This is a genomic window from Tabrizicola sp. (assembly GCF_016792905.1).
Classification (GTDB): domain Bacteria; phylum Pseudomonadota; class Alphaproteobacteria; order Rhodobacterales; family Rhodobacteraceae; genus Tabrizicola.
This window is the reverse complement of record NZ_JAEULP010000038.1, coordinates 1-53,745: the sequence shown is the minus strand read 5'-3', so window position 1 is coordinate 53,745 and position 53,745 is coordinate 1. Positions and strand designations below refer to the sequence as shown.

At 66.3% G+C, this 53,745-nt stretch carries 60 protein-coding genes; 26 read left to right on the top strand and 34 right to left on the bottom strand.

Annotation, left to right across the window (positions count from 1 at the left end; translation table 11 throughout):
* Positions 1–984 (bottom strand): elongation factor Tu (gene tuf, locus JNL31_RS08980; protein WP_294972493.1); only part of this gene is annotated, 984 nt, incomplete at its 3' end.
* 155 nt (positions 985–1,139) lie between these two features.
* On the opposite strand from tuf, the gene JNL31_RS08975 reads away from it, so the two are divergent.
* Entirely contained in the window at positions 1,140–2,498 is a 1,359-nt protein-coding gene (locus JNL31_RS08975) for a cytochrome P450 (protein ID WP_294972491.1), read from the top strand.
* A gap of 144 nt (positions 2,499–2,642) precedes the next feature.
* Here JNL31_RS08975 and parC read toward each other — a convergent pair whose 3' ends face one another.
* Positions 2,643–4,955, bottom strand: a complete 2,313-nt coding sequence (parC, locus tag JNL31_RS08970) for a DNA topoisomerase IV subunit A (RefSeq protein ID WP_294972489.1) — start codon at positions 4,953–4,955, stop codon at positions 2,643–2,645.
* A gap of 139 nt (positions 4,956–5,094) precedes the next feature.
* Between parC and JNL31_RS08965 the strand changes: the two genes are divergently transcribed.
* The 6 genes from JNL31_RS08965 to JNL31_RS08940 all read left to right on the top strand — a co-directional run bounded on the left by JNL31_RS08965 (position 5,095) and on the right by JNL31_RS08940 (position 9,262).
* Positions 5,095–5,691: an SH3 domain-containing protein gene (locus tag JNL31_RS08965; RefSeq protein WP_294972486.1), complete on the top strand. Its 597-nt coding sequence runs from the start codon at positions 5,095–5,097 to the stop codon at positions 5,689–5,691.
* Between the two features lie 24 nt (positions 5,692–5,715).
* A complete protein-coding gene (locus tag JNL31_RS08960; RefSeq protein ID WP_294972483.1) occupies positions 5,716–6,546 on the top strand; it encodes an SDR family oxidoreductase in 831 nt (276 codons plus the stop codon).
* A 103-nt stretch (positions 6,547–6,649) separates the two neighbouring features.
* Entirely contained in the window at positions 6,650–6,853 is a 204-nt protein-coding gene (locus JNL31_RS08955; RefSeq protein ID WP_294972481.1) for a twin transmembrane helix small protein, read from the top strand.
* 3 nt (positions 6,854–6,856) lie between these two features.
* Positions 6,857–7,429 carry a cob(I)yrinic acid a,c-diamide adenosyltransferase gene (locus JNL31_RS08950; RefSeq protein WP_294972479.1) on the top strand — a complete coding sequence of 191 codons (573 nt, stop codon included), beginning with the start codon at positions 6,857–6,859 and terminating at the stop codon, positions 7,427–7,429.
* Positions 7,430–7,574: 145 nt separating this feature from the next.
* The gene (locus JNL31_RS08945) at positions 7,575–8,336 is read left to right on the top strand and encodes an electron transfer flavoprotein subunit beta/FixA family protein (RefSeq protein ID WP_294972477.1); all 762 of its coding nucleotides are present in this window, start codon (positions 7,575–7,577) and stop codon (positions 8,334–8,336) included.
* Positions 8,336–9,262, top strand: coding sequence for an FAD-binding protein (locus JNL31_RS08940; RefSeq protein ID WP_294972475.1), 927 nt, complete (start codon positions 8,336–8,338; stop codon positions 9,260–9,262). The genes JNL31_RS08945 and JNL31_RS08940 overlap by 1 nt, the downstream gene beginning before the upstream one ends.
* Before the next feature lie 54 nt (positions 9,263–9,316).
* Here the strand turns inward: JNL31_RS08940 and JNL31_RS08935 are convergent, their stop codons facing one another.
* Positions 9,317–10,138: a DUF6473 family protein gene (locus JNL31_RS08935; RefSeq protein ID WP_294972472.1), complete on the bottom strand. Its 822-nt coding sequence runs from the start codon at positions 10,136–10,138 to the stop codon at positions 9,317–9,319.
* Positions 10,139–10,300: 162 nt separating this feature from the next.
* On the opposite strand from JNL31_RS08935, the gene JNL31_RS08930 reads away from it, so the two are divergent.
* A complete protein-coding gene (locus JNL31_RS08930) occupies positions 10,301–11,176 on the top strand; it encodes a 3-hydroxybutyryl-CoA dehydrogenase (protein WP_294972469.1) in 876 nt (291 codons plus the stop codon).
* A 433-nt stretch (positions 11,177–11,609) separates the two neighbouring features.
* On the opposite strand, the gene JNL31_RS08925 is transcribed toward JNL31_RS08930, so the two are convergent.
* From JNL31_RS08925 to JNL31_RS08895, 7 genes are read right to left on the bottom strand one after another with little or no spacing between them, the layout of a single operon-like run.
* Positions 11,610–12,494 carry a lysophospholipid acyltransferase family protein gene (locus tag JNL31_RS08925; protein WP_294972467.1) on the bottom strand — a complete coding sequence of 295 codons (885 nt, stop codon included), beginning with the start codon at positions 12,492–12,494 and terminating at the stop codon, positions 11,610–11,612.
* A 48-nt stretch (positions 12,495–12,542) separates the two neighbouring features.
* Positions 12,543–12,812, bottom strand: coding sequence for an HPr family phosphocarrier protein (locus JNL31_RS08920; RefSeq protein WP_294972466.1), 270 nt, complete (start codon positions 12,810–12,812; stop codon positions 12,543–12,545).
* Between the two features lie 8 nt (positions 12,813–12,820).
* The gene (locus JNL31_RS08915) at positions 12,821–13,216 is read right to left on the bottom strand and encodes a PTS fructose transporter subunit IIA (protein WP_294972464.1); all 396 of its coding nucleotides are present in this window, start codon (positions 13,214–13,216) and stop codon (positions 12,821–12,823) included.
* Positions 13,213–14,127 (bottom strand): RNase adapter RapZ, encoded by a 915-nt coding sequence (rapZ, locus tag JNL31_RS08910; RefSeq protein WP_294972461.1) that lies wholly within the window; start codon positions 14,125–14,127, stop codon positions 13,213–13,215. Before rapZ ends, JNL31_RS08915 begins: the two co-directional genes overlap by 4 nt.
* A gap of 15 nt (positions 14,128–14,142) precedes the next feature.
* A complete protein-coding gene (locus tag JNL31_RS08905; RefSeq protein ID WP_294972458.1) occupies positions 14,143–14,571 on the bottom strand; it encodes an HPr kinase/phosphorylase in 429 nt (142 codons plus the stop codon).
* A complete protein-coding gene (locus JNL31_RS08900) occupies positions 14,568–16,262 on the bottom strand; it encodes a sensor histidine kinase (protein WP_294972456.1) in 1,695 nt (564 codons plus the stop codon). The genes JNL31_RS08905 and JNL31_RS08900 overlap by 4 nt, the downstream gene beginning before the upstream one ends.
* Before the next feature lie 12 nt (positions 16,263–16,274).
* Positions 16,275–16,976, bottom strand: a complete 702-nt coding sequence (locus tag JNL31_RS08895) for a response regulator transcription factor (RefSeq protein ID WP_137111551.1) — start codon at positions 16,974–16,976, stop codon at positions 16,275–16,277.
* A 353-nt stretch (positions 16,977–17,329) separates the two neighbouring features.
* Between JNL31_RS08895 and JNL31_RS08890 the strand changes: the two genes are divergently transcribed.
* On the top strand, positions 17,330–18,928 hold the full coding sequence (locus tag JNL31_RS08890) for a phosphoenolpyruvate carboxykinase (RefSeq protein WP_294972453.1): 1,599 nt from the start codon (positions 17,330–17,332) through the stop codon (positions 18,926–18,928).
* Between the two features lie 66 nt (positions 18,929–18,994).
* On the opposite strand, the gene JNL31_RS08885 is transcribed toward JNL31_RS08890, so the two are convergent.
* A complete protein-coding gene (locus JNL31_RS08885; RefSeq protein ID WP_294972450.1) occupies positions 18,995–19,765 on the bottom strand; it encodes a sulfite exporter TauE/SafE family protein in 771 nt (256 codons plus the stop codon).
* A gap of 81 nt (positions 19,766–19,846) precedes the next feature.
* Between JNL31_RS08885 and JNL31_RS08880 the strand changes: the two genes are divergently transcribed.
* The 3 genes from JNL31_RS08880 to JNL31_RS08870 all read left to right on the top strand — a co-directional run bounded on the left by JNL31_RS08880 (position 19,847) and on the right by JNL31_RS08870 (position 23,209).
* The gene (locus JNL31_RS08880; RefSeq protein WP_294972449.1) at positions 19,847–20,362 is read left to right on the top strand and encodes a DUF3859 domain-containing protein; all 516 of its coding nucleotides are present in this window, start codon (positions 19,847–19,849) and stop codon (positions 20,360–20,362) included.
* A gap of 111 nt (positions 20,363–20,473) precedes the next feature.
* The gene (locus JNL31_RS08875; RefSeq protein ID WP_294972447.1) at positions 20,474–22,138 is read left to right on the top strand and encodes an acyl-CoA dehydrogenase family protein; all 1,665 of its coding nucleotides are present in this window, start codon (positions 20,474–20,476) and stop codon (positions 22,136–22,138) included.
* Positions 22,139–22,198: 60 nt separating this feature from the next.
* A complete protein-coding gene (locus JNL31_RS08870; protein ID WP_294972445.1) occupies positions 22,199–23,209 on the top strand; it encodes an aldehyde reductase in 1,011 nt (336 codons plus the stop codon).
* Here JNL31_RS08870 and JNL31_RS08865 read toward each other — a convergent pair.
* From JNL31_RS08865 to folK, 13 genes are all read right to left on the bottom strand, one after another.
* Entirely contained in the window at positions 23,206–24,429 is a 1,224-nt protein-coding gene (locus JNL31_RS08865; RefSeq protein ID WP_294972443.1) for an MFS transporter, read from the bottom strand. The two genes, JNL31_RS08870 and JNL31_RS08865, sit on opposite strands and share 4 nt — an antisense overlap.
* 53 nt (positions 24,430–24,482) lie before the next feature.
* Positions 24,483–25,211: a DNA repair protein RecO gene (gene recO, locus JNL31_RS08860; protein WP_294972440.1), complete on the bottom strand. Its 729-nt coding sequence runs from the start codon at positions 25,209–25,211 to the stop codon at positions 24,483–24,485.
* A gap of 97 nt (positions 25,212–25,308) precedes the next feature.
* A complete protein-coding gene (locus JNL31_RS08855) occupies positions 25,309–25,644 on the bottom strand; it encodes a DUF1491 family protein (RefSeq protein WP_294972438.1) in 336 nt (111 codons plus the stop codon).
* 72 nt (positions 25,645–25,716) lie between these two features.
* On the bottom strand, positions 25,717–26,631 hold the full coding sequence (gene era / locus JNL31_RS08850) for a GTPase Era (protein ID WP_294972437.1): 915 nt from the start codon (positions 26,629–26,631) through the stop codon (positions 25,717–25,719).
* A complete protein-coding gene (rnc, locus tag JNL31_RS08845; RefSeq protein ID WP_294972435.1) occupies positions 26,624–27,313 on the bottom strand; it encodes a ribonuclease III in 690 nt (229 codons plus the stop codon). Before rnc ends, era begins: the two co-directional genes overlap by 8 nt.
* A 10-nt stretch (positions 27,314–27,323) precedes the next feature.
* Positions 27,324–28,127 (bottom strand): signal peptidase I, encoded by an 804-nt coding sequence (gene lepB, locus JNL31_RS08840; protein WP_294972433.1) that lies wholly within the window; start codon positions 28,125–28,127, stop codon positions 27,324–27,326.
* Between the two features lie 54 nt (positions 28,128–28,181).
* Complete coding sequence (gene acpS / locus JNL31_RS08835) at positions 28,182–28,607, bottom strand: holo-ACP synthase (protein ID WP_294972430.1); 426 nt, start codon at positions 28,605–28,607, stop codon at positions 28,182–28,184.
* Between the two features lie 64 nt (positions 28,608–28,671).
* Positions 28,672–29,193, bottom strand: coding sequence for an HdeD family acid-resistance protein (locus JNL31_RS08830; protein ID WP_294972427.1), 522 nt, complete (start codon positions 29,191–29,193; stop codon positions 28,672–28,674).
* Between the two features lie 125 nt (positions 29,194–29,318).
* Positions 29,319–30,071 carry a pyridoxine 5'-phosphate synthase gene (locus JNL31_RS08825; protein WP_294972496.1) on the bottom strand — a complete coding sequence of 251 codons (753 nt, stop codon included), beginning with the start codon at positions 30,069–30,071 and terminating at the stop codon, positions 29,319–29,321.
* A 39-nt stretch (positions 30,072–30,110) separates the two neighbouring features.
* Complete coding sequence (locus JNL31_RS08820; RefSeq protein WP_294972425.1) at positions 30,111–30,791, bottom strand: DUF2062 domain-containing protein; 681 nt, start codon at positions 30,789–30,791, stop codon at positions 30,111–30,113.
* A gap of 67 nt (positions 30,792–30,858) precedes the next feature.
* A complete protein-coding gene (locus JNL31_RS08815) occupies positions 30,859–32,976 on the bottom strand; it encodes a bifunctional (p)ppGpp synthetase/guanosine-3',5'-bis(diphosphate) 3'-pyrophosphohydrolase (protein ID WP_294972423.1) in 2,118 nt (705 codons plus the stop codon).
* A 40-nt stretch (positions 32,977–33,016) separates the two neighbouring features.
* A complete protein-coding gene (gene rpoZ / locus JNL31_RS08810; RefSeq protein WP_294972420.1) occupies positions 33,017–33,370 on the bottom strand; it encodes a DNA-directed RNA polymerase subunit omega in 354 nt (117 codons plus the stop codon).
* Positions 33,371–33,454: 84 nt separating this feature from the next.
* Entirely contained in the window at positions 33,455–34,027 is a 573-nt protein-coding gene (folK, locus tag JNL31_RS08805; RefSeq protein WP_294972417.1) for a 2-amino-4-hydroxy-6-hydroxymethyldihydropteridine diphosphokinase, read from the bottom strand.
* A 145-nt stretch (positions 34,028–34,172) separates the two neighbouring features.
* Between folK and JNL31_RS08800 the strand changes: the two genes are divergently transcribed.
* The 8 genes from JNL31_RS08800 to JNL31_RS08765 all read left to right on the top strand — a co-directional run bounded on the left by JNL31_RS08800 (position 34,173) and on the right by JNL31_RS08765 (position 39,070).
* Positions 34,173–34,748 (top strand): NYN domain-containing protein, encoded by a 576-nt coding sequence (locus JNL31_RS08800; RefSeq protein WP_294972415.1) that lies wholly within the window; start codon positions 34,173–34,175, stop codon positions 34,746–34,748.
* Positions 34,749–34,802: 54 nt separating this feature from the next.
* Positions 34,803–35,225, top strand: a complete 423-nt coding sequence (locus tag JNL31_RS08795) for a VTT domain-containing protein (protein ID WP_294972413.1) — start codon at positions 34,803–34,805, stop codon at positions 35,223–35,225.
* 284 nt (positions 35,226–35,509) lie between these two features.
* Positions 35,510–36,463: a 4-hydroxy-3-methylbut-2-enyl diphosphate reductase gene (ispH, locus tag JNL31_RS08790; RefSeq protein ID WP_294972410.1), complete on the top strand. Its 954-nt coding sequence runs from the start codon at positions 35,510–35,512 to the stop codon at positions 36,461–36,463.
* Entirely contained in the window at positions 36,463–36,930 is a 468-nt protein-coding gene (locus JNL31_RS08785; RefSeq protein WP_294972407.1) for a hypothetical protein, read from the top strand. Before ispH ends, JNL31_RS08785 begins: the two co-directional genes overlap by 1 nt.
* Before the next feature lie 37 nt (positions 36,931–36,967).
* The gene (locus JNL31_RS08780) at positions 36,968–37,429 is read left to right on the top strand and encodes a DUF3429 domain-containing protein (protein ID WP_294972406.1); all 462 of its coding nucleotides are present in this window, start codon (positions 36,968–36,970) and stop codon (positions 37,427–37,429) included.
* A gap of 3 nt (positions 37,430–37,432) precedes the next feature.
* The gene (gene rnhA, locus JNL31_RS08775; RefSeq protein ID WP_294972403.1) at positions 37,433–37,891 is read left to right on the top strand and encodes a ribonuclease HI; all 459 of its coding nucleotides are present in this window, start codon (positions 37,433–37,435) and stop codon (positions 37,889–37,891) included.
* Positions 37,888–38,532 carry a trimeric intracellular cation channel family protein gene (locus tag JNL31_RS08770; RefSeq protein ID WP_294972401.1) on the top strand — a complete coding sequence of 215 codons (645 nt, stop codon included), beginning with the start codon at positions 37,888–37,890 and terminating at the stop codon, positions 38,530–38,532. Before rnhA ends, JNL31_RS08770 begins: the two co-directional genes overlap by 4 nt.
* Before the next feature lie 37 nt (positions 38,533–38,569).
* On the top strand, positions 38,570–39,070 hold the full coding sequence (locus JNL31_RS08765; RefSeq protein ID WP_294972399.1) for a transcriptional regulator: 501 nt from the start codon (positions 38,570–38,572) through the stop codon (positions 39,068–39,070).
* Here the strand turns inward: JNL31_RS08765 and JNL31_RS08760 are convergent.
* From JNL31_RS08760 to def (JNL31_RS08745), 4 genes are read right to left on the bottom strand one after another with little or no spacing between them, the layout of a single operon-like run.
* Positions 39,063–39,296: a GlsB/YeaQ/YmgE family stress response membrane protein gene (locus tag JNL31_RS08760; protein ID WP_294972397.1), complete on the bottom strand. Its 234-nt coding sequence runs from the start codon at positions 39,294–39,296 to the stop codon at positions 39,063–39,065. The genes JNL31_RS08765 and JNL31_RS08760 overlap by 8 nt on opposite strands.
* A gap of 53 nt (positions 39,297–39,349) precedes the next feature.
* The gene (fmt, locus tag JNL31_RS08755; protein WP_294972394.1) at positions 39,350–40,240 is read right to left on the bottom strand and encodes a methionyl-tRNA formyltransferase; all 891 of its coding nucleotides are present in this window, start codon (positions 40,238–40,240) and stop codon (positions 39,350–39,352) included.
* Positions 40,237–40,740 (bottom strand): peptide deformylase, encoded by a 504-nt coding sequence (gene def / locus JNL31_RS08750; protein WP_294972392.1) that lies wholly within the window; start codon positions 40,738–40,740, stop codon positions 40,237–40,239. The genes fmt and def (JNL31_RS08750) overlap by 4 nt, the downstream gene beginning before the upstream one ends.
* Positions 40,737–41,249 (bottom strand): peptide deformylase, encoded by a 513-nt coding sequence (gene def, locus JNL31_RS08745; protein WP_294972389.1) that lies wholly within the window; start codon positions 41,247–41,249, stop codon positions 40,737–40,739. Before def (JNL31_RS08745) ends, def (JNL31_RS08750) begins: the two co-directional genes overlap by 4 nt.
* Before the next feature lie 206 nt (positions 41,250–41,455).
* On the opposite strand from def (JNL31_RS08745), the gene JNL31_RS08740 reads away from it, so the two are divergent.
* Both JNL31_RS08740 and JNL31_RS08735 read left to right on the top strand, forming a co-directional pair.
* On the top strand, positions 41,456–42,628 hold the full coding sequence (locus JNL31_RS08740; RefSeq protein ID WP_294972386.1) for a MalY/PatB family protein: 1,173 nt from the start codon (positions 41,456–41,458) through the stop codon (positions 42,626–42,628).
* On the top strand, positions 42,625–43,164 hold the full coding sequence (locus JNL31_RS08735) for a L,D-transpeptidase (protein ID WP_294972384.1): 540 nt from the start codon (positions 42,625–42,627) through the stop codon (positions 43,162–43,164). The genes JNL31_RS08740 and JNL31_RS08735 overlap by 4 nt, the downstream gene beginning before the upstream one ends.
* Positions 43,165–43,236: 72 nt before the next feature.
* Here the strand turns inward: JNL31_RS08735 and JNL31_RS08730 are convergent, their stop codons facing one another.
* Positions 43,237–43,590: a hypothetical protein gene (locus JNL31_RS08730; RefSeq protein ID WP_294972381.1), complete on the bottom strand. Its 354-nt coding sequence runs from the start codon at positions 43,588–43,590 to the stop codon at positions 43,237–43,239.
* A 223-nt stretch (positions 43,591–43,813) separates the two neighbouring features.
* On the opposite strand from JNL31_RS08730, the gene cbiB reads away from it, so the two are divergent.
* Genes cbiB through JNL31_RS08715 form a run of 3 tightly spaced genes read left to right on the top strand, consistent with a single transcriptional unit; the run spans position 43,814 to position 46,801 of the window.
* A complete protein-coding gene (gene cbiB, locus JNL31_RS08725; protein ID WP_294972378.1) occupies positions 43,814–44,713 on the top strand; it encodes an adenosylcobinamide-phosphate synthase CbiB in 900 nt (299 codons plus the stop codon).
* Between the two features lie 25 nt (positions 44,714–44,738).
* Positions 44,739–45,896: a lytic murein transglycosylase gene (locus tag JNL31_RS08720; RefSeq protein ID WP_294972375.1), complete on the top strand. Its 1,158-nt coding sequence runs from the start codon at positions 44,739–44,741 to the stop codon at positions 45,894–45,896.
* A complete protein-coding gene (locus JNL31_RS08715) occupies positions 45,896–46,801 on the top strand; it encodes a glycosyltransferase family 2 protein (protein ID WP_294972372.1) in 906 nt (301 codons plus the stop codon). Before JNL31_RS08720 ends, JNL31_RS08715 begins: the two co-directional genes overlap by 1 nt.
* A gap of 23 nt (positions 46,802–46,824) precedes the next feature.
* Here the strand turns inward: JNL31_RS08715 and JNL31_RS08710 are convergent, their stop codons facing one another.
* Both JNL31_RS08710 and JNL31_RS08705 read right to left on the bottom strand, forming a co-directional pair.
* On the bottom strand, positions 46,825–47,208 hold the full coding sequence (locus JNL31_RS08710; RefSeq protein WP_294972370.1) for a group II truncated hemoglobin: 384 nt from the start codon (positions 47,206–47,208) through the stop codon (positions 46,825–46,827).
* Between the two features lie 11 nt (positions 47,209–47,219).
* On the bottom strand, positions 47,220–49,589 hold the full coding sequence (locus tag JNL31_RS08705; RefSeq protein WP_294972368.1) for a DUF1989 domain-containing protein: 2,370 nt from the start codon (positions 49,587–49,589) through the stop codon (positions 47,220–47,222).
* A 126-nt stretch (positions 49,590–49,715) separates the two neighbouring features.
* Between JNL31_RS08705 and JNL31_RS08700 the strand changes: the two genes are divergently transcribed.
* The gene (locus JNL31_RS08700) at positions 49,716–50,573 is read left to right on the top strand and encodes a DMT family transporter (RefSeq protein WP_294972366.1); all 858 of its coding nucleotides are present in this window, start codon (positions 49,716–49,718) and stop codon (positions 50,571–50,573) included.
* A 3-nt stretch (positions 50,574–50,576) separates the two neighbouring features.
* Here the strand turns inward: JNL31_RS08700 and JNL31_RS08695 are convergent, their stop codons facing one another.
* From JNL31_RS08695 to JNL31_RS08685, 3 genes are read right to left on the bottom strand one after another with little or no spacing between them, the layout of a single operon-like run.
* On the bottom strand, positions 50,577–51,584 hold the full coding sequence (locus JNL31_RS08695) for a GlxA family transcriptional regulator (protein ID WP_294972364.1): 1,008 nt from the start codon (positions 51,582–51,584) through the stop codon (positions 50,577–50,579).
* Positions 51,584–52,648: a DUF3445 domain-containing protein gene (locus tag JNL31_RS08690; RefSeq protein WP_294972361.1), complete on the bottom strand. Its 1,065-nt coding sequence runs from the start codon at positions 52,646–52,648 to the stop codon at positions 51,584–51,586. Before JNL31_RS08690 ends, JNL31_RS08695 begins: the two co-directional genes overlap by 1 nt.
* A 9-nt stretch (positions 52,649–52,657) precedes the next feature.
* Positions 52,658–53,620 carry a PDR/VanB family oxidoreductase gene (locus tag JNL31_RS08685; protein ID WP_294972358.1) on the bottom strand — a complete coding sequence of 321 codons (963 nt, stop codon included), beginning with the start codon at positions 53,618–53,620 and terminating at the stop codon, positions 52,658–52,660.
* Positions 53,621–53,745 lie beyond the last annotated feature (125 nt).

Here is a 53,745-nt window from a genome sequence, read left to right as displayed (position 1 = left end):
GAACTGCGGACGGTAGTTCGCGAAGAACGGGGTGTGGCGCCCGCCTTCCTCCTTGGTCAGGATATAGGCCTCGGCCTCGAACTTGGTGTGCGGGTTGACCGATTTCGGCTTGCACAGCACCTGGCCACGCTCCACCCCGTCCCGATCCACGCCGCGGAGGAGGACGCCGACGTTGTCGCCAGCCTCGCCGCGATCCAGGAGCTTGCGGAACATCTCGACACCGGTGCAGGTCGACTTCTTGGTGTCGCGGATGCCGACGATCTCGACCTCGTCGCCGACGTTGATCACGCCACGCTCGATCCGGCCGGTCACAACCGTGCCGCGGCCCGAGATCGAGAACACGTCCTCGATCGGCATCAGGAACGGCTGGTCCACGGCGCGCTGCGGCGTCGGGATGTAGCTGTCCACCGCCTCCATCAGCGCCCGGATCGAGTTCTCGCCGATCTCCTTCGATTCGCCGATCATCGCCTGGTGGGCCGAGCCCTTGATGATCGGGATGTCGTCGCCGGGGTATTCGTAGGACGACAGAAGCTCGCGCACTTCCATCTCGACCAGTTCGAGGAGTTCCTCGTCATCCACCAGGTCGACCTTGTTCATGTAGACGACCATGTAGGGGATGCCGACCTGGCGGCCCAAGAGGATGTGCTCGCGCGTCTGCGGCATCGGGCCGTCCGAGGCCGCCACCACCAGGATCGCGCCGTCCATCTGCGCGGCACCGGTGATCATGTTCTTCACATAGTCGGCGTGGCCGGGGCAGTCGACATGGGCGTAGTGGCGGTTCGCGGTTTCATACTCGACATGCGCGGTCGAGATCGTGATGCCGCGAGCCCGCTCTTCCGGCGCGCCGTCGATCTGGTCATAGGCGCGGAATTCGCCGAAATACTTGGTGATCGCCGCCGTCAGCGTCGTCTTGCCATGGTCAACGTGGCCAATCGTGCCAATGTTGACGTGCGGTTTGTTCCGTTCAAACTTTGCCTTCGCCATCGCGTTATCCGCCCTTGTCCAGTTCGGGCCGAAAGGGCCCTTGGTGATACGGGCGGCGACTTAGACCCTGGACGCGGGAATTTCAAGCCTGATCGGGGCCGTGCGGCAGGACGGCACTTTGCCGGTGGCCCGGGGCGGCCTATCTTTCAGGCATCATGCGTGACGCCCTCGCCCCCCTGCCCGTCCGGGTTCCGCTGCACACCACGCCGATGGGCGTCTGGGCCAGCTTTCGTGCCGCGCAAAGGAACGTGCTGGAGCTGATCCCCGAGGTGGCGACCCGGGTGCCGATCCTGTCGGGCCGGACCGGAAAGCGCTGGCACATGCTGATGGACCCGGAGGGCCTGAAGCAGGTCCTGCGTGACAAGGTGGCGCAATACCCGAAATCTGTGGTGACGAAGCTGATCCTGGAGCCCGCGATCGGCGACAGCCTGTTCGTGGCCGAAGGGGCACAGTGGCTGTGGCAGCGGCGGACGGCGGCGCCGGTCTTTTCCCACCGCAACGTGTCGGCGCTGGGACCGGTGATGACGGCGGCGGCGGAGCGGTCGGTCGCACGCCTGGACCGGGCGGGCGGGGCGGCGGACCTGTTCGAGGAGATGGTTTCTGCCACCTTCGAGGTGATTGCGGACGTGACATTCTCGGACGGGTCGGGCTTCGACCGGGGGGCCGTGCATCAGGCGATCGAGCAGTATATCGGGGCGACGGCGAAGATCTCGCTTCTGGATGTCATGGGGGCGCCGCCCTGGGTGCCGCGGCCGAACCGGCTGTTCACAGGCAGGGCGACGCGGACGACGAAGCGGCTGGCCGACCGGGCCATTGACGCGCGGCGGGCGGAAGGGGCGAAGACGCCGCCCGATCTGCTGGACCTGTTGATGGCAGGCGCCGACCCGGAAAGCGGACGGCGGATGACGACGGCGGAATTGCGCGACAACCTCCTGACCTTCATCGTCGCGGGACATGAGACGACGGCGCTGACGCTGAGCTGGGCGCTGTACCTCTGTGCGTTCGATCAGGATGTGCAGGCGGCCGCGCGGGAGGAGGCGGCGGGCGTGCTGGGCGACCGGGCAGCGACGGTGGCGGACCTGCCCGCCCTGCCGCTGGTCCGGCGGATCGTGGACGAGGCGTTGCGGATGTATCCCCCGGCAGCCTTCCTGTCGCGGACGGCGATGGCGGCGGATGTGCTCTGCGGGCGCGAGGTCCGGCCAAGCGACACGGTGATCCTGCCGATCTACGCGCTGCATCGGCATCGCCAGCTGTGGGATGACCCCGACGCCTTCCGCCCCGACCGCTTCGCCGATCCGAAAGCGGTGCCGAGGTTCCAGTACCTGCCCTTCGGCGACGGCCCCCGCATCTGCATCGGGGCGAGCTTTGCCTTGCAGGAGGCCGTGATCATTCTGGCGACGCTGCTGGCGCGGTTCCGGTTCTCGGCCCTGCCGGGGAGGGAGCCGAAGCCGGTGATGATCCTGACGCTGCGGCCGGAGGGCGGGGTCTGGCTGAAGGTGGAGCGAGTCGACTGACTGTCGCGCGGGTTGGGAGCGGCTTATGAATCGAGCGCGTTCCGCGCAAGCCTTTGTCTCGCCTCTGCGCGTGAAGAACGCGCAACCGGCTCGGGAAAAGAGCCTCCGGCGGGGATATTTGGGCAAATGTGAGAGGCGGGTCGGTCAGGTGAACCGGTTGTCCCTCGGGAATCCGCGCGGGGCCATCTTGCCGGCGCTGGCGCGGGCGCCGGTCCATTCGATCAGGTCGGTTTCCGTGCGAGTGCGACCGGCCGGGTCCTTCCAGGATAACCCCTCGGCCTTCGTGAAGGTGATCGCGTCGGACAACCCGCCGTCCTTGTACTTCTGCAACCGGACGCCCTTGCCCTTGGCCATTTCCGGCAGGTCGGACAGCGGGAAAACCAGCATCTTCCGGTTGTCGCCGACGACGGCCACCGTGTCCCCCGCGACCGGGACACAGACGGCGGTCTTCACTCCGTCACGGGTGGTCAGCACGGCTTTCCCGGCCTTGGTCTGGGCGAGAAGCTCTTCCGAGGGCACGATGAATCCGTCGCCCGCCGAGGACGCCAGCAGGAATTTCTGCCCCGGCCGATAGATGATCAGGTCGGTAATCCCGGTGTCATTGGCGAGGTCCACCATCAGCCGCACCGGCTCGCCCATGCCACGTCCGCCGGGGAGGTTCGCGCCGAGGAGGGTGAAGAAGCGGCCGTTCTCGGCCACCAGCAGGATCTTGTCGGTGGTTTCGGCATGGAAGGCGAAGCGGGGGCCGTCGCCGTCCTTGAACTTCTGTTCCGCCGCCAGATCGACATGGCCCTTCATCGCCCGGATCCAGCCCATCCTGGAGCAGATCACGGTGATCGGCTCGCGGTCGATCATCGCCTCATAGGGAATGTCCTCGATCTCGGCGGCATCGGCAAACTGGGTGCGGCGGCGGCCAAGCTCGGTGCCCTTGCCGTAAAGCTTGCGGATCTCGTCCAGCTCTTTCCCGATGCGCTTCCACTGGCGACGCTCGCTGTCGAGAAGGTCGGCCAGATCGGCGCGTTCCTTCATCAGCGCGTCGCGCTCGGCGTTCAGTTCCATCTCCTCCAGCCGCCGCAAGCTGCGCAGGCGCATGTTGAGGATGGCTTCGGCCTGGTTCTCGGTCAGCTGGCCGTCGCCCTTGGCGGGCGGCACATAGTCCTTCTCCGAAGTCGCCCGGATGTGCGATTTCGACCAGTCCTCGGCCATCAGGGCGGCCTTGGGGTCGTCGTCGTAGCGGATAATGTCAATCACGCGGTCGAGGTTGAGGAAGGCGACCAGCAGGCCCTCCAGCACTTCCAGCCGGGCGTCGATCTTCTCGGTCCGGTGCAGGGATCGACGCCGCAAGACGTCGCGGCGGTGGTCGAGGAAGGCGCGTAGGACTTCCTTCAGCGAGCAGACCTTCGGCACGCGGCCGTCGATCAGCACGTTCATGTTGAGCGAGAAGCGCACTTCGAGATCGGAGTTCTTGAACAGGCTGCCCATCAGCACATCGGGATCAACATTCCGGGCGCGGGGTTCCAGGATCAGGCGGATATCCTCGGCGGATTCGTCGCGGACATCGGCCAGGAGCGGCACCTTCTTGATCTGGATAAGCTCGGCCAGTTTCTCGATCAGTTTGGATTTCTGGACCTGGAAGGGGATCTCGGTGACGACGATCTGCCAGGTGCCGCGGCCAAGGTCTTCCACCTCCCATTTGGCGCGCAGGCGGAAAGCGCCGCGCCCCGTGCGGTAGGCCTCAAGGATCGAGTCGCGCGGTTCGACGATCACGCCACCGGTCGGGAAATCGGGGCCGGGGATCAGGGCGACCAGCGCCTCGTCGGTCAGCGAAGGGTCGGCGAGCAGCGCCTGGCAGCCGTCGATCAGCTCATCCAGGTTGTGCGGCGGGATGTTGGTGGCCATGCCGACGGCGATGCCGGACGAACCATTGGCCAAGAGGTTCGGGAAGGCGGCGGGCAGGACGACGGGCTCCTCAAGGCGGCCATCGTAGTTCGGGCGGAAGTCGACGGCGGTCTCGTCGATGCCTTCCATCAGCGCCTCGGCGGCGTGGGTGACTCGCGCTTCGGTGTAGCGGCTGGCGGCCGGGTTGTCGCCGTCGATGTTGCCGAAGTTGCCCTGCCCGTCGACCAGCGGGTAGCGCATGTTGAAATCCTGCGCCAAGCGCGCCATCGCGTCATAAATCGCCTGGTCGCCGTGCGGGTGGAAGTCCCCCATCGTGTCGCCGCTGATCTTCGCTGACTTCAGGAACCCCCCCGTCGGCGTCAGCCGCAACCGCCGCATCGCCCAGAGGATTCGCCGGTGGACCGGCTTCAGCCCGTCGCGCGCATCGGGCAGCGCACGGTGCATGATCGTCGACAGCGCATAGGTCAGATACCGCTCACCGATGGCGCGGGAGAGCGGTTCGGAGGTGGTCAGGCCTTCCGGCCCCTCGATCTTGGGCTCGTCGTCGTCAGCTGTCATGGATGTTGTGTAGGCAAAACCATGCCGCCGGTCCAGATGGCATCGCGGAACCCGGAACCATCGTCAGGGTTGTGGATTTTTCCTGCACTCTCGCGATCAGCCTGTGCTAAGACCGGCGCAGAGTAAGAACGGACCCACCATGCTGCGTATGACCTTGATTCTGTGTATTGGCATGTATGCCGCCCTGATGATTGCAGGGGTTGATCGCGGGCAATTGCGCCCCGGGCTGGCAGAAGCGGCGGCCAAGGCGTCCAGGCCGGGGGTCAGCGACGTTTCGGGCGCTGATTCGGTCGAGGTTGCGGCGGCGGAACCCGCGGTCGAACCGGCAGCGACCGTGGCGCCGGCGCCGGTGGTGGAAGCGGCTGCGCCTGTGATGAAGGAAACGGCGGTGGCCGAGGCCACGCCGAAGCCCTATGTGGAGCCCGCCCGCACGGTTGTAACCGAAGTGGAGGAGCCGGTCTTCTCGCTGGCCACCGTCGGCAACGAAGCAGTGCCCGCCGCCCCCACGCCGGAGGTGCCCGACGGCGGCCAGGGGACGATCTGGTACGTCACCGCCAGTTCGGTGAATGTCCGGGCCGAACCCTCGACGGATGCGGAAATCGTCGGTCGGCTTGCCTCGGGCGAGGCGACGCTGATGGTGCAGGCCGTCGACAGCGACTGGGCGCGGATCGTGATCCAGGGCGACGGGGTGGAAGGCTTCGTCGCATTGCGCTACCTGAGCGCCGAGGCCCCCTGACGGGCCTGTCGCCCGGGGGCATTGATGACCGAACGTTCGATCCTGATCACCGGATGCTCCTCGGGCATCGGGCTTGATGCCGCGCGGGGGTTGAAGGCGCGGGGGTGGCGGGTCTTCGCCACCTGTCGGCAGGAGGCAGATTGCGAAACACTGCGGGGCGAGGGGCTGGAAAGCTTTCGCCTCGACTATGCCGACGAGACGAGTGTTGCCGAGGCGGTGGCCGAGGTGCTGCGCCGGACCGGCGGCACGCTGGATGCGCTGTACAACAACGGCGCCTTTGCCTGTCCCGGCGCGGTCGAGGATTTGCCGCGCGGGGCATTGCGGGAGATCTTCGAGACCAATCTCTTCGGCTACCACGACCTCACCCGCCGGGTGATTCCCCTGATGCGGGCGCAGGGTCACGGGCGGATCGTGAATTGCTCCTCGGTGCTGGGGCTGGTGGGGCTGACATGGCGCGGGGCCTATGTCGCGACGAAGTTCGCGATGGAGGGGCTGACCGATGTCCTGCGGATCGAGATGAAGGGCACCGGGATCGAGGTGATCCTGATCGAGCCGGGGCCGATCGCCACAAAAATCCGCGAGAACGCGATTCCGCATTTCGAGCAGTGGATCGACTGGGAGCAGTCGGCTCGGCGCGAGCAGTATGTCTCCTTGCGCGGGCGGCTCTATGACAAGAAGACCAAGAAGGATACTTTCGAGCTGGGCCCCGAGGCGGTGACGGCGAAACTGATCCGCGCGCTGGAGGACCGGCGGCCGAAGCCGCGCTACTATGTCACGACCCCGACCTATGCGATGGGGTTCCTGCGCCGGGTGCTGCCGACCCGCGCGCTGGACTGGCTGATCGCCAGGGGCTAAGCGCAAGAATTTTCAGTAGGTTTTTGACAAATTTCTTGCGGAAGAAATTTGACTTCGCTTTTGGCCCGCGCGCGCCTAGATCAGGGGGCAAAGGAGACTGCCGATGTTATCCGACCCGCTGTTCCTCTTCGCGACCATCGCCTGTCTGGTGGTGCTGGTGATCCTCTTGTTCGGGATCGGCACCTTTGCCAAGGGCGGCGAGTTCAACCGGCGCAACGCGAACCGGATCATGCGCTGGCGGCTCGGGGCGCAGTTCGTCGCGGTGGTGCTGATCGTCACCTTCGCCTGGTTGCGGTCGCGGGGGTAAGCCATGGTCGTCCTGTCGAAGATCTACACCCGGACCGGCGATGCGGGGCAGACCGCGCTGGGAAATGGCACGCGGGTCGCCAAGCACTCGCCACGGGTTTCGGCCTATGGCACGGTGGATGAAACCAACGCGACGGTGGGCCTCGCCCGCCTTCATGCCGAGGGCGAGATGGCCGAGGCGCTGAAGCGCATCTCGAACGACCTGTTCGACCTGGGCGCCGACCTCTGCACCCCCGACCGGCAGCTTGATGCGACGCGCGAGTACCCGGCATTGCGGGTGATCGAGGGCCAGGTCACGCGGCTGGAACGCGAGATCGACGCGATGAACGACCGGCTTGCACCCTTGCGCAGCTTCATCCTGCCCGGCGGATCGGTGCTGGCGGCGCAGTTGCACCTCTGCCGCACCGTCTGCCGAAGGGCCGAAAGGCTGGTGGTGGAACTCGCGGCGGAGGAGGACGTGAACCCCGATGCCGTGCGCTACCTGAACCGGCTGTCGGACTGGTTCTTCGTCGCCGGCCGCATTGCCAACAGCGACGGCAAGGATGACGTGCTCTGGGTTCCCGGCCTGACGCGCTGAGCGCTGATCGGCGCACACGATCAAAACGCGGCGTCCCGTCGCGCAAACCTGTCGCATTTGCTCTGTTCCAGAGGCCCACCTTCCGGTAACAGGCGGGCGGGAGCTTGTGCGGCCCTTCTGGGGCCACGAACGAAGGAGTGCGGCCATGAAGGTCTTGGTGCCCGTCAAGCGGGTAATCGACTACAACGTGAAGGTCCGGGTCAAGGCGGACGGGTCGGGGGTTGACCTGGCGAACGTCAAGATGTCGATGAACCCCTTCGACGAGATCGCCGTGGAAGAGGCGATCCGGCTGAAGGAGAAGGGCGTGGCGACCGAGGTCGTCGTCGTCTCCATCGGCGTGAAGCAGGCGCAGGAGACGCTGCGCAATGCGCTGGCGATGGGCGCCGACCGGGCGATCCTGATCGAGGCGGCTGCGGACGTCCACACTGACATCGAGCCGCTCGCCGTGGCGAAACTGCTGGCGGCGGTGGTGAAGGAAGAACAGCCCGGCCTCGTCCTCTGCGGCAAGCAGGCGATCGACAACGACATGAACGCGACCGGCCAGATGCTGGCGGCGCTGCTGGGCTGGTCGCAGGGCACCTTCGCCTCGGAACTGGCGATCGAGGGCGACAAGGCCAAGGTCACGCGGGAAGTGGACGGCGGGTTGCAGACGATCACCGTCAAGATGCCGACGATCATCACCGTCGACCTGCGCCTGAACGAGCCGCGCTATGCCTCCCTGCCGAACATCATGAAGGCCAAGGCCAAGCCGCTGGCGACCAAGACCCCGGCGGATTACGGCGTGGACGTCGCGCCGCGCCTGACGGTGGTCAAGACGGTGGAACCGGCGGGCCGCAAGGCCGGGGTCCGGGTGGCCTCAGTGGACGAGCTGATTGCCAAACTCAAAGACGAAGCGGGGGTGCTCTGATGGCCGTTCTTCTTCTGGCGGACGTGGTCGACGGGAAACTGGCGACCGACCAGGTGGCAAAGACCCTGACCGCGGTGAAATCTCTCGGCCCGGTGACGGTGCTGGTGGCGGGTCAGGGCGGCGATGCGGCGGCGGCGGAAGCGGCGACCCTGCAGGGCGTTGCGAAGGTGCTCTTCGCTGATGACCACGCCTATTGCCACGGGATGACTGAACCCACTGCCGCGCTGGTGGTGTCGCTTGCGGGTGACTACGATCACATCGTCGCCCCCTCGGGTGCCTTGTCGAAATCGGTGCTGCCGCGCGTGGCGGCCCTTCTTGACGTGATGGTGATCTCGGAAGTGCTGGCGGTCATCGATGCATCGACCTTCGACCGGCCGATCTATGCCGGGAACGCGATCCAGACGGTGAAATCCTCGGATGCAAAGAAGGTGATGACGATCCGCACCGCGACCTTCGACGCGGCGGGCAAGGGCGGTTCGGCCCCGGTCGAGAAGGTCTCGGCTTCGGTCGATGGCAGCCTGTCGGCCTGGGTCGAGGACAAGGTCGCCTCCTCCGACCGGCCGGAACTGACTTCGGCGGGGATCGTTGTCTCGGGCGGGCGGGGCGTCGGCTCGCAGGCCGATTTCGCGCTGATCGAGAAGCTGGCGGACAAGCTTAACGCGGCCGTCGGGGCGTCCCGTGCAGCGGTGGACTCAGGGTACGCGCCGAACGACTGGCAGGTCGGCCAGACCGGCAAGGTCGTGGCACCGGACCTCTATGTCGCGGTCGGCATCTCGGGCGCGATCCAGCACCTTGCGGGGATGAAGGACAGCAAAGTCATCGTCGCGATCAACAAGGACGAAGAGGCGCCGATCTTCCAGGTTGCCGATTATGGCCTGGTCGCCGACCTGTTCCAGGCCGTGCCGGAGCTGACCTCGAAACTTTGAGGCGGTGGGTTGGCACCCGCCCTACGGATCGGGGCCGCCTTCGGGCGGCCCTTTTCACATCAGACCGCGCAGCACCGGGGCCAGGCGATCCGCCACCTCGGCATGGACGGCCGCGCCCGGCAGGCAGGCGGCCTGTGTCGCCTCGGTCTCGGGGTAGGTCATGTCGAACCGGGCCAAAGTCCGGGCCTGCGGGCTGGGCATCGCCAGCACGATGGCGGAGGCTTCGGGGCGCAGCGCGTCCAGAATGGCGCAGTCGATGAAGAGAGGCGCAGAACCAAGGCTGTCGGCCCGCTCCGGCGGGGGAGTGTCGGCCAGCCACAGGAGCACCCGCCGGGCCGGAAGCCCCGCCATCAACTGCCGCATCTTCGCCAGCCAGTTCTGTTTCAGCCCCTGCACCACTTGGCCGAATGCCCCGGCATCGCTGCGTTCCAGCACCTGCAACAGATGCCGGGTGAAGTGGATGTCGGTGCAATCCACCTGCGGGAACAGGGCGCGCAAGGCGGGCGTTGCGGCTAGAAAGCGGTCGTTCCGGCGGCTGTGGACAGTGTACCAGGGGTTCGACAGCGCCTCGGCCCCTGTCACCTGCACCACCACGGCCCGGCCCCCGGCAGCGATGTCCAGCGTGGCCGGATCGGACAGGTAGAAATCCGGCCCCGCGTTCAGGCCCGCCAGATTGGCGACCGGATGCCCCAGCGCCTGTTCCACCAGCGCCGGAAAGGGCCGATCGACATATTTGCCGAAGGTGGCCGAGCCGCCGAGCATGGCGACGTAAGGCGCCGTCAGATCGCGCCACGGCCCGCGGAACACCGCCTTCGACGCGCCATAGCGGCATGGGAAATAGTCAGGCGCCCCCGCGCCCGCATCCAGCATCAACATCACACACCCGATTGCAGTCTACCCAAGGCAAACCCTGGGCCAGAGTGGTTGCCGAATGGCTAAAATCGGGCGGTTGGCTAAAGCTCTATGCATTTCCCCTCCGCCTTGCGCGCGCGGAACGGGGCGGGCATAACCGGGAACGACAGATGGAGGGTGCGGGCGATGACGATCAAGCTGGTGGGCATTGTGGGTGCCGGGCAGATGGGCAACGGCATCGCCCATGTCTTTTCGCTGGCGGGCTATGATGTGCTTCTGAACGACATCTCGGAAGAGGGTCTGGCGAAGGCGCTTGCCACCATCGAGAAGAACATCGAACGCCAGGTCTCGCGCGGGAAAGTGCTGCCCGCCGACAAGCGCGCTGCTTTGGAACGCATCAAGACCACGCTGAAACTCGCCGACCTTGGCCAGTGCGACCTGATCATCGAGGCCGCCACGGAACGCGAGACGGTGAAGCAGGCGATCTTCGAAGACCTGCTGCCGCACCTGAAGCCCTCGACCATCCTGACCTCGAACACCTCGTCGATTTCCATCACCCGGCTCGCGTCCCGCACCGACCGGCCGGAAAAGTTCATGGGCTTCCACTTCATGAACCCCGTGCCGGTGATGCAGCTGGTCGAACTGATCCGGGGCATCGCGACGGATGAGGCCACCTGGAACGCGCTGCATGAGGTCGTGCGAAAGCTTGGCAAGACCGCCGCCAGCGCCGAGGATTTCCCGGCCTTCATCGTCAACCGCATCCTGATGCCGATGATCAACGAGGCGGTCTATACGCTGTACGAGGGCGTCGGCTCGGTGAAGTCGATCGACGAGTCGCTGAAACTGGGCGCCAATCACCCGATGGGGCCGCTGGAACTGGCCGATTTCATCGGGCTGGACACCTGCCTTGCGATCATGAACGTGCTGCACGAGGGCCTGGCGGATACCAAGTACCGGCCTTGTCCCTTGCTGACCAAGTATGTCGAGGCCGGGTGGCTGGGGCGGAAGACGCAGCGGGGGTTCTATGATTACCGGGGGGAAGTGCCGGTTCCGACGCGGTAAGCATGAGGCTGGGGCTTGCAGAGAGTTCAGTAAGGCGTCGAGGGCTAGAGTGCTCACAGAAGAAGAACGGAACCAACTTCAAGACGTCACCATTGCCAAAGTCATACCACCTGACTACGCGGTCATAACCTATGCGGTTTGCACCGTTGACCAAGAAGCTTGCGGCTGGGGCGGTTGGTTGCTCGAAGGCGCATTCGCGGTTTCTGAAACAAAGTCTGGCATATTAGCAAATGGCGACAACCCATTGCCTTCGGTTAGCTTGCAGATTTGTCCGAACTGCGGTGGGACAGTTTATCGCACCGACACCGCACAGCTTTATGATCTAGCCGGACCCGCGATACGCGTATGAAGAGGCGCTAGCCACAGCGTAGGGTGGGTGAAACCCACCGTCCGACCCGGAACGGACAGGGCAGGTGGTGGGTTTGTCCCCACCCTACGCCTGGTTCTTCAACCCCAGCGTATGCTCCCGCAGCCAGGCCAGGAACCCGCGCGGGTTCCCCTCCCACTTCTTCAGCTCCTCCGCCGGGATCGGCTCACCGATCACGGGCCGGGTCGGCTTGAAGAGGCAGCGCTTGATCTCATAAAGCAGCAAGCCTTGCCGCACGGTATCCGACACCTGGTTGGCGATCTGGAACATCCGGCTGTTCTGGCCGGGGAAGAAGATCGGCAGGATCGTCGCCCCGGTGGACTTGACGATCTTGTGGGTGAAGACGTTCCACTCGCCCTCCACCGCCGGGCCCCACCAGCCTTCGGACATCGCGACCTTGCCTGCCGGGAACAGGATGATCACCCCCCCGGCCTTCAGATGCGCGAGCGTTTCCTCCCGCATCTGCAACCCAAGCTCGCGGGCGTTGTCCTCATGCGGGAAGGGCACGGGGATCATGAACTCCTCAACCTCGGGGATCCCGGTCAGGAGCGACCGGGTGAGGATGCGGAAGTCGGACCGGACGCGGTTGATCATCTCGGCCAGCACCATGCCGTCGACCAGCCCCGAGGGGTGGTTCGAGACCACGACCAGCGGGCCGGTCGCCGGGATGCGGGCGATCTCCTCGGCCGGAGTGTCGATGCGGATGCCCATGTGGCGGATCGCCTTGGGCCAGAAGGGTGCGCCGTGCGGGGCGCCGGATTTCTCGAAGCTGCGGATCAGGCTCAGAAGCCGCAGCTTGGCGGTCAGCCATTCGATGGCGCGGATCGTGCCGGCCTTCCATGGGTTCTTGAAGGTGCCCGCATAGCTGAGCCGCCGCATGTCATACTGACGCTCAGCCGGACCTGCCGCAGGCGACGGCACCTCGGTGGCAATCTGGCTGTGGTCTGTCACTAAGCTGCTATCCCCGGCAGGTGCCCGGATCGAGTCAGGGCATCCGCCTCAATAATCCTCTCCGAACCGGGCCGCAACAAGGGCCTCCAGCGCATCGGCGAGTTTCTCCGCTTCGTCGCCGCTGCACGTCACGTCAATCACCGTCCCCCGCGAGGCGCCGAGCATCAGAAGACCCATGATCGAATCGCCCGAAACCTCCATCCCGTCGCGGGCGACGGTGGCGCGGGCCTCATGCGCCTCGACTACCTCGACGAACTTGGCAGAGGCGCGGGCATGCAGGCCCTTTTCGTTGACGATGCGCAGGGTTCGGCTGGTCATCTCGTCCCTCACGCCCCACCTCCCAGATCGAGGCTGTTGATGTACTTGCGCCCGGCATCCAGCGCGGCCGCCACCGCTTCGGGTACGGCAAGATCGCGCGACTTGGCAAGCTTGATCAACATCGGCAGGTTCGCGCCATAGAGGATGCGGCGGCCAGAGGTGGCGCAGGCGGGCAGCGAGAGGTTCGACGGGGAACCGCCGAACATGTCCGTCACCAGCACCACCCCCTGCCCGGTGTCGACGGCATCGGCCGCGGCGCAAATCTCGGCCTGCTTGGCGGAACGGTCGTGGTCATCCTCGATGGAAATCGCGCGGACCCCGTCCTGTCGCCCGACCACATGTTCCACCGCCGAGAGGTATTCCCGCGCCAGACCGCCATGTGCCACGATCACGATACCGATCAAGCGCCTGCCACCTTCGTTGCGTCCGGCTGCTGCGTTGCAGCCTTGCGTTCCAGTTCCCGGTGACGTTTTGACACCGGCCAGCCTGCCTCTGCAAGCGCCTTCCCGACCATTTCCGCCATGGCAACCGACCTGTGTTGCCCTCCGGTGCAACCAAACCCGATGGCAAGATGGGCCTTGCCCTCCTCCAGATGGGCCGGAAGGAGAAAGATCAGAAGCTCACTCACCCGGCGGAAGAATTCGTCGAAGCGCGGGTCGGCGCGGACAAAGGCCTCCACCGCCGGATCGCGGCCATCGAGCGCGCGGAGCGCGGGCTGCCAGTGGGGATTCGCCAGGAACCGGCAGTCGAAGATCATGTCCACCCCGCGCGGAGTGCCGCGCTTGTAGCTGAAGGACTGGACGGAGACGGACAGCCGCCCCGAAGGGGTGATATCGAAGATCGCCGCCAGTTCGGCCTTCAGGTCGTGCTGCGTCAGCTCGGTGGTGTCGATCAGGTGGTCGGCGCGAACACGGATCGGGGCCAGGAGGTCGATCTCGCGCTCGATGCCTTGCGCGGGCGTCTCGTTCGGGGCCAGCGGGTGCCGACGGCGGGTTTCGGAATAGCGCTGGATCAGCACGCCCGGCGCGCAGTCAAGGTACAGGACCTCCAGGTCGACGCGCGGGTCGCGGGTCAGGCTGTCGATCAGCTCGATCAGCGCGGTTGCGTTGAAATCGCGGTTGCGGACGTCGAGGCCGAGAGCAATGGGGCGGCCCAGCGGGGCACCTTCGACCAGGCGGGGCACCAGCGTCAGCGGGATGTTGTCGATGCCTTCGTAGCCCAGATCCTCCAGCACGCGGATCGCGGTCGTCCGCCCGGCGCCCGAGGGGCCGGTGACGAAGACAAGGCGGTGGTCGTGGGTTGTCTCAGCGGTCATCGTGATATGGCGCAGTCATGCCTGTCGTCCGTGCCGAAGATAGAGCATCAGCGCGTCGGGAAAATGGTCATTCTGCGGGTGCAGCACAAGGGGAAGCGGAATTCCCAGGATTGTGACCGTGCGGAAGGGTGGCAAGCGGTCGGGCTCGCGTTGCGACAGGTCGACGGCAAGGGCCAGGGCCACCCGGTCCACCACCGGAGCGCGCAGGATGCCAAGGCCGCGCGCCTCGATCAGCCCCTGCATCGCCGGATTGGGACAGGTCGCGGTCAATTGACCCGCCTCTGCAACGACCAGCGTGCGGTCGTCCGACACCAACCCGGCGCCCAGTGCGATCAGGCGGATGGCGAGCGCGGATTTCCCCGCCCCGGACGGCCCCAGCACCAGAATCCCCCGACCCTCGACCGCGACACAGCTCGCATGCAGGATCTCGCTTGCCGCGGTCACACCGGCAGGCCGACGACGAAGCGTGCGCCCAAGGGATCAGAGGTCGGGTCGGCGGCCGTGGGGCGGATGTTCTCGGCCCAGATCACCCCGCCATGCGCCTCGACGATCTGCTTGGAGATGGCGAGACCCAGACCGGAATGCTTGCCAAACTCAGATTGCGGGCGTTCGGAATAGAAGCGCTTGAACACCTTGGTCAGCGCCTGTTCCGGGATGCCCGGGCCGGTATCCTCCACCACGATCAGCACCCGGTTCTCGCGCCGCCGCGCCCAGACCCGCACCGCATCGCCATCGTCGCAGAAGGAAATCGCGTTGGTGACGAGGTTCACGAAAACCTGCGCCAGCCGCGCCTCAAGCCCGTGGATGCTGATCGCGTCGGACGGCAGGTCGATGATGAAATCCACCCCCTTCTCGCCCGCCTGCTGCGACAGGTACTGGCAAAGGTTCGACAGGGTCTTGAGAAGGTTGAACTCCTCCTCCTCTTCCTTCACCAGTTCGCTGTCCAGCCGCGAGGCGTTCGAGATGTCACTGACCAGCCGGTCCAGGCGGCGCACGTCGTGTTCGATCACGTCCAGAAGCTTGTCGCGATGTTCGTCCTTCTTCACGAAGCGCAACGAACCGACGGCCGAGCGCAGGCTGGCCAGCGGGTTCTTGATCTCATGCGCCACGTCGGCGGCAAACTGTTCGTTGGCGTCGATCCGGTCATACAGCGCCGAGACCATGCCCCGCATGGCAACGGACAACCGCCCGATCTCGTCCGGCCGCGCCGCAAGGTCGGGGATGCGGACCCGACTTGGGGCCACCCGGCGCGAGTCGCGGTCGCGACCCACCTCGGCGGCGGCGGCAAGGTCGGACAGCGGGTTGGAAATCGTCGAGGCCAGCATCAGGCTGAGGCTGATCGACAGGACCACGGCCAGAAGGAACATCTGCAGGATCTGTTCGCGCTCATAGCGGACAAGCCGGTCTATCTCCTGCGAATCCGAAGTGATCGCGACCACGCCTACCAGATCGCCCGCAACCGTGATCGGAGTGGCGACGGTGAAATAGATGCTGCCTTCGCCGTTCCGGGTGACGCGCGTCACCACATCGCCGCCGCGCGCGCCCTCGAAGGCGGCACGCGCGTTGTCGGCCGGGTCGATGGTTTCGGTGCGGTCGGCCTGGCCCTGCCGGAAGAACACCGTCACGACATTCCAGACGCCCTCAAGAAAATCGGTCAGGATCGTGGGCTGGTCCGGGTTGGTGACAAGCGTCCCCGTCCCCTGCCCGACGCGCGAGGCCAGAAGTTGCCCCGTCGGATCGAAGACAAAGACCTCCAGCACCGGGTCAAGTTCGATGTCCTGCAAGGGAATGCGGAAGTCGAATCCGGTATTGCCGGTGCGCAGGTGCGCCTCGTAGACCGAGGCGATCAGTTCCGCCTGCCGGACCATGCCCAGTTGCCGCTGCAGCGCCAGGCTGTCGCGGAACGGGTTCATGAACAGGACGCCAACCGCGAGCAGGACCAGCGCCATCAGGTTGAAGACGATGATCTTCCGCGCCAGCGGCGAACGGTTCAGTCCGACGATGCTGCGTCCTGCCCGGCCTTCCTTCAGGCGTTCGACGGTGGCGTCAGGGGAAACCCAGTCCTCGCCAAGAAGAACGTCGCCTGACCGCTTCGGTTTCAGGTCGTTGGAGGAGATCCGGGGCGCGGAGGACATCTAGGTGGGCCGTCACTCTTCGTTGTAGCGATAGCCGATACCATACAACGTCTCGATGGCCGAAAATGTGTCATCGACCGACCGCATCTTCTTGCGCAGGCGTTTGATGTGGCTGTCGATGGTCCGGTCGTCGACATAGACCTGGTCGTCATAGGCCACGTCCATCAGTTGGTCCCTGCTCTTCACGAAGCCGGGCCGCTGGGCCAGGGCCTGCAACAGCAGGAATTCGGTCACGGTCAGCGCGACTTCCTTGCCCTTCCAGGTCACGGAATGGCGCAGCGGGTCCATCCGCAGGGCGCCGCGCTCCATCATCCGGGTTTCTTCGGTGGCCGCCGCCTCGCCGGTGTTGATCGCCTCCTGCCGACGCAGAAGCGCGCGGATGCGTTCGACCAGCAGGCGCTGGCTGAAAGGCTTCTTGACGTAGTCGTCCGCCCCCATCCGCAGGCCCAGCACCTCGTCGATCTCGTCGTCCTTCGAGGTCAGGAAGATCACCGGGATCGAGGTCTTCTGCCGCATGCGCTGCAACAGGTCCATGCCGTCCATCCGCGGCATCTTGATGTCGAGGACCGCCATGTCCGGCATCCGGCGGCTGAACGCCTCGAAGGCGGACTGGCCGTCGTTGTAGGTTTCGACCTCGAAGCCCTCGGCTTCAAGCGTCATGGCGACCGAGGTCAGGATATTCCTGTCATCGTCGACCAGCGCGATGCGGGACATCTGCGTGCCTCCCTAAGAACTGCTGCTGCCTTATTGTTTTGCGGTCATTTTCAGTCGTTGACCGCGCTTACGCAACAGAAATTCGAATCACCCCCGAAACAAGGAGCGGAAGGGTGGCAATTTCGCCAATCCGGCAAACAATCCGGACCACTTCCGGGCATTGCCGGTGGCTGGTGGCGCTAACGCCGGAATGATTGCGCTAACTGTTTGAAATCACGCTATTCCCGTGTAAAAATCCCATGCTATAGGCCCATTATGGCCGGCCCCCACAAGGGCTTGTCACGGCATTCATTGGCCCGGGTGCCGATCTTTTGGAACCGCCGCATCCCCATGTGGCAGCAGGAGCTTGCAGGATGATCCAAGGACGCGTGAACCCCAATCAGACGCTGGACAGCCAAGGCATCACGGGTGTGGCGGTCGCCCACTACAACTATGCCGAGTCCGCGCTGGTCGAGGCAGCGGTCCAGCGGGGCGAGGGTCGCCTGGGTCTGGGCGGCGCCTTCCTGTGCGAAACCGGCAAGTTCACCGGGCGCTCGCCCAAGGACAAGTTCGTGGTCCGCACTGTCGCTACGGAAGACACCGTCTGGTGGGACAACAACGCCCCGATGACCCCGGACGCCTATGCCAGGCTGAAAGCCGACATGCTGGAGCATGTGAAGGGCCGCGAGCTTTTCGTGCAGGACCTTTACGCCGGGGCCGACCCGATCCACCGGCTGGACGTGCGGGTGGTGACGGAACTCGCCTGGCACGGGCTTTTCATCCGCCACCTCCTGCGTCGTCCGGCGCGGGCCGAACTGGACAGCTTCACCCCGGAATGGACGGTGATCAACTGCCCGAGTTTCAAGGCCGACCCGGCCCGGCACGGTTGCCGGACGGACACGGCGATCGTCCTGAACTTCGACGAGAAGACCGTGCTGATCGCCAACACCGCCTATGCCGGGGAAAACAAGAAGGCCGTCTTTACCGTCCTCAACTACCTCCTGCCTGCCAAGGGCGTGATGGCGATGCACTGCTCGGCCAACCATGCCGTCGGCAACCCGGTCGACGCCGCCGTCTTCTTCGGGCTTTCGGGCACCGGCAAGACCACGCTCTCCGCCTCGCCCGACCGCACGCTGATCGGCGATGACGAACACGGCTGGTCCGACCGCGGCATCTTCAACTTCGAGGGCGGCTGCTACGCCAAGACCATCGACCTAAGCCCCGAGGCCGAGCCGGAAATCTACGCGACCACCCATCGCTTCGGCACCGTGGTCGAGAACATGGTCTACGACCCCGACACGCTGGAACTTGACTTTTCGAACCGGAGCCTCACCGAAAACACCCGCTGCGCCTATCCGCTCGAAGCCATTTCGAACGCCAGCGCCACTGGCCTCGGCGGCCATCCCCGCCATGTGGTGATGCTGACCTGCGATGCCTTCGGCGTGCTGCCCCCCATCGCACGCCTCTCGCCTGCGCAGGCGATGTACCACTTCCTGTCCGGCTTCACCTCGAAGGCGGCAGGCACCGAGCGCGGCGTCACCGAACCGCAGCCCACCTTCTCCACCTGCTTCGGCGCCCCCTTCATGCCGCGCCGCCCGGAGGTCTACGGCAAGCTTCTGCAAGCCAAGATCGCCAAGCACGGCGCGTCCTGCTGGCTGGTGAACACCGGCTGGACCGGCGGCGCCTATGGCACGGGGCGGCGGATGCCGATCAAGGCGACGCGCGCCCTGCTGGCGGCGGCGCTCGACGGTTCGCTCGGCACCGCAAAGTTCCGCAAGGACCCGAACTTCGGCTTCGAGGTCCCGGTGGAAGTCCCGGGCGTCGATGCCGCCCTCCTCGACCCGCGCTGCACCTGGGCCGATGCTGCGGGTTATGACGCGCAGGCGGCAAGGCTGGTCGGCATGTTCCAGAAGAACTTCGCCCAGTATGTGCCGTTCATCGACGCCGACGTGAAGGCGGCGGCCATCGGCTGACCTCGTCGCTCGACTACATCTCCTCGTCGGTGCGTCCGGCGAGGAAAGGAAGTCATTGAGGGGCGATCAGGTCAGCGCCAGCCGCACCATGTTAAGCCCCGTCACCACCAGAAGCCCCTGCGTCCAGCGGCGGAAGCGGGCCTGGTCCAGCCGGTCCTGCACCACATAGCCCGCGTATAGCCCCGCCAGCGCGGGCAGGCACAGCGCAGCGGAAAACCCCAGCGTCTGCGCATTCAGTAGCCCGGTGGTCAGGTGCGCCAGCAGAAGTGTCGCGGCGCCGATCAGGAACACCACCCCCTGCGCCCGGATCATCGTGAGCTTGTCCGCTCCGGTGGACAGCAGAAACACCAGAAGCGGCGGTCCCCAGATGCCGGACACCCCGCCATAGAGGCCCCCGATCACCCCCAGCCCCCATTCCGCCCGGTCGCGGTGGTCGAGGTGGATCGCCAGGCTTTTCCCCATCAGTTGCAGCCCGGCAAAGATCGTGATCGGCAGGCCCAGCATCAGCAGGTAGACCATGCGCGGGATCGCATCGGCGAAGGGGGCGGAAATCGCGATGCAGATGACCGTCGCAATCAGGAAGCGGCGATAGGTGACGGTGGTCTCGCGCGCCGGTCCGACCCCCTGCCGAAACGCCTGCGACAGGTTGGTGACAAGCGTCGGCAGGATCAGCCCGGCCAGCGCAAGGTGCTGCGGCAGGAAGATCGCGAAGGCCGAGACCAGGATCATCGGCATGGCAAAGCCCACCGCACCCTTCACGAAACCCGCGAACAGCGTCACCGCCAGCGCTGCTGCAAACGCCTGCCCCGAAAGCCCGCCAGAGACCAGATCGAACATGACTTGCCCTTTCCGAACCCTTGTGGCGCAATCCCTGTGCAAGTGGAAGCACGGACTGGCAGAAATCGAATGCGGCAGGTGATGCGCAGACTGGCCCTGATCTTCGCGCTGGCGGGTGGCCCGGCGCTGGCGGACCCTGCCCCGCCTGCCCCGGGCCCATTGGTCGCCACGCTGAAGGTCGGCGTCTTCTGCGCGTTGCAGGCGATGGACCAGCGCCCGGCGCCCGGCACCCGGTCGGGCTGGATCCATGTGCCCGATGGCATGATCGACTTTCACTGGCCCGACCGACAGGTCGTTCCCGCGGCCATCGGCCTTGCCTTCGGGGTCAAGTCGCAGATGCTGCCGGGGGTCTTCGCTGAAGGCGAGATGCGGGTCTACCGCCCCGGCTCCTCCACGCCGGAAACCTGGGAGTCGAGCTTCAGCGACACCGGCGAGCAGTTCGCCTTCTTCCGCTTCGACCGCGACGACGAGTTGATCCCCGGCCCCTGGCGCTTCGAGGCCTGGGAAGGCGAAACGCAGCTTTATGCTGCCGAGTTCGAGGTCGTCCCCGCCGCTGCCCTGCCCGAAATCGTGAACGCCTGCGGCGCGATCTCCTGAACCTATCGCGACACTTTAAGTCTAATCCGGCACCGTGATTGAAATCTTGTTGCGCTGCAACCGCGAAGGCGCTAGGTCTTCGCAGGTGCAGAATCTTGCCGGAGCAACCCCATGCCGCATGATGGACAGGTCATGACCGACACCCCGATCCTTCCTGATCTTCAGGCCCTGACCGCCGCCGCCCTGCCCGAGGTCGAGGCGCTGTTCGTGCAAGCCCGGGACGGGCTGAAGGCGCAGGTCTCGACCGGCGGCAAGGTGTCGAACCAGGGACTTGAGGCACGGCAGTTCCAGGCGCATTCCCTGTCCTGGCTCGCCACCTATGTCGAGGCGCTGCGCCAGCTGAACGCCTGGGCCGGGCGGCTGGCGCAGGCTGGGCAGTTCGGCCAGATGGAAGCCCTGATACTGCAGATCGGGTTCGGCGAATACCTGAACCAGATCGCGGGCGGCATCCCGATGAGCCAGACCGAGTTCGCGCGGCTGTGGGACCTTGGCCTTGGCTGGACCCCCGGCGAGGCTGCGGCACGGCTGATGGCAGCGGGCAACACCCCCACCGCGCGTTCGGCGCTGGTTGCGCTCATGCGCGACAACCATGGGCGGGCGACCTTTGGCGCCACCGGCCTCGACGAAGAGCTGGAGATGATCCGCGACCAGTTCCGCCGCTATGCCGATGAAAAGGTCATCCCCCAGGCGCATGACTGGCACCTGAAGGACGAACTGATCCCGATGGAGGTGATCACCGAACTTGCCGAAATGGGCGTCTTCGGCCTGACCATTCCCGAGGCATACGGCGGGTTCGGCCTGTCGAAAGCCTCGATGGTGGTGGTCAGCGAGGAACTGTCGCGCGGCTACATCGGCGTCGGTTCGCTCGGCACCCGCTCCGAGATCGCCGCGGAACTGATCCTCTGCGGCGGCACCGACGAGCAGAAGGCAAAGTGGCTGCCCGGCCTCGCGAGCGGAGCGATCCTGCCGACTGCCGTCTTCACCGAACCGAACACCGGTTCCGACCTCGGCTCGCTCCGCACCCGCGCGCGCAGGCAGGGCGAGGACTGGGTGATCACCGGTAACAAGACCTGGATCACCCATGCCGCGCGGACACATGTGATGACGGTTCTGGCGCGGTCGGTCGAGGGCACCGGCGACTATCGCGGCCTTTCCATGTTCCTGGCCGAAAAGACCCCCGGCACGGATGAGACCCCCTTCGTCGACCAAGGGCTGTCGGGCGGCGAGATCGAGGTCCTCGGCTATCGCGGCATGAAGGAATACACCGTCAACTTCGACGATTTCGCCGTGAAGGGCGAAAACCTCCTCGGCGGGGTGGAGGGACAGGGCTTCAAGCAGCTGATGCAGACCTTCGAAAGCGCGCGCATCCAGACCGGCGCCCGTGCCATCGGCGTGGCGCAATCGGCTCTGGAAACCGGCATGCAATACGCGCTTGACCGCAAGCAGTTCGGCAAGCCTCTGGTCGACTTCCCCCGCATCGAGGGCAAGCTTGCCATGATGGCGGTCGAGATCATGATCGCCCGCCAGCTGACCTATTTCTCCGCCTGGCAGAAGGATCACGACAAGCGCTGCGACCTTGAGGCAGGGATGGCCAAGCTCCTCGGCGCCCGCGTCGCCTGGGCAAGCGCCGACAACGCCCTGCAAATCCACGGCGGCAACGGCTTCGCGCTGGAATACCGGATCAGCCGCATCCTCTGCGATGCGCGCATCCTGAACATCTTCGAGGGCGCCGCCGAAATCCAGGCACAGGTGATCGCCCGCCGCCTCTTGGAGTGACCGCTTGATTTGCGCCCCCATGCCCCTAATGCTTGGACAAAAGCATTTCAGGGGGCGGGCATGGAATTGGTGCTGCTGACCGGCGTTTCCGGGTTCATCGCGAAGCATGTCGCCCTGAAACTTCTGAACGCAGGCTACACGGTACGCGGCACGCTGCGCCGAATGGACCGGTCCGATGAGGTCCGTGCCGCCCTTGCCCCCTACCTGACCGAGCACGCAGGCGAACTGACCTTCGTCCAGGCCGACCTCGAATCCGACGCGGGCTGGGCCGATGCCTTGCAGGGCATCACCGCGCTGGTCCACACCGCCTCGCCCTTCCCCGGCGCCCAGCCGAAGGATGCGGCCACCGTGATCCGCCCGGCGGTCGAGGGCACCGAGCGCGTGCTGAAGGCTGCCGCCGTCGCCGGGGTGACGCGGGTGGTCCTCACTTCCTCCACCGTCGCCGTCCTGAACGAGGCAAAGCCCGACACCCTGCAGGACGAGGCCGACTGGTGCGACATCCACCTGCCCACCACCACTCCCTACGCCAAGTCGAAGACCCTGGCCGAACGCGCCGCCTGGGAGATCGCCAAGGCGCGCGGCCTGCGGCTGACCACGATCAACCCCGGCCTCGTCTTCGGTCCGCCGCTCGACGAGCACTACGGCACCTCGCTGGCGCTGGTCGAACGCATCCTCAAGGGCCGCGACCCGATGCTGCCACCGACCGGCCTTCCGGTGGTCGATGTCCGCGACGTGGCCGAGATGCACCTGCGCGCGCTGCAAAGGCCCGAGACCGAAGGGCGCCGCTACATCGCTGCGTCAGGGTCGATGGCGATGGTCGACATGGGCCGCACCCTGAAAGCCGCCTATCCGACCCGCCGCATCGCCACGCATGAGGCGCCGAAGATCCTCGTGCGCGCGATCGCGCTCTTCGATCCGGCGGTCAGGACCCTTCTGCCCAAGCTCGGCCATCTGGAACGCGTCTCGAACGCCCGCGCGGTCAAGGAGATGGGGATGGAGTTCATCGCCCCCAAGGCCGCGCTCCTCGCCTCGGCCGACTGGCTGGTCAAGCACGGCAGGATCTGGGCCTAGGCGGGGACCCCGCCACGCGACGGGCGTTGGGCGCCCAGCCGCGGATGCAGTTGCCCCGCCACGGCCCAGGCCGCCAGCAACCCGATCCCGGCCGCGACGAAAATGCCGGGCAGCGGCGCGAAGAACAGCACCAGCCAGGCCGCGCCCGGCGTCAGGATGCCCGAGACGTCACGGAAGCTGGAATAGACCGCCGACATCTCGGTCCGCTCCGACGGCTTGACCGACATCAGGAAGGGCAGGCCGCCAACCACGTCCAGCGTGACCAGGAAGATCGAGGCCGCCATGCACATCGCCACGGTGGCCCAGGGCAGCACAGACAAGAGCCCGGCCGCCACGAAGCACAGCCCGCAAATGCCAAACGCCGCGCGCACCGACCGGCGCACCGACAACCTGCGCGCCAGGCGGTTCAGCGCGGGCGCGGCAAAGAGAAGCGCGTTCGAAATGGACAAGGCAATGCCGCCAACCTTGTCGCCCAGGCCCGCTTCGATGCAGAAGATCGGCAGGTAGACGACATAGACCCACCAGCCGCAGGACCGCATCACCGCGAACATCCAGCCCGCGATCAGCCGGGGCTGGCGGAAGAAGCGGCCCAGATAGCCCAGCGGGTTGACGGCCGGGCGCTTCGCCCGCTGGATCTGCTTGCCATTCCCCAGCCGCAGGATCCAGAACGCCGTCAGCAGCGTCAGCGCAAAGGCCCCGGCCAGAAGGAACGGCGCCGGCGCCCAGTGGTCGTGCAGCCAGACCCCGGTCAACGGTCCGACGGCCCAGGGGGTGGCGGCATAGACCATCTGCGTCGACTGGCTCCGCCCCAGGTTCGCGCGGTCGACATAGTCCAGCACATAGGCGTTGAAGCAGACGAAGGTCGTGGCCGTCGCCATCGCGTTGCAGACCAGCGCCAGCGGCACCGACCAGGCGGTTCCCAGGATGGCCAGCGCCATGCCCAGGACATAGAGCAGGCAGCCGCCGGTATAGGCCCAGCGGCGCGGAACGAACCGCGTGGCCCAGGGCACCATCAGCCCCCAGGACAGCGCGACGATCCCGGCCATGAAATAGACCAGCGAGGTGCCCTGCGCCGTGCCAAGTGCCGCATAGACCGCCAGCGGCATCGCCGAGATCAGCGTGCCGCGCACGGCGGCCTCCAGTCCGGCGAGAAGGGCGAAATGCTCGATGCGCGGGGTCGGACTGTGCCGCAGCGCCAGCGGGATGTAACGGTTGACCATGCCGCCACTTGGACGGCGGCCCCCAGGTTCCGTCTGTCACAGAGGCGACATCATCAGTCGTTTCGGGTCGGTCGCCCCAGGAGGTCGACCAGTCGTGACCGCGCCTCGGGCAGGGGCCGGTCGTGCAGCACCGGACGCAAGCCCCGATCCAGGAAGAAGCCGGCCAGCCGCAGCCCCGACAGGACGGCCTCGGGCGGAAGCGGCCCTTCGCTGTCCAGCCCCTCGGGCAGGGGCAGCAGCCGGTCTGCCCAGTCCCCGGCCGCCTGCGCTGTCACCGCGCGGCCCGATTTCGGGCTGACATAGGCCAGTCCCTCGGTCGCCCCGGTGACGGCGCAGGCGCTCAGGTCCAGCCCGAAGCCGATCTCCTCCAGCAGGCATAGCTCCCAGCGGAGGTAGGTCGCAGGCCAGCCCTCCTGCCCCAGCGCGTCCATGAGGGCCAGCGTCCGCAGCCACAGGGCCGGATGCGGCTCGCGTTCCGGCAGGGCCGCGTGCAAGAGCGCGCAGGCCGACATCAGCCCCGCCAGCGCCAGCCGGTCCGACAGGAGGTGCGCCCGGGATGTCCGCGGCTCGACCGTGAAGCTGCCGATATGGTCGTCGAGCCGCGCGCGCCACTCCAGCGCCACGCCCGTGCCGGGCTGCAAGGTCGCCGCCAGCTTCCGCGACGCCCCGCCCCGCACCACGCCCGCGTGTCGGCCATGCGCCGCCGTCATCACCTCGATGATCGCCGAGGTCTCGCCATGCGGGCGCATGGACAACAGGATACCTTCGTCGCGCCAGTCCATCGGCGGACTATCCGATGCGCGCCTGCCGGGTGCAAGGGATAGGCAAGGCACCTCCCCTCCCCCTCGTGGGGCGGGGCTTGGGGTGGGGGCTCACGCCTCAGTCCCGCAGACCCTCCTCGTCCAGAAGCGTCCGCCCCTGCCGGTCCTCCAGTTCGATCACCCAGAGGTCCGGGTCTCGACTGCGGGTCCGGGCCAGAAGCACATCGACCTCCGCCTCCGGCCCCTCGGCCAGCAAGATCCAGGCCCGGGCCCCGGTCATCAGGTCCGACCGCCGCTCCCAGGCCCGCGCGGTGCCGTCCAGCAGCGCCACCTTCACCACGACCGCCCCCGCCTCGGCGTCGCCCTTCGCGGTGACATAGGCCGGGATGTCGGCCAGCCGCAGCCGGGTCAGATAGGCCGAAACCCAGACCCCGCTTGCCAGCCGAGGGCTCATGTCCGTACCTGTCCGCAAGGGCCAAATTCCTTCGAAGGAATTTGCAAAAGTCTTCGAAGACCTTTGGCCCCCTCAGGCATCGCCGTCCTTGAAATCCAGCCCCATCTCGGAATAGCGCTCGGCCTCTTCCAGCCAGTTCGGCCTGACCTTCACCTGCAGGAAAAGGTGCACCGTGCGCCCCAGGAACTCGGAGATATCTGCCCGCGCCGCCTGGCCGATGGCCTTGATCGTCTCGCCTCGGTTGCCAAGGACGATCCCCTTGTGCCCGTCCCGTGCGACATAGACGATCTGGTCGATCCGGGTGGTGCCGTCGGACTTGTCCTCCCATTTCTCGGTCTCGACCGTCAGCTGGTAGGGCAGTTCCTCATGCAGGCGCAGGGTCAGCTTCTCGCGCGTCATTTCCGCCGCGATCATCCGCATCGGCAGGTCCGCGATCTGGTCCTCGGGGTAGAACCACGGCCCCTCGGGCAGCTCGGCGGCAAGCCATTCCCGCAGGTCCGCCACGCCATAGCCCTTGTCGGCGCTGATCATGAAGGTCTTCGCGAACGGAAAGGCCGCGTTCGCCTCTTCCGCCAGCGCCAGCAGCGTCTCGGCCTTCACCCGGTCGATCTTGTTGATGGCAAGGGCCACCGGCTGGCCCTTCGGCATCTCGTCCTTCAGCCGGTCGATGATTGCCAGCGCCCCCTCGGTCAGCCCGCGCTGCGCCTCGATCAGAAGGACGATGATGTCCGCATCCGATGCCCCGCCCCAGGCCGCCTTGACCATGCTGCGGTCCAGCCGCCGCCGGGGCCGGAAGATGCCCGGCGTGTCGACAAAGACGATCTGCGCCTGCCCCTCCATGCAGACCCCCCGGATCCGCGTCCGCGTCGTCTGCACCTTGTGGGTGACGATGGAAACCTTCGCCCCCACCATCCGGTTCAGCAGCGTCGACTTGCCGGCATTCGGCTCACCGATCAGGGCAACAAATCCGGCGCGCGTGTCAGTCATTCCCCGCCTCCATCCGTTCCAGAAGCATACGCGCCGCCGCCTGTTCCGCCACCCGTTTCGACCCTGCCGAAGCCTCGGCCGCCGCGCCGGTTGCCAGCGTGACCCGCACGGTGAAGACCGGCGCGTGATCGGGGCCCGACCGGCCCGCCTCCTCATAGCCCGGCGGCGGCATCCCCCTCGCCTGCGCCCATTCCTGAAGCGAGGTCTTGGCATCCCGCGCGTCCGGCTCCACCGTCGCGATCCGCCCGGCCCAGAGCCGCAGGACCAGCGCCCGTGCCGCCTCGAAACCCGCGTCCTGATGGACGGCGGCGATCACCGCCTCCATCGCGTCGCCCAGGAGCGCCTCTTTCCGCCGCCCGCCGGTCAGCATCTCGCTGCGGCCAAGCTTCAGCACCTCGCCCAGACCCACCTCGCGCGCCACGTCGGCGCAGGTTTCCTTGCGCACCAGCGCGTTGAAGCGGGGGGCCAGTTGCCCCTCGCTTGCCCCCGCATCCGCAGCCAGCAAGGCCTCGGCCATGACAAGCCCCAGCACCCGGTCGCCCAGGAACTCCAGCCGCTGGTTGTCGGGCCGCGTCACTGTTCCGATCGAGGCATGCGTCACCGCGCGCACCAGCAGCTCGGGCTTGCGGAACTGGTGTCCCAGCCGGCCCTGAAAGGCCAGGAGGTCCGCCGAAAGCCTCACTCTATCGCACTCACTCGATGGCCTTGAAGAAGCGGTCCGCCCGCCAGGTCCAGAAGTAGAACAGGCTGCGGCCCGCCGAGGAGAAGATGATCCGGTCGGCCCGGCCGATCAGGTATTCCGCGGGCAGGTAGCCCACCCCGCCCACCGATTGCGGGAACCGGCTGTCGGTCGAGTTGTCGCGGTTGTCGCCCATCACGAAGTAATGGCCCTCCGGCACGGTGAAGACATCGGTCGTGTCCCCCGGACCCGCCGCGTCGATGTTCAGCACATGGTGCTTGCGGCCCTCGGGCAGCGTCTCGATGAAGCGGCTTTTCGTGCAGATGCCGCCATCGCCCACCGCGCCATTCTCGCAGCGCGGGCGGTTCCGCATCGGGCCCTGCGGTTCGTAGACCTCTTCGAAGACCCCATCGGCAACCTGCGGCGCCTCGACGCCATTGATGTAGAGAATGCCTTCCTTCATCTGGATCTTGTCACCGGGCAGGCCGATCAGCCGCTTGATGTAGTCCGTCCCCGCGGTCGGATGCCGGAACACCACGACGTCCCCCCGCTCCGGCTCGGACCCCAGGAAACGGTCCTTGAACGGGCAGAGGCTGATCGTGGTGAAGGGGATCTCGCAGGAATAGCGCGAATAGCCGTAGGCCATCTTGTTGACGAACAGGAAGTCGCCGATCAGGAGCGTGTCCTTCATCGATTCCGAGGGGATCCAGAACGGCTGGAAGAAGACCGAGCGGAAGCCGATCGCGATCACCAGCGCCCAGAAGACCGTCTTGATCGTCTCGACGATGCCGCCATCGCCCTTGTCACTGCTTGCCATGCTGGTCCTGCCTCGTGCGGTTTTGCCGCTACATGCGCGCGGGGGTGGGGGGAGTCAAGCGTGGGGCGGCGCGCCGGGCGCCAGCGGGCGGGCCTCGATCACCACGAAGGCCTGTGCCCAGGGATGGTCGTCGGTCAGCGTGACATGGATCACCGCCTCGTGCCCCGCAGGCGTCATCGCGCGCAGTCGTTCCGCCGCCCAGCCTGTCACATGCATCACCGGCTGGCCCGACCGCAGGTTCGTGACCGCCATGTCCTTCCAGCTGATCCCCATCCGCAGGCCGGTGCCCAGCGCCTTGGAGCAAGCCTCCTTCGCCGCCCAGCGCTTGGCATAGGTCGCCGCAACCGCCCGCGCCCGGCTTTCGGCCTTGCGCTGTTCGATTTCGGTGTAGACGCGGTTCTTGAACCGCTCGCCGTGGCGCGCAAGCGTCGCCTCGATCCGCTCGATGTTGCACAGGTCGCTGCCGATGCCCAGGATCATTTCGCCGTCTCCCGGACAAGGCCGGGCCGCTGCGCGCGGCCCGGTTTCGGAGTAGGGAGCGGGCTCAGGCCCTTTCGATCTTCCGGGCGGCCAACGCCAGACCCAACATGGATGCCCCGTCCGAGATAAGCTGAAGTCCCAGCAGAAGCCCCAGCGTTGTCAGCGCCGCCTCGGCGAAGTTGGCGAAAATCAGGACGCCCAGCCCCAGCGACAGGACGCCAGACAGAAGCACCATCCATTTCCAGTTGCCGGAATCCATGGACAGCGACGCAATGATCTTGAAGACACCCGACACCACGAACAGGATCGCCAGAAGATAGGTCAGGCTGATCATGCCGGCCAGCGGATTTGCCAGGAGACTGATCCCGGCCAGGATGGCCAGCACCGCCAGCAGCAACGACCATAGCCGGTGGCTCCAGTCGGTTTCCTGGAAGACGGCGACGATCTGGAGGATGCCGATCAGCAGGAAAAGCCAGCCGGTCAAGAGCGTCACTGCAATCGATCCAGCTACAGGATTCAGAATTGCGAAGAACCCTGCGACCACCGTGATGATGCCGAGAATGATAAGCAAGCTTCTGTTTTTCATCTGAAACTCCACCAAACGGGAGGGATGTTCCCGTAAGGGAAAGTCCTACATGCCGTTTCGGAGGCGTCAACAATGTTGTGGTCCGATCTGGTCTCGCCCGATTTTCGGCGGGCCTCCGCAGGATCCTAGCGATCACGCGCCAGGTCCATTCGCCGGCGCATTTCCTCGATGGCCGGTTCCAGCCCCCGGAAGATCGCCTCGCCGATCAGGAAATGGCCAATGTTCAATTCGGCCAGTTCCGGGATCGCGGCGATGGGTTCGACATTGTCGTAGGTCAGGCCGTGTCCGGCATGGACCTCCAGCCCAAGGCTTGCGGCCAGTTCCGCCCCGGCTTGCAGGGCAGCCAGCTCGCGCTCGGCAAGCGCGGCGTGACCGTCGGCCAGAAGCTCGGAGTAGAGGCCGGTGTGCAGCTCGACCACCGCTGCCCCGATCTTCGCGCTCGCTTCGATCTGCCGGGGGTCGTGGCTGATGAACATGCTGACCCGGCAGCCAGCCTCGCGCAGGGGGGTGATGTAGTCGGCCAGGCGTTTCTGGTCGGACGCCACGTCCAGCCCGCCCTCGGTCGTCCGCTCCTCGCGCTTTTCCGGCACCAGGCAGATGGCATGCGGCTTGTGGCGCAGGGCGATGGCCTGCATCTCGGCGGTCGCCGCGCATTCGAAGTTCAGCGGCACCGTCAGCGCGGCCATCAGCGCCTCGATGTCGGCGTCGCGGATGTGGCGGCGATCTTCGCGCAGATGCGCGGTGATCCCGTCCGCGCCAGCCGTTTCCGCCAGCAGCGCCGCGCGCAACGGGTCGGGCCAGGCAGAGCCGCGGGCGTTCCGCACCGTCGCCACATGGTCGATGTTGACGCCGAGCCGAAGCTTGCCCGGCCTTTTCAGTGGATGGTTCATTCCGGCCTTCCCGCGTTTTTCGCCAGTCTAGGGCGACCCGAGGCTGTCGTCATCCGAGTCCTCGCCCTTTTCGCCGCGCAGCTTCAGCTTCGCTGCCGCCTCGGCCAGCTTTGCGCGCATCTTCCGGCGGCGTTCCGCCCGCTCATGCGCCGTCGCGGCGCGGGCCTTCTGGTACGCCTCGACCAGCGGGATGGTGATGTAATAGGCCGCAAGGCTGAGGATCAGTCCCGGACCCAGCGCGCCGATGAAATAGGGCACATAGATTTCGTGCCAGAACTGGATCAGCCCGTCCCATTGCGTCTTCTCCGGGCCGAAGATCGCCATGAAGTTGAACCACAGGTCATGGCCCGCCTCGCCGAAGGCATGGCCGATGTACTTGGCATTCAGCGGCGCCTCGATCCCCATGATCCAGTGGCCCAGCGTCATTGCCAGTACGGCGAAGAAGGGCGTCGTCACCGGGTTGGTGTTGAAGGTCGCCAAAAGCGCCGCCAGCACATTGCCCCGCGCCAGCCTTGCCGCGCCCCAGGCTGCAATGAACTGCAACCCTGGCAGCGGCAGGAACCCGATCAGCGAGCCGGCGAAGACCCCCCGCGCGACCCGGTGCGGCTGGTCCGGCAGGCGGCGCATCCGGTAGACCACATAGCGGATCGACCGCTTGAAGCCCGAGCGCGGATAGACCTGCTCGCGCAGCCACGCGCCCCAGCCCAACGGTTCCCTACGTTTGAAGACCACCTCTTCGCCTCTCCGCCCCCGACTGCGCGCCCGTTCTGCTGATCTAGGGCCGCCGTGTCAAATCCCGATGACGCGAGATTTGCGCCACGTCCGTCTCGGCTTCCAGCGCGGTCATGACCATGTGCAGGTGCTCAACGTCGCGAAGGTCCACGTCAATAATGAGGCGATAAAAGTCCGGTTTCCGGTCAGTGAACCGCAGGTCCGAGATATTGGCCTTCTGCTCGCCGATCAAGGTGCAGATGCGGCCCAGGACGCCCGCGTCGTTCGAGATCGTGGTGTCAAGGCTGACCGTGAACACCGGCGAATGCCGCCCCGCTTCCCAGCGCAGGTCGACCCAGCGCGCGGTCTGGTCCTCGAATTCCTCCAGCGCCGGGCAGTCGATGGCATGGACCACCACGCCCTGCCCCCGATAGGTGATCCCCACGATCCGCTCGCCCGGCACCGGCTGGCAGCAGTTCGCCCGCCGGAAGGTCTGGTCGGCGGTCAGGCCGATCACCGGGCGCTTGTGGTCGACCTCGTCGGCCACCGCCTGCGCCAGTTCCGGATACAGGATCTCCACCACCCGCCGCGCCGGCATTTCCGCCGAGCCGAGCCGGGCCAAGAGGTCATTCTCGTCCGCCAGTCCCAGCATCTTCGCCGCCGTTCGAAGCGCCTTGTCGGTGGCCTTCTTGCCGACATGGTCGAACGCCGCCCGCGCCAGTTCCTGCCCCAGCTTGACGAACCGCCCCCGGTCCTCTTCCCGCAATGACCGCCGGATCGCCGCCTTCGCCCGCCCCGTCGTCACGATGTCGATCCAGCTGGATTGAGGCCGCTGCCCTTCCGCCGTGATGATCTCGATCGACTGCCCGTTCTTCAGCCGCGTCCACAAGGGCACCCTGATCCCGTCGATCTTCGCCGACACGCAGGAGTTCCCGATCCGGGTATGGATCGCGTAGGCGAAATCCAAGGGCGTCGCCCCCCGTGGCAGCTGCACCACATCGCCCTTCGGCGTGAAGCAGAACACCTGGTCGGAATACATCTCCAGCTTGACGTGCTCCAGGAACTCGTCGGTATCGCCCTCGTCCAGCCGTTCGGTCAACGTCGCGATCCACTTGGCCGGGTCCACCGCGAAGGGGTTCGCCGCCCGCACGCCCTCACGGTAGGACCAATGCGCCGCCACCCCGGCCTCGGCCACCTCGTGCATCTCGCGCGTGCGGATCTGCACCTCGACCCGCTTGCCATCGCGCCCCGACACCGTGGTGTGGATCGACCGGTAGCCGTTGGTCTTCGGCTGGCTGATATAGTCCTTGAACCGCCCCGGCACTGCCCGCCAGCGCTGGTGGATCACCCCGAGGATACGATAGCAATCCGCCACCGAGCCCGCGATCACCCGGAAGCCGTAGATGTCCGAGAGCCGACTGAACGCCAGGTCCTTCTCCTGCATCTTGCGCCAGATGCTGTAGGGCTTCTTCGCCCGCCCGAACACATCGGCCTCGATCTGCGCCTTCTCCAGCTCGTGCAGGATATCCGCCGTGATCTTGTGGACCACATCGCCCGATTCCTTCTGCAAGGTCAGGAACCGCCGCAGGATCGAATTCCGCGCTTCGGGGTTCAGGACCTTGAAGGACAGGTCTTCCAGCTCCTCGCGCATCCACTGCATCCCCATCCGGCCGGCGAGCGGAGCAAAGATCTCCATCGTCTCGCGCGCCTTCTGGGCCTGCTTTTCCACCTTCATCGACCGGATCGTGCGCATGTTGTGCAGTCGGTCGGCGAGCTTGACCAGGATCACCCGCAGGTCGCGGCTCATCGCCATGAACAGCTTGCGGAAGTTCTCGGCCTGCTGGCTTTCGGTGTTGGACAGCTGCAGGTTGGTCAGCTTGGTCACACCGTCGACCAGTTCCGCCACTTCCTCGCCGAACATCCCCGACAGGTCGGCATAGGTCGACCGGGTGTCCTCGATCGTGTCGTGCAAGAGCGCGGTGACAATCGTCGCGTCGTCCAGCCGCTGCTCGGTCAGGATCGCGGCCACGGCGACCGGATGGGTGAAATATGGCTCGCCCGACTTCCGCATCTGCCCTTCGTGCATCTTCATGCCATAGGCATAAGCCCGACGGATCAGATCGGCATTGCAGCGCGGGTTGTAATTGCGAACCAGGGCGATGAGGTCTTCGACGTCGATCATCGCTGCCTCTCGACCGGGCCCACCACCGGGCTTTCGCCCGTCAGAATTCGCCCTGGGCTTCCATCAGGGCGCGGAGAAGCTTTTCTTCCGACATGTCGTCGACCATCGGACGGTCCATCTCGCCGCCCATCAGAAGCGCCATCTGGTCTTCTTCCGGCTCGTCGACCTCGATCTGGGTCTGGTAGCTTTCGATCATCCGCTCGCGCAGGACTTCGGCCTGCTGCGCCTCGTCGGCGATCTCGCGCAGCGCGACGACGGGGTTCTTGTCGTTGTCGCGGTCCACCGTCGCGGGCGAGCCCGAAGCGATCTCGCGCGCACGATGGGCGGCAAGCATCACCAGCTCGAACCGGTTCGGAACCTTGTCAACGCAATCTTCGACCGTCACACGGGCCATGAGGACACTCCAATCGGCGTGGCTGCTGGAAGTGGCCTATGTATGCCGGCCAGAAACGCTTGACAAGCGGCAAAACAGCCAAAATCACAGGGGTTTCACCGCCTCGCGATCCGCCGAGGGCAGCGCCGCCAGCATCTGCCGCACCGTCAGCCCAAGGCGCGGATGCCGCCAGTCCGGCGCCACATCGGCCAATGGCACCAGCACGAAAGCCCGGTCCTGAAGCCTCGGATGCGGCAGGATCAGCCGGTCCGGAGTGCTCCGCGCCTGCGCCTCGGGCGGCATCAACCGCCAGGCATCCTGCGTCGCCGGGTCGGGCAGGATCGAATCGCCCAGGGCCACCAGGTCGATGTCCAGCGTCCGCATTCCCCAGCGTTGTTCGCGTATCCGACCGAAATGCTCCTCAACCCGATGCAATCGTTGCAGAATTGACGTTGCGTCAACTTCGGGCCCCACCCCAAGCACCGCAGCCGCATTCACATAGTCCGGACCAGCCCCCGCCGGGAAGCAGGGCGTGGCGTAAAGCGCGCTAAATGCCAGAATGGAAAGGCCTTCTTCCGCAAGCGCTTTGGGCGCCCTCGCAATCGTTTGCGCGGGCGATTCGCCCTCGAATGGCAGGTTTGCGCCGAACGCAACCAAGGCTTGCACTGATTTACCCATCAGACAGATTTATTTCCTATACTTCATCTTGTCGGATCAGCCGTTGGACTGGTATTCACCGATCGTTGGCCGACGGATTTCACTACGTGCCGTGCGCAAGACACGAAAGGCGTGGACCGCGCGGCGACATTGAGGGGACCTTTGAATGTTTTACAAGGACGAACGGCTTGCGCTGTTCATTGATGGCTCGAACCTTTATGCGGCCGCCAAGGCGCTCGGGTTCGACATCGACTACAAGCTTCTCCGGATGGAGTTCATGCGTCGGGGAAAGCTTCTGCGCGCCTTCTACTATACGGCGCTCTTGGAGAATGACGACTACTCGCCGATCCGGCCGCTGGTCGACTGGCTGCACTACAACGGCTTCACCATGCGCACGAAGCCCGCAAAGGAATACACCGACAGCCAGGGACGGCGGAAGGTGAAAGGCAACATGGACATCGAGCTCACAGTCGATGCCATGGAGCTTGCCCAGCGGGTCGATCATATCGTGCTCTTCTCGGGTGATGGCGACTTCCGGCCGCTGGTCGAAAGCCTGCAGCGCCAGGGCGTCCGCGTCTCGGTCGTGTCGACGATCCGCAGCCAGCCGCCGATGATCGCGGACGAACTGCGTCGCCAGGCCGACAACTTCATCGAGCTGGACGAATTGCGCGAAGTCATCGGCCGCCCGCCGCGCGAACCGCGTCCCGTGGTCGCCGAGGAGATCGCGGTCGAGGCGAAGTGAGCCTTTGGCCGTTTGCGACCGGGCTATGGGGATCCCGGTTGTGACTGCCTCGACATGATCGCGCTGTCCGGCCTGTTCCTCGCCGCATTCCTTGCGGCGACGCCGGTGCCATTTCAATCCGAACCCGTCTTCCTGGGCTTTCAGGCTGCGGGCTGGGGCACAAGCCTTCTGGTGCTGGTCGCCTCCATCGGCAACACGCTCGGCTCCTGCGTGACCTATGCGCTTGGCCGCTGGCTGGCGGACCAGCGCGACCATCGCTGGTTCCCGCTTTCCCCCGCGCAGATGAGCCGCGCGGAAGGCTGGTTCGCCCGCTGGGGCCTGTGGCTCCTCCTCCTGTCCTGGGCACCCTTCGGCGACACCATCGTCGCCGTCTCCGGGGTGCTGCGCGTGCCTTTTCCGCTCTTCCTCCTGCTCGTCGCCCTTGCCAAGACCGGGCGCTACATCGCCCTCGCCGCCGCCGCAGCCTCGGCCCTGTAGGGCGGGTGCCAACCCACCACCCCGCCGACCTGCCAACCGCAACACGGTGGGTTTCACCCATCCAACGCCGACCACTTCCCGCACGGCTGACCCGGACAAGTTGCCTGTGGCCGGGTTCGTAGGGTGGGTGCCAACCCACCACCACTTCTTTCCAAATCCTTAACGTCCGCGACCAACTCCTTGATATCGCTTGCGACGATTTTCTGTCCACCGTGGACATCCCCCCGCACTGGACGTCCCGCCCCGCAGGCCCTAAGTCTGGGCTCAACCTTTCCGGAACGCCGATGCCCGACCTCCCCCCCCTCACCCTCTACCTCGCCGCCCCCCGCGGCTTCTGTGCCGGGGTCGACCGCGCCATCAAGATCGTCGAGATGGCCCTCACGAAATGGGGCGCCCCGGTCTACGTCCGGCACGAGATCGTCCACAACAAATACGTCGTCGACGCCCTCCGCGCGAAAGGGGCCGTCTTCGTCGAGGAGCTGGAAGACTGCCCCTCCGACCGCCCCGTCGTCTTCTCCGCCCACGGCGTCCCGAAATCCGTCCCCGCCGAGGCCGCCGCGCGCCAGATGATCGCCGTCGATGCCACCTGCCCCCTCGTCACCAAGGTCCACAACGAGGCCGCCCGCCACCACGAGGCCGGCACCCAGATGATCTACATCGGCCACGCCGGCCATGCCGAGACGGTGGGCACCATGGGCCAGCTTCCCGCGGGCGAGGTCCTGCTGGTGGAAACCGTCGCCGATGTGGCGACCCTGCAAGTCCGCGACCCCGCGAAGCTTGCCTTCATCACCCAGACCACCCTGTCCGTCGACGACACCGCCGACATCGCCGCCGCACTCAAGGCCCGCTTCCCGCTGATCCACGCCCCCGCCCACGACGACATCTGCTACGCCACCACCAACCGGCAGGCGGCCGTCAAGGCGATGGCCCCGAAGATCGGCGCCCTTCTGGTGATCGGCGCCCCAAACTCCTCGAACTCCAAGCGCCTGGTCGAGGTCGGCGCCGCGGCGGGCTGCCCCTATTCCATGCTGATCCAGCGCGCCGCCGACATCGACTGGCGCGCGTTGGACGGGGTCCGTGCCATCGGGTTGACCGCAGGGGCATCGGCCCCCGAGGTGCTGGTCAACGAGGTGATCGACGCCTTCCGCGCCCGCCATGCCGTCACGGTCGAGCTGGTCGAAACCGCCGTCGAGGACATCGAGTTCAAGGTCCCCCGCATCCTGAGAGAGCCCGCCTGATGCTGAAGCCCCTCGCCCTCTTCCTGCTGACCGCAACCGCCGTCTTCGCCCAGGATGCCCCGGTCCTTGCCGAATACTGGACCGATTCCGGCAGCCTGCCCCCGGAGTATGCCTGGGAGACCACGGTCACGATCCTCGATGACGGCGCGCTCACGCTCAAGCATTGCAAGGGCTACGAAACCGAAGGCCCCGCCTGCAAGACCCGCCGCGCAACAGTGCCCGAGGATGCGCTGGCGGCGATCCGCACTGCGGCGGCGGAAAGTGGCCTTGCCAACAAACCGGCGCGCGAAGCCGAGTTTCCGATGGTCGGCGGCGGGCTGACCGGCGGGCTGGTCTATGTCGACGGCCAGAAGGTCAAGCTCCTGTCGCAGCCCGCCGAGGCCGATGTGCAGCGGGTGGGCAAGGTGCTGGCCGCCATCGCCGCCGCCATCCCGCCCCGCTTCGACCGATTCATCGACCCGGACTGATCTGGCCATGCGCGCGCCGTCACGCTAGACCAACGCCATGACCGACGACGCCCGAATTCCCCGCCCCGCCCTTGTCCTCGGCCTTGCCGGGCTGGTTCCCTTCCTCTGGTCCGCCGCGACCCACCTGTCGCCCACGCTCTCAGCCTGGGCCGCGCAGGGACTGTCGCCGATGTTCCTTGGTGCCTATGTCGGGCTGACCTGGGGCACGGTGATCCTCGCCTTCATGTCCGGCGCGCTTTGGGGCTTCGCGACCAAGGCCGAAGGCCGCGAGGCCACGATCGCCTACACCCTGTCCGCCATCCCCGCGCTCTGGGGCTTCGTCATGGTGTCCGACGCCTCCGACACCTCCGCCATCTTCCTTGCAGCGGGGTTTGTGGGCCTCCTCCTCCTCGACGCGATGTTCGTAGCCTGGGGTCTTGCCCCGCGCTGGTGGCTGCGCTTCAGGATCATGCTGACCGTGGTCGTCCTGGCCTGCCTCGCCATCCCGTTGCAGGCCTGACCGATGCCCGAGCTTTTCGCCTATACCGACGGCGCCTGCTCCGGGAATCCCGGGCCCGGCGGCTGGGGCGTCCTGATGATCGCCCGCGAAAATGGCACCGTGGTCAAGGAACGCGAGTTGCAGGGTGGCGAGGCCCTGACCACCAACAACCGGATGGAACTTCTGGCCGCGATCTCGGCGCTGGAGGCGCTGACCCGACCGTCGGAGCTGACCATCGTCACCGACTCGGCCTATGTGAAGAACGGCGTGACCGAATGGATCCACGCCTGGAAACGGAAGAACTGGCGCACCGCCGGGGGTAGCCCGGTGAAGAATGTCGAGCTGTGGCAAAGGCTTGAGGCCGCCGCCGCCCGGCATCAGGTGACATGGCGCTGGATCAAGGGCCATGCAGGCCATGCGGAGAACGAGCGCGCCGACGCCCTTGCGCGGGCCGGAATGGCGCCGTTCAAGGCCCCGGCATGACGGGCTTCACCCTTCAGGACGGGCTCGACTATGCCTCGGTGCTGGTCTTCGCCCTGACCGGGGCGCTTGCCGCCAGCCGCTCGCAGCTTGACATCGTCGGTTTCATCTTCATCGCCTGCCTGACGGCCGTGGGCGGCGGCACGCTGCGCGACGCGATCCTGAACCGCGAGGTCTTCTGGGTTGCCGATCCCATGGTCCTTGGCGTCGCCACCCTCGCCGCCGTGCTGGTCTTCTTCACCGCGCATCTCCTGGAAAGCCGCTACCGGGCGCTTCTCTGGTTCGACGCCTTCGCCCTTGCCGTCGCCGTCCCTGCCGGGGTCGCGGTGGCGCTGGCAGATGGGCAGGGCTGGCCCATCGTGCTGGTCATGGGGATGATCACCGGCTGCATGGGCGGCCTCCTGCGCGACGTCGTCTGCAACGAGGTGCCGCTGGTCCTGAAGCAAGGCGAGCTGTATGCAACCTGCGCGCTGGCCGGATCGCTCGGCGCGGTCCTCGGCGGGCTGGCGAGCCTCGGTCAGGGCCTCTCGCTCCTGATCTGCGCCGCGCTGGTCTTCACGCTCCGCGCGGGCAGCATTGCGCTTGGCTGGCGGCTGCCGGTCTACAAGTCGCAACCCCCAAGCCCCGGGGCGCCGAAGCGATAGCTTGCAAGCCGAACGATCATTCGTCTAGCATCGTGCCATGCCCCGCAGCCGCATCATCGCCGACGCCCAGGTCTTCGCCGCGATCCACCGCCTTCTGGAGGAGGGCGGCGACAAGGCGGTATCCTTCGGCAGCGTGTCCACCGCCACCGGGCTTGCTCCGCCCACCCTGGTCCAGCGCTACGGCAACCGCGAGGGCATGGTCCGCGCCGCCCGTCACGCCGCCTGGGACGCGCTGGAGGGCCGCACGGGCGAGGCCATCGCAAATACCGCCGACAAGGGGCCGCAGGGGCTGTTGAAGGCCATCGGCCCGGTCGACCCCGCCGCCCTTGCCGCCGATCTGCGCGACCCGGACCTCGCCACGCGCGCCGCAGCCTGGCGCAAGGGGGTGGAAACCGCGCTGGCCCTGCGGCTCGGCTCGGGCGCCAAGGCCAGGGAAGGCGCGGCGCTTCTCTTCGCGGCATGGCAGGGCCAGGCGCTCTGGTCCGGGGCCGGAGACTCGGCCTTCCGCCTCAAGGACGCTGTGAAGCGGCTTACCTGACCAGCGACTTCCAGGCCCAGATCAGGATCAGCGCCCCCAGAAGCGCGCCGACGAAACCCGCGCCGATCCCGGCCAGCATGACCAGTCCACGCAGGACCAGCGTCCCGATCAGCGCGCCCAGCACGCCAAGGGCAATGGTCGATGGCGTGTCCATATCGACCTTCAGGATGCGCGTGGCCAGAAAGCCCACGGCAACCCCGACAACCAGCAGTGCGATCAGCGGCATGGCGTCCCTCCCCATCCCTGTCTGCGGCATATGGGGACCCGCAAGGGGCTGCGCTATAGGACTTCCGGCAAAATCAGACCGCGAAGGATTTCGGATGCGGGCATGGGCTTCTTGCCCTCGCGCTGTGCTTCGGTGATCTCCACCGCACCGGTGCCACAGGCAATGGTGAAGCCTCTAAGTACCTGCCCAGGCCTACCCCGCCCTTCGGCCAGCCGTGAGCGCAACAACTTCACCCGCTCACCGTTGACCTCGACCCAGGCACCAGGAAACGGCGACAGCCCGCGGATCAACCGATCAACCTCGACCGCCGGGCGGGACCAGTCGACCCGCGCCTCGGCCTTGTCGATCTTCGCGGCATAGGTCGCGCCCTCGGCCGGTTGCGGCGTCGCGGGCAGCGGCAGCTGCGCGAGTGTCTCGCCGATCAGTCGCGCCCCCAGCGCGCTCAGCCGGTCGTGCAGCTCCGCCGTCGTCTCCTCGGCCCCGATCTGCACCGCCTCGCGCAAGAGGACCGGGCCGGTGTCCAGCCCCGCCTCCATCTGCATGATGCAGACCCCGGTTTCCCGGTCCCCCGCCATGATCGCCCGGTGGATCGGCGCCGCCCCGCGCCAGCGCGGCAGCAGCGAGGCGTGGATGTTCAGGCAACCAAGGCGCGGAGCATCCAGCACCGATTGCGGCAGGATCAGCCCGTAAGCGACCACCACCGCCACATCGGCATTCAGCGCGGCGAAGTCGGCCACCGCTGCATCGCTGCGCAACGAAACCGGATGCCGGATCGGCAGACCCAACGCCTCGGCCCGGGCCTGTACCGGGCTTGGCCGGTCAGCCTTGCCCCGGCCTGCCGGGCGCGGCGGCTGGCAGTAGACCGCGACGATTTCATGTGCCCCATGCAGCGCCTCCAGCACCGGGACCGAGAACTCGGGCGTTCCCATGAAAATGATTTTCATCCGCGCCGCCCCAGCTTGCCCGCCCTGGCGATCAGCATCTTGCGCTTCAGGGGCGAGAGGTGATCGAAGTACATCTTGCCTGCCAGATGGTCGATCTGGTGCTGCACCGATGTCGCCCAGAGCCCGACGAAATCCCGCTCCTCGACCGCGCCCTCGGCATTCAGAAAGCGCACCGTCACCGCCCGCGGCCGCTGGATCACCGCCGAGACGCCCGGCAGGTTGGGGCTTGCCTCTTCATGCTCGCGCAACTGGACGCTGGCATGCAGGACCTCGGGGTTCGCCATCCGCACCGCCTGCCCCCGCGCCTCTGAACAATCGACCACCGCCAGCCGCAGGGGCACCCCGATCTGCACCGCGGCGAGGCCATAGCCCGGCATCGCGTCCATCGTGTCGATCATGTCGGCCCACAGGCTGCGCACCTCGTCGGTGATCGCCGCGACGTCACCCGCCGGTGTCCGCAGAACGGCATGCGGCCAGGGCAGGCAGCGCCGGACTGTCACGCCCGCGCCCGTTCCCGCTTCAGCTTTTCCATCTTCCGGGTGATCATCTGCCGCTTCAGCGGGCCCAGATAGTCGATGAACAGCTTGCCATCCAGATGGTCGATCTCATGCTGCACGCAGGTCGCCCAAAGGCCCGCGAACTGCCGCTCCTGCACTTGCCCGTCCAGCCCCAGCCAGCGCACCTGCACCTCGGCCGGGCGCTTCACCTCGGCATACTGGTCCGGGATCGAGAGGCAGCCTTCCTCGTAGGTCGACAGGTCTTCCGAGGACCAGATCACCTCGGGATTGACCAGCGCCATCGGCTCGGGGTCGCCCTCCTTGATGCAGTCCATCACGATGACCCGCTTCGTCACGCCCACCTGCGGCGCGGCCAGCCCGATGCCCGGCGCGTCATACATCGTTTCCAGCATGTCGGCGGCAAGGCGCTGGATCTCGGGCGTTATTTCCGCCACGGGGTCACAGAGCTTCTTGAGGCGCGGGTCAGGATGGATCAGGATGGGGCGGATCATGTGCGGGATGTAAAAGCGCTGGCCTGACAAGGCAAGAGCCACGCGTTGATCCGACGGGACCGCGCCGGACCTATGGCGACAGGAATGATGTTCTGGAATTGTATTAAACTTCGGATCACTGTTCCATATTTGGAGATAAAATAGGGATGACTTCCTCATTCACATCGAATATCCGGATGAAAATCCCCAACGACAGGCCCGATGACATGAGCTTCGATACCCCGATCTCCCGCGCCGGGTCCCATTGCGCCAAATGGGACATGCTGGAACCGCTTTACGGCCTCACCCCCGACGATGGCCTTGCCATGTGGGTCGCCGACATGGAGTTCAAGCCGCCGCAATCCGTGCAGGCCGCACTTCAGAAGATGCTCGACCATGGCGTCTACGGCTATTTCGGCGATGACAGCAAATACCTCGACGCGATCCGCTGGTGGATGGCCAACCGCCATGGCTGGGAAGTCGCGCCCGAGTGGGTCTTCACCACCCACGGCCTCGTCAACGGCACCGCGCTTTGCGTCCACAGCTTCACCCAACCGGGCGACGCGGTGGTCCTGATGACCCCGGTCTACCACGCCTTCGCCCGCGTCATCAAAGCCGCCGGGCGCGAGGTGCTGGAATGCCCGCTCACCATGGTCGACGGCACCGCCCGCATGGACTTCGCCGCCTGGGAGAAGCTTTTGACCGGGCGCGAGAAGATGCTGATCCTCTGCTCGCCGCACAATCCCGGCGGGCGGGTCTGGACGGTGGACGAGCTGCGCCAGGTCGCCGACTTCTGCGTGAAGCACGACCTGATCCTCGTCTCCGACGAAATCCACCACGACCTGGTCTATCCCGGCCAGAAGCACACCGTCATGGCCAAGGCCGCGCCTCAGATCGCCGACCGGCTGGTGATGATGACCGCCACCACCAAGACCTTCAACATCGCGGGCGCCCATATCGGCAACGTGATCATCGCCGACCCCGCCCTGCGCAAGACCTTCGCGAACACGATCAACGCGCTCGGCATCTCGCCCAACTCCTTCGGCATGCACATGGCCACCGCCGCCTACAGCCCGGAAGGCGCCGCCTGGGTTGATGCGCTGATGCGCTACCTCGATGGCAACCGGAAGCTCTTCGACGAGGGCGTCAACCGCATCCCGGGCCTGCGCTCGACCCCGTTGGAAGCGACCTACCTCGCCTGGGTCGATTTCTCCGCCACCGGCATGGCCCCGCAGGAGTTCATCGACCGGGTGCAGAAGGTCGCCCGGATTGCCACCAACCACGGCGCGAGCTTCGGGACCGGCGGGGAAAGCTACCTGCGCTTCAACCTCGCCTGCCCGCGCGCCCAGGTGGTCGAGGCGGTGGCCCGGCTGGAAAGGGCCTTCTCCGACCTGCAATGATCCGGTTCCTGCGGCTTCTGGTCTATCTCTGCCTGCTGGTGGGCTTCGGCTTCATCGCCGCCTCGCTCTACAGCCCGCCGGTGCCAGTTCCGACCCCGCCGCCACCGCCCCTGACCGGGTCGGTGGACCGGATCGTGATCGAAAAGGCCGCGCGGCGCATGCAGCTATTCCAGGACGGCAAGCCGGTGCGGACCTATGCGATCGCCCTCGGCTTCACGCCCGAGGGCGACAAGCTGCGCCAGGGCGACGGCAAGACGCCCGAGGGCACCTTCACCATCGACCGCCGGAACGCTGAAAGCGCATTTCATCTGTCGATCGGGCTGGATTACCCCCGTCCGGAAGACATCGCGCAGGCAGCAAAAGTCGGCTATTCCCCCGGCGGCGACATCTTCATCCACGGCCAGCCGAACGCCCTGCCGACCGGGCTGAAGATCAAGGGCGACTGGACCGCAGGGTGCATCGCCGTCACCAACGCCGAGATCGAGGAAATCTGGGCCGTCACCCCCATCGGGACCAAGGTGGAAGTCCTGCCCTGAGCGGAATTTTCGAAAGTTCCGGACCGGAGCCTTCAAAGGCTCCGTCCCGATTTCTTCGAAGAAATCGGCACCTCAAGCCTTCGGCAGATAGCCCACCGGCGCATTCTCGTCGCGCCAGAAGTCCAGCGGCGCGCGGTCCGACACCGCCGTCGCCCGCTTGAAGTCGCAGACCAGTTCGCCATTTTCGATGCTCGACGCCATGATCAGGCATTGGAACACATGGCGCGATCCGTCATAGACATCGACCAGCCCGCGCAGCTTGCCCGGCGAAAAGTCGGCATCCAGCGCAAAGCCGTTGTCCCAGAAGCGCAGCACCGGATAGACCGCGTCGCCGACCTGCACCCGCAGCCGCGACTTGCGCTTCTGGTCACGTTTGCGCGCGGCCTCCAGCCCCTCGCGCACATAGTTCGGCAGAAACTCAAGCATGGCAGCCTCGACCCTTCTCCCAACTGAAATTCTGAAGCGGACCTGCAAAAAATCAAGCTGCCACAAGGGTATTACGCGAATGTAAACTCTGCATGGCGCCAGGGACACAATATTGCGCAACCCCTGGTTGATCGCCCGGCGCCGGACCGATGCTGCGCAGCGAAATCGCCGCAACTCCCCGGAAGCGCTTGCGAATCACCGAAGCCCCGCCGATAGCCGGATCATGATCCTGATCGCCGCCCTCCTCCTTGACGCCGCCTTCGGCGAGCCCCGCTGGCTCTGGGACCGCATGCCCCATCCCGCCGTACTGATGGGCCGCCTCGTGGGCTGGTGCGACGTCCGCTTCAACCGGGATGGAGAGTTGAAACTGAAGGGCACGCTGGTCGCGGCGGGCCTCCTCCTCACCGGCCTCGCGCTGGGCTGGGCAATCCACTTCCTCCCCGACTTCGGCATCCTCGAAGCCCTGGCCGTCGCCATCCTCATCGCGCAGAAAAGCCTGGTCGACCATGTCCGCGCCGTCGCCAGCGCGCTCCGCCGCTCCGTCCCCGAGGGGCGGCAGGCCGTGGCGATGATCGTCGGCAGGGATACCGCCAGCATGACCGGCCCCGATATCGCCCGCGGTGCCATCGAAAGCGCGGCCGAGAACCTCTCCGATGGCGTCGTCGCCCCGGTGTTCTGGTATCTGGTCGCGGGCCTGCCGGGCATCCTCGCCTACAAGCTGGTCAACACCGCCGACAGCATGATCGGCCACCTGACCCCCCGCTATCGCGATTTCGGCTGGGCCTCTGCCCGGCTCGACGATCTTCTGAACCTGATCCCCGCCCGGCTGACCGCACTCCTGATCGCGTTGACCCATGGCTGGGTCGACCCGAAACCTGTCCTCCGCGATGCGCCAAAGCACCGCAGCCCCAACGCCGGTTGGCCGGAATCGGCGCTGGCCCCTGTCCTGAACGTCGCCCTCTGCGGCCCGCGCAGCTACAACGGGGTCCGCAAGGACTACCCCTGGGTCTGGCCGGAAGGCCGCCGCGACGCCGGAGCCGATGACATCGACGCCGCCGCCGATGCGCTCTGGCGGGTCTGGGCCGCCCTCCTTGCGGTTGCCGTTCTGGTGGCGCTGACCTAACGTCGCCGAGATACTCGGAGACCTCATGCGCGCTGCCTTTCTTGCCCTCGCCCTCGCCACCCCCGCCGCAGCCGCCCCCTGTGGCGGCGATTTCGGTGACTTCCTGATGGCGATGGAGGGCGAGGCCATCGCCGCAGGCGTCCCCGCCGACAAGGCGACCGCCTTCTTCAAGGGTGCGCGGCAGGACCCGAAGGTCCTGAAAGCCGACCGCGCGCAGGGCGTCTTCCGCAAGACCTTCCTCGACTTCTCGCAATCGCTGATCTCGAAGCAGCGCCTCTCCACTGCCCGGTCGAAGTCCGAGGCGCTGGACGACATCTTCACCCGCGCCGAAGCCGAATACGGTGTCTCGCGCGGCATCCTCCTCGCCTTCTGGGCCTTCGAGACCGACTTCGGCCAGGTCCAGGGAGACTTCAACACCCGCAACGCGCTTCTCACCCTCGCGCACGACTGCCGTCGCCCGGAAATCTTCCAGCCCCAGGTCCTGGCCGCGGCCCAGCTTTTCGCGCTGGACGACTTCGCACTCGACACCACCGGCGCCTGGGCCGGGGAGATCGGCATGGTGCAGATGCTGCCGAAGGACATTCTGGAACGCGGGCAGGATGGCGACGGCGACGGGCTGATCCTGCTGAAAACCTCGCAGGCCGACGCGATCCTCTCCGGCGCGAAGATGCTGCAACACCACGGCTGGCGCGCGGGCGAACCCTGGCTCGCCGAAGTCGCCCTTCCCGACAGCTTTGACTGGGCGCTGACCGGACTTGATACCGAGAAGCCGACCGAGGACTGGACGGCGCTCGGCGTTACCCCCCGGAACGGTCCCCTCGCCCCCGGCCTTGGCGCCTCGATCCTCTTGCCACAGGGCCGCAAGGGTCCAGCCTTCCTCGTCTACCCGAACTACCGCGTGCTCTTCGAATGGAACCAGAGCTTCGTCTACGTCACCACCGCCGCCTATTTCGGCACCCGTATCGAAGGGGCGCAGCCCTATGCCGCTGGCAGCCCCGACCCGGCTCTCGCGGTCGACCAGATGACCGCGCTGCAGGAAAAGCTTGCCGCGCATGGCCATGACGTCGGCAAGATTGACGGCATCCTTGGCGCGGGCACCCGGACGGCGGTTCAGAAGGAGCAGATCCGCCTCGGCCTGCCCGCCGACGGCTGGCCGACGCGCGGGCTTCTGGACGCGCTCTGATGGCGACGTGGAGCCTTGTCGCCACCGTCAAGGCCCCCGAGGAGAAGGTCCTTGCCTTCGCCGCCTATCACCTGTCGCTGGGGGCCGACCACCTCTGGCTCTACCTCGACGACCCGGAACAGCCCGTTCCCGCGCTCCTTGCGTCTCACCCCCGCGTCACCGTGACCCTCTGCGACGAGGCGCACTGGGCCCGCGTCGGGAAGAAGCGCCCCCCCGCCCACCAGAACCGCCAGGCTCAGAACGCGCGCTATGCTTACCGGGAACTCGTTACCTCGGACTGGATCGTGCACATCGACGTGGACGAATTCCTCCTGACCCCGCGCCCCATCGCCGCCATCCTGGACGACACGCCGCCCGAAACCATCGTCATGAAGCTGGAACCCTTCGAGGCGATGCACGATCCGCTTCTGCCCGACGACATCTTCACCTCCCGCGAATTCCGCGGCGCCCTCCGGCACGAATTCTGGCCCCGCCGCCGCGCCGCGCTTGGCCCCTACCGCAAGGTGATCCGCGACGGGATGTTGTCGCACAGCGTCGGCAAGGTGGTCTACCGCACGCGCATCCCCGGCCTTCTGCCGCGCCTGCATACGGTCATGATCGACAAGGTGTTCGTCAAGACGCCCGACTGGCATCCCGAGCTGAAGCTCCTGCACTTCCACGCGCAGGACAAACCCGCCTGGCTGGCCGCCGTCCCGTTCCGGATGACCAAGGGCGCCTACCAGTTCCGCCCGGAATTGCAGGCCTTCCTCGCCGAAGCCACGCCGGACGAGATCGACAAGTTCTACCGCCGCACCCAAATCCTGCCTGTCGACTTGCGGGGCGAGCTGGTGAAGGACGGCCGGGTGATCCTCGCCGAGCTCGGATTGCGTGCGAAAGTGCAGGCGCTGCGCGACGGAACGCTCTGAGCGGGTTTCAGTCTGAGCGGGTTTCAGTCGACGTTCACCAGCATCAGCGCCGCGCGGCGGAAGGTCGCCATGATCTCGCCCCGCTCCTTCTCGCCGACCTTGGTCTCCACCATCGCCCGGTCCATCACCGCCAGCCAGTCCTCGGCATCCTGCCGCCGGATTTCCACATGCGCATGGATTTCCCGCAGGTTCATGTGCCCGTGCAGTTCATGGTAATAGCGCCGCCCGCCGAAGAAGCCGCAGAGGAAGTTGAACTGCTCGGGCCTCACATGGGAAAGCCCGTGCCCGCGCTGGTGCATCGCCATGATCGTCGCCCCCTGCGGCAGGGTCTCGATCAGGTCATAGAAGTGGTTCACCAGCAGGCTGACCTGCGCTTCCCCGCCGATCCGGTCGATCATCGGTTCCATCGTCCCCTCCCTCAGCTCTGCGGACGGGTCTTCTTCGGGTCGTAGTGCGACAAGGGCACGATCACTGCCGGCAGCCGCTTCTGCTGGCCGTCCAGCTTGCCCACCTCCAGCGTGGTTCCCACTTCGGAATGCGCCACGTCCACCCGAGCCAGCGCGATGTTCTTGCCAAGGATCGGCGAGCGGACCGAGGACGTCACCTCCCCCACCTGCGCCCGGCCGACATGCAGGCAATCGCCATGTCCGACGTCGACCGCCGCGTCGATGTCCAGCCCGACGAACTTCCGCGAGGGATGCTCCTTCCGCCGGATCAGCGCCTCGCGACCGATGAAATCGTCGGTCTTCGACTTCAACGGCACCGTGAAGCCGATCCCCGCCTCGAACGGGTCCGTCTGGTCGCTGAAGTCATAGCCCGCGAAGATCAGCCCCGCCTCGATCCGCACCATGTCCAGCGCCGCCAGCCCCATCGGCCTCAGCCCCAGGCCGCCGCCATTCTCCCAGACCGCATCGTAGACCGCCGAGCCGTCCTTCGGGTGGCAGAACACCTCATAGCCCAATTCGCCCGTATAGCCGGTCCGCGACACCACCACCGGCGCCCCGTTCGGCCCGCCCAGACGGCCCACCGTAAGGCGGAACCAGCCCAGTTCCTCGATCGTCGACTGGTGCGGCGCGGTCCAGATCATCCGCTTCATGATCTCGCGGCTGTTCGGCCCCTGGACGGCCAGGTTGTGCAGCTGGTCGGTCGAGGATCGGACCATCGCCTTCAGCCCCAGCTTTTTCGCCTGCTCGCGCAGCCAGACACCGGAATACTCATCCCCGCCGATCCAGCGGAACTGATCCTTGCCCAGCCGGAACACCGTGCCGTCGTCGAGCATCCCGCCATGCTCATAGCACATCGCGGTATAGACGACCTGGCCCTGGCTCAGCTTCTTCATGTCGCGGGTGACGCACCACTGCATCAGCGCTTCCGCATCCGGCCCCGTCACCTCGAACTTGCGCAGCGGCGACAGGTCCATGACAACCGCCGCCTGACGGCAGGCCCAGTATTCCTCGATCGGGCCGTTCGACGAATAGGCCTGCGGCAGCCAGTAGCCCTTGTATTCCACCACATTGCGCGTCCGGGCCGAGATGCGGTCATGAAACGCGGTTTCCTTGGTCATCTTCGGCTCCGAGGCAGGGGTGGTTCGATGGGCGATGGCCCGGCTGAATTTTTCCGCCCCGGAATAGGTGCGGACGTGGATGTCAGACAGATACCAGCCGTTCGCGGGTGAGGTGTCGTCCGGGCAGGCGGAATTCACGCAGACGATGTCGGTCAGCGCGCGGAACAGCACATAGTCGCCCGGGCGGCTCCAGGGTTCATCGCTGGTCAGCACGCCATGCGCGTCGATCGCGGTGTTGAAGAACAGGTTCACCGCCATCCAGCCGGGACGCGGGTCCACCCCATGCTGCGCCAGCGCCTTGTTGAAGTTGTCCGAGCAGTTGACATGGCCGGGATAACCGATGTCGTCATAATATTTCGACGCGCAGGCCATGGCGAAGGCGTCATGCCGTCCGACCGTATCCTGCACCACCTCGACCAGCGGCACCCAGTCCTGATCGAAGTACTTCGAATGCAGGCCGGGGTTGGAATAGGCATGCCCCATCAGCGTGCGCGAGGTTGTCACGTCCAGCGCGTGCTGGATGCCCTTGTCCAGCTTGCGCGCATCGAAGCACTGGAAATCGGTGCATTGCCGTCCGTCGACGTCGAGGATCTGGATATAGTCGCCCGCCTTGACGAAATAGCTCTCCGCCGTGGCCGACTTGACCCGCAGGTCCAGGATCGGATCGGCCAGCGGATCGGGCAGGTCATGTTGCCCCACCAGCCGCGGTTTCGCACGGTTCACCAGAACCGTGATCGGCGTCGCCGTGTCCTGTGCTTCCGGGGCCATCGGCAGGCCCGGCGCGGCGACAACCAGCCAGCCATCGTCCAGCGCTGTCAGCTCAGCCCTGGTCCCGGCAGGGGTTTCCGGCCCGAACAGCCGCAGCGCCCCCGCCTTGGCCAAATCGATCTTCCGCGCCACCAGCCCCTTGCGCAGCCGCGTCAGGCTGGCCTCGCCCTGGGCCAGCATCGCCTTCAGCCCCTCGGCGCCCGAGTTGCCAGCCTGCCCCAGAATCGCGGCGTCGATCCGGCCCTCCTTCGCCGCCGCCACCAGCTCCACCGGCTGGCCGCCCTCGTCATTGACCAGCACCAGCCGGTCGCCCACCATCAGCTGCAACAGCACCGCGCCACCGCCGGGCACCACATGCCGCTCCTGCCCCTGATGGCGGGAAAAGCCTTGTGGCGTCAGGATCCGGCTGGGCCGGGGCGGACCGGGATTGACCGAGGGATAGATCGTGTCGAGCATGGCGTCCCCGCAATTCGGACCGGGCTGTTTGGCCGGGTCAGTTTAATGAGGATAAAACTTGTTCATCCAGAAGAATAGCGTCAGGGTCAGCCCGACACAAGCACAAGGACAGGGGAAAGCGACGAAATGCTTGCTCTCGGCTTCGGCCTGACCGCCGCCCTGATCTGGGCGGTGCATGACCTTTTGGCCCGCAAGGTGACGCAAGGCGCGGCGCTGTTGCCGATCCTGTTCACCGTGCTTGGTGCGGGCTGCGTCGTCCTGTTTCCCGCCGCGATGGTCGCCGGTGACTGGTCTGTGATGACCGGCTGGTCCTGGGCCGTGGCCGCCGCTTCCGGCATTGCCTATGCCATCGCGGGCGGCAGCCTTTACAAGGCGTTCAGCGTCGCGCCGGTGCGTCTGGTCTCGCCGGTGATCGGCGCCTATCCGATGCTGTCGCTGGCCATCGCGGTGGCGCAGGGCCGCGCCGTGACCGGGGCGGACTGGCTGGCCGTTTCCGCCATCGTCGCCGGGATCGCCATCGTCGCCCTCGCCTCGCGCGAGGATGCACCCGAAGGCTACGCCGCCCCGCCCGCCGTGGCGCTGGGATGGGCGGCCCTGTCGGCTGTGGGGTTCGCCACGACCTTTGCAATGGGGCAAGAGGCGACGCGGCACGGCTCGGATCTGCCCGTCTCGCTGATCGGCCGGATGGTCGCGCTGGTCGCAATCATCGGCCTGGCAACACTGCGCAGGGCAAGCCTCGCCCCGCCCCGGGGACAGGTCTGGCTCCTGTGCCTCATGGGCCTGATGGACGCCGTGGCGCTTGGCGTAGTGACGGCTTCCGGCAGCCTGCCGCAGGCCGAATACGCCTCGGTCACGGCGTCGCTTTTCGGGGTGCTGACCGTCCTCCTCGCCGCCTGGTTCCTGCGCGAAGCAGTCCGTCCCGTGCAGTGGCTCGGCATCGCCGCCGTCTTCGGCGGGATCGCTGCGCTTGGGCTATGGGGCTGACGCCTACTCCGCCGCCTCGACCCTCGGCGGCGCCGCGCGCCGCATCGATTGCGTCAGCCGCCGCTCATCGCGCGGGGAAACGCCGAAGAACTCGGTATAGTGCCGGATCATCGGGCTTGACGTCATGTAGCCGACCGAAGCCGCGATCTCGCGGAAGCTGTCGTTCGAATACAGCACCCGCTGCCGCGCCTTCATCAGGCGCAAGTGGTGATAATAGCGCAAGGGACTCTGCCCGGTTTCCCGCTTGAACATGCGCTCGAAATGGCGGCCCGACAGGCCGACGGCCGTCGCCACGTCGGGGATGCGCAGCGGGTCCTCGACATGGGTCTCGAACAGCCGGATCGCCTCGCGGATCGCGACCGGCAGGCTGTCGGTGGTCCCCCCAGCCCGCGCGACCGGCACCTTCTGGCTGGCATCGGCATCGCGCACGAAAGGGTGCTGGAACCAGCAGGCGACCTCGGTCATGCAGTCGCGCCCCAAGCGTTCCTCGATCAACCGCAGCATCAGGTCGAACACCGCCCCGGCGCCCGAGGCCGTGATCCGCCGCCCCTCGCGCAGGATCGTCACCTCCCGCGCCTCGACGCCCGGGAAGTCGGCCTTGAACGCCGCCTCATAGCACCAGTGCACCGAACAGGGTCGCCCCTCCAGAAGCCCCGCGCGGGCGAGCGGGAAGATCCCGCCCGAGAAGGCGCCCAGCGTCACCCCGGTCCGGTCCAGCCAGCGCAGCCTTGCGGGCGAGCGACGGGGGTCGGCGAACTCGGCGGTGGGGGGCGACAGGAGGTACAACTGGTCCAGCCCCTCAAGCTCCTGCAGGGTCGCGTCCGGCTCGAATCCGATCTCCGCCGACGATCGCACCGGGGCCGCCGTTTCCGCCACCAGCGTCCAGACGAACTCGCGCCGCCCGGTGATCTCGTTCGCCGCGCGCAGGGGTTCGATGGCCGAGGTCAGGCAGGCCATCGGGAACCCGGGGAACATCAGGAACCCAAGCCGAAGGGGCCCGACGACGGTCATCAATCCTCCGGCCACCAGCCGGGCGACGTCGGTGCCCCGTCGTCATGCTTCGACAGCCACTCCACCATCGCCGGGCGGTTGCGGATGAAGCCCTTGTAGGTCGCCAGTTCCTCCGGCAGGTCGCGGACCACCCGGTGCAGGCGACGCGCCCATTTCGGCACAGTGACGATTTCGTCGAAGCTGGCGAGGTAACAGCGGATGTCGAAGGCGATGGCGTTCGACCGAGGCAGACGGTAAAGCGACTGCAACTCCACCCGCAGATGCTGCTTCGCCCCCAGGTTCTCCGGCGTCAGGCTGGCCTTCATCGGCCCCCATTTCGGATAGGTCTCCGGCGCGGTGTCCAGCAGCGGGTTCACCGTCATCGTCCAGTTGAACCGCCGCACCGGGGCGCCGTGCTGCAATTTCAGCAGGAACTTCAGCGCCCGATCGAAGACACCCTTTTCATGCGCCAGCGGCACCGGGGCGTGCCATTCATGGAAATTCATCCCCACATCAAAATCCACCGACCAGTCCGCCTGGCTGGTCGCAATCCCGGCGTCCATCCACAACGTGTTGTCGCGTTCGTCCTGAAGCGTCCAGTCGCCCTGCGTCTGCCGCATGATGTATTCGAACGGCGGATAGGGCAGCGTGCTCTCGTCCAGGAATGTGAACGACTGTTCAATCCCCAGCGGGCGGTTCACCCAATGCCAGCGGTTGCCCTCCTTGGTCAGCGAAAACCACTGCGGATAGTCCCGCGCCTTCGCCTCCATGACCAGTTCCAGCACGTCCCAGCCGGCCAGCGTCATGTGCGGCAAGGACTGGCAGCGCAGCGGGTCGTCGGCCAGAACCTTGCCCCGGTCGATCATCTCGGCGACGTAGTGTTCGTCCACGTCCAGCAGATGCTCGAAGACCGAACCCGGACGCCCCGGCACATGCGGCTCCATGTTGACCGAATACATGTAGTCGTCGCGGTCGAACGGGAACGGGAACCGGCGCGGGTTCGAGTTTCGATAGGTGAAGTCACCCCGGAACGTCTCGTCGCGGAAGAAATCGTTGAAGGCACCCGTCTTGAAATCAAGGCTCATCGTCGTCTCCTATCGGTCGATGACAAGGGTCTTGCCCTCGAAGCGGCTGACACAGGGCATGATCTTCTGGCCCGAAGCCTGCTCGTCCGGCGTCAGCCAGTGGTCACGGTGCAGGATGGTGCCGTCGCATTTGTGAACGGCCGTTTCGCATTGCCCGCAGGCCCCGCCCCGACAAAGGTAGGGGGCATCGACACCAGCGGCCTCCATCGCCTCCAACAGGCTTTGCGTCGGCCCCACGGTGATGGTCTTGCCGCTGGTCGCCAGTTCCACGGTAAAGGGCAACCCGGTCCCCGGCGCGATGAATTCCTCGGAATGCAGCGCCTGTTTCGGCCAGCCCATCGCTTCCGCCGTCGACAGCACCCAGCCGATCATCCCCTTCGGCCCGCAGACATAAAGGTGCGTGCCAATCGGCTGATTTTCCAGCACCTTCTTCAGATCGATCATCTGCTTCTGGTCGTCGAAGTAGCAATGCACCCGGTCGGGATGAGCCGCTGTCAGCCGGTCCATATAGGCACCCAGCGGCTTCGAGCGCGCCGAATAGTGCAGCTCGAACTTGCCGCCGAAATGCGCAAGCTGCCCGATCTGCGCCAGGAACGGCGTGATCCCGATGCCGCCCGCGATCATCAGGTGTTTCTTCGCCCGGTTGTCCAGCGGAAACAGGTTCACCGGGTAGGACAGCGTCAGCTCCATGCCCGGCGTCACATGCCGGTGCATGAACAGCGACCCGCCGCGGCCCACATCGTCACGCCGCACGGAGATCTCGTAGCCAGTCCGATCCTCGGGGTCCGACATAAGCGAATAGGGGTTCAGCCTGCGGGTGCCATGGTCATCCATCTCGACCACGGTATGTGCCCCGCCGGAAAAGGCCGGCAGGTCCGATCCGTCGCGCGCCACGAAGCGGAAGCGCTTGATCAGCTCGTTGACCTCGACAACCTCGGCCACCCGGACCTGGAGTTTCGCACCGCCGCTCATTTGAACCTCACCACGCTTTCCGGCACCAGTCCGGGGTCTTCCGCGTCGATATTCACCCCCTGGAAGGCCGCGAGTCGCCGGGAATAGTGGTCACGGACGAACAGGCTCAACCCGCAATGGCTGCA

Coding starts and splice junctions, on each gene's coding strand:
- JNL31_RS08975 (WP_294972491.1), top strand. CDS start 1,140: ATGCGTGACGCCCTCGCCCCCCTGCCCGTCCGGGTTCCGCTGCACACC.
- parC (WP_294972489.1), bottom strand. CDS start 4,955: ATGACAGCTGACGACGACGAGCCCAAGATCGAGGGGCCGGAAGGCCTG.
- JNL31_RS08965 (WP_294972486.1), top strand. CDS start 5,095: ATGCTGCGTATGACCTTGATTCTGTGTATTGGCATGTATGCCGCCCTG.
- JNL31_RS08960 (WP_294972483.1), top strand. CDS start 5,716: ATGACCGAACGTTCGATCCTGATCACCGGATGCTCCTCGGGCATCGGG.
- JNL31_RS08955 (WP_294972481.1), top strand. CDS start 6,650: ATGTTATCCGACCCGCTGTTCCTCTTCGCGACCATCGCCTGTCTGGTG.
- JNL31_RS08950 (WP_294972479.1), top strand. CDS start 6,857: ATGGTCGTCCTGTCGAAGATCTACACCCGGACCGGCGATGCGGGGCAG.
- JNL31_RS08945 (WP_294972477.1), top strand. CDS start 7,575: ATGAAGGTCTTGGTGCCCGTCAAGCGGGTAATCGACTACAACGTGAAG.
- JNL31_RS08940 (WP_294972475.1), top strand. CDS start 8,336: ATGGCCGTTCTTCTTCTGGCGGACGTGGTCGACGGGAAACTGGCGACC.
- JNL31_RS08935 (WP_294972472.1), bottom strand. CDS start 10,138: ATGTTGATGCTGGATGCGGGCGCGGGGGCGCCTGACTATTTCCCATGC.
- JNL31_RS08930 (WP_294972469.1), top strand. CDS start 10,301: ATGACGATCAAGCTGGTGGGCATTGTGGGTGCCGGGCAGATGGGCAAC.
- JNL31_RS08920 (WP_294972466.1), bottom strand. CDS start 12,812: ATGACCAGCCGAACCCTGCGCATCGTCAACGAAAAGGGCCTGCATGCC.
- rapZ (WP_294972461.1), bottom strand. CDS start 14,127: ATGACCGCTGAGACAACCCACGACCACCGCCTTGTCTTCGTCACCGGC.
- JNL31_RS08900 (WP_294972456.1), bottom strand. CDS start 16,262: ATGTCCTCCGCGCCCCGGATCTCCTCCAACGACCTGAAACCGAAGCGG.
- JNL31_RS08895 (WP_137111551.1), bottom strand. CDS start 16,976: ATGTCCCGCATCGCGCTGGTCGACGATGACAGGAATATCCTGACCTCG.
- JNL31_RS08890 (WP_294972453.1), top strand. CDS start 17,330: ATGATCCAAGGACGCGTGAACCCCAATCAGACGCTGGACAGCCAAGGC.
- JNL31_RS08885 (WP_294972450.1), bottom strand. CDS start 19,765: ATGTTCGATCTGGTCTCTGGCGGGCTTTCGGGGCAGGCGTTTGCAGCA.
- JNL31_RS08880 (WP_294972449.1), top strand. CDS start 19,847: ATGCGCAGACTGGCCCTGATCTTCGCGCTGGCGGGTGGCCCGGCGCTG.
- JNL31_RS08875 (WP_294972447.1), top strand. CDS start 20,474: ATGCCGCATGATGGACAGGTCATGACCGACACCCCGATCCTTCCTGAT.
- JNL31_RS08870 (WP_294972445.1), top strand. CDS start 22,199: ATGGAATTGGTGCTGCTGACCGGCGTTTCCGGGTTCATCGCGAAGCAT.
- JNL31_RS08865 (WP_294972443.1), bottom strand. CDS start 24,429: ATGGTCAACCGTTACATCCCGCTGGCGCTGCGGCACAGTCCGACCCCG.
- recO (WP_294972440.1), bottom strand. CDS start 25,211: ATGGACTGGCGCGACGAAGGTATCCTGTTGTCCATGCGCCCGCATGGC.
- JNL31_RS08855 (WP_294972438.1), bottom strand. CDS start 25,644: ATGAGCCCTCGGCTGGCAAGCGGGGTCTGGGTTTCGGCCTATCTGACC.
- era (WP_294972437.1), bottom strand. CDS start 26,631: ATGACTGACACGCGCGCCGGATTTGTTGCCCTGATCGGTGAGCCGAAT.
- lepB (WP_294972433.1), bottom strand. CDS start 28,127: ATGGCAAGCAGTGACAAGGGCGATGGCGGCATCGTCGAGACGATCAAG.
- acpS (WP_294972430.1), bottom strand. CDS start 28,607: ATGATCCTGGGCATCGGCAGCGACCTGTGCAACATCGAGCGGATCGAG.
- JNL31_RS08830 (WP_294972427.1), bottom strand. CDS start 29,193: ATGAAAAACAGAAGCTTGCTTATCATTCTCGGCATCATCACGGTGGTC.
- JNL31_RS08815 (WP_294972423.1), bottom strand. CDS start 32,976: ATGATCGACGTCGAAGACCTCATCGCCCTGGTTCGCAATTACAACCCG.
- rpoZ (WP_294972420.1), bottom strand. CDS start 33,370: ATGGCCCGTGTGACGGTCGAAGATTGCGTTGACAAGGTTCCGAACCGG.
- folK (WP_294972417.1), bottom strand. CDS start 34,027: ATGGGTAAATCAGTGCAAGCCTTGGTTGCGTTCGGCGCAAACCTGCCA.
- JNL31_RS08800 (WP_294972415.1), top strand. CDS start 34,173: ATGTTTTACAAGGACGAACGGCTTGCGCTGTTCATTGATGGCTCGAAC.
- JNL31_RS08795 (WP_294972413.1), top strand. CDS start 34,803: ATGATCGCGCTGTCCGGCCTGTTCCTCGCCGCATTCCTTGCGGCGACG.
- ispH (WP_294972410.1), top strand. CDS start 35,510: ATGCCCGACCTCCCCCCCCTCACCCTCTACCTCGCCGCCCCCCGCGGC.
- JNL31_RS08785 (WP_294972407.1), top strand. CDS start 36,463: ATGCTGAAGCCCCTCGCCCTCTTCCTGCTGACCGCAACCGCCGTCTTC.
- JNL31_RS08780 (WP_294972406.1), top strand. CDS start 36,968: ATGACCGACGACGCCCGAATTCCCCGCCCCGCCCTTGTCCTCGGCCTT.
- rnhA (WP_294972403.1), top strand. CDS start 37,433: ATGCCCGAGCTTTTCGCCTATACCGACGGCGCCTGCTCCGGGAATCCC.
- JNL31_RS08770 (WP_294972401.1), top strand. CDS start 37,888: ATGACGGGCTTCACCCTTCAGGACGGGCTCGACTATGCCTCGGTGCTG.
- JNL31_RS08765 (WP_294972399.1), top strand. CDS start 38,570: ATGCCCCGCAGCCGCATCATCGCCGACGCCCAGGTCTTCGCCGCGATC.
- JNL31_RS08760 (WP_294972397.1), bottom strand. CDS start 39,296: ATGCCGCTGATCGCACTGCTGGTTGTCGGGGTTGCCGTGGGCTTTCTG.
- fmt (WP_294972394.1), bottom strand. CDS start 40,240: ATGAAAATCATTTTCATGGGAACGCCCGAGTTCTCGGTCCCGGTGCTG.
- def (WP_294972389.1), bottom strand. CDS start 41,249: ATGATCCGCCCCATCCTGATCCATCCTGACCCGCGCCTCAAGAAGCTC.
- JNL31_RS08740 (WP_294972386.1), top strand. CDS start 41,456: ATGAGCTTCGATACCCCGATCTCCCGCGCCGGGTCCCATTGCGCCAAA.
- JNL31_RS08735 (WP_294972384.1), top strand. CDS start 42,625: ATGATCCGGTTCCTGCGGCTTCTGGTCTATCTCTGCCTGCTGGTGGGC.
- JNL31_RS08730 (WP_294972381.1), bottom strand. CDS start 43,590: ATGCTTGAGTTTCTGCCGAACTATGTGCGCGAGGGGCTGGAGGCCGCG.
- cbiB (WP_294972378.1), top strand. CDS start 43,814: ATGATCCTGATCGCCGCCCTCCTCCTTGACGCCGCCTTCGGCGAGCCC.
- JNL31_RS08720 (WP_294972375.1), top strand. CDS start 44,739: ATGCGCGCTGCCTTTCTTGCCCTCGCCCTCGCCACCCCCGCCGCAGCC.
- JNL31_RS08715 (WP_294972372.1), top strand. CDS start 45,896: ATGGCGACGTGGAGCCTTGTCGCCACCGTCAAGGCCCCCGAGGAGAAG.
- JNL31_RS08710 (WP_294972370.1), bottom strand. CDS start 47,208: ATGGAACCGATGATCGACCGGATCGGCGGGGAAGCGCAGGTCAGCCTG.
- JNL31_RS08705 (WP_294972368.1), bottom strand. CDS start 49,589: ATGCTCGACACGATCTATCCCTCGGTCAATCCCGGTCCGCCCCGGCCC.
- JNL31_RS08700 (WP_294972366.1), top strand. CDS start 49,716: ATGCTTGCTCTCGGCTTCGGCCTGACCGCCGCCCTGATCTGGGCGGTG.
- JNL31_RS08695 (WP_294972364.1), bottom strand. CDS start 51,584: ATGACCGTCGTCGGGCCCCTTCGGCTTGGGTTCCTGATGTTCCCCGGG.
- JNL31_RS08690 (WP_294972361.1), bottom strand. CDS start 52,648: ATGAGCCTTGATTTCAAGACGGGTGCCTTCAACGATTTCTTCCGCGAC.
- JNL31_RS08685 (WP_294972358.1), bottom strand. CDS start 53,620: ATGAGCGGCGGTGCGAAACTCCAGGTCCGGGTGGCCGAGGTTGTCGAG.